Origin of the sequence: Exiguobacterium sp. s183 (assembly GCF_018617655.1) — a bacterium.
Lineage (GTDB): Bacteria > Bacillota > Bacilli > Exiguobacteriales > Exiguobacteriaceae > Exiguobacterium > Exiguobacterium aestuarii_A.
The window spans coordinates 172,310-229,980 of sequence record NZ_JACSKN010000001.1 but is presented as its reverse complement, the minus strand read 5'-3'; the positions used below and the strand labels follow the sequence as shown (position 1 = coordinate 229,980).

55 protein-coding genes and 1 other annotated feature (2 of these 56 running past the window's edge) are annotated in these 57,671 nt (G+C 47.1%); of the genes, 9 read left to right on the top strand and 46 right to left on the bottom strand.

The annotated features are described in order from the left end of the window. Positions 1-511, bottom strand: the beginning of a protein-coding gene (locus KNP62_RS01125) for a Na/Pi cotransporter family protein (RefSeq protein ID WP_214782336.1). 1,133 nt of this gene lie to the left of the window's left edge; the window shows 511 of its 1,644 coding nt (coding positions 1-511); the start codon lies at positions 509-511; its stop codon lies off the left edge, out of view. A 180-nt stretch (positions 512-691) separates the two neighbouring features. Here KNP62_RS01125 and KNP62_RS01120 point away from each other — a divergent pair, with 180 nt between their 5' ends. Then, positions 692-1,150, top strand: a complete 459-nt coding sequence (locus KNP62_RS01120; protein ID WP_214782334.1) for a hypothetical protein — start codon at positions 692-694, stop codon at positions 1,148-1,150. 18 nt (positions 1,151-1,168) lie between these two features. On the opposite strand, the gene KNP62_RS01115 is transcribed toward KNP62_RS01120, so the two are convergent. Next, on the bottom strand, positions 1,169-2,869 hold the full coding sequence (locus KNP62_RS01115) for a methyl-accepting chemotaxis protein (protein WP_214782332.1): 1,701 nt from the start codon (positions 2,867-2,869) through the stop codon (positions 1,169-1,171). A gap of 213 nt (positions 2,870-3,082) precedes the next feature. Here KNP62_RS01115 and ispG point away from each other — a divergent pair, with 213 nt between their 5' ends. Both ispG and KNP62_RS01105 read left to right on the top strand, forming a co-directional pair. Then, positions 3,083-4,204, top strand: coding sequence for a flavodoxin-dependent (E)-4-hydroxy-3-methylbut-2-enyl-diphosphate synthase (gene ispG / locus KNP62_RS01110; RefSeq protein ID WP_074033343.1), 1,122 nt, complete (start codon positions 3,083-3,085; stop codon positions 4,202-4,204). A gap of 76 nt (positions 4,205-4,280) precedes the next feature. Beyond that, the gene (locus KNP62_RS01105; RefSeq protein ID WP_214782330.1) at positions 4,281-4,865 is read left to right on the top strand and encodes a hypothetical protein; all 585 of its coding nucleotides are present in this window, start codon (positions 4,281-4,283) and stop codon (positions 4,863-4,865) included. A gap of 39 nt (positions 4,866-4,904) precedes the next feature. Here KNP62_RS01105 and KNP62_RS01100 read toward each other — a convergent pair whose 3' ends face one another. The 4 genes from KNP62_RS01100 to KNP62_RS01085 are packed head-to-tail and all read right to left on the bottom strand — an operon-like array spanning position 4,905 to position 8,363. Beyond that, positions 4,905-6,293 (bottom strand): NAD(P)H-hydrate dehydratase, encoded by a 1,389-nt coding sequence (locus KNP62_RS01100; protein ID WP_214782328.1) that lies wholly within the window; start codon positions 6,291-6,293, stop codon positions 4,905-4,907. A 36-nt stretch (positions 6,294-6,329) separates the two neighbouring features. Next, the gene (locus KNP62_RS01095; RefSeq protein ID WP_214782326.1) at positions 6,330-6,755 is read right to left on the bottom strand and encodes a Fur family transcriptional regulator; all 426 of its coding nucleotides are present in this window, start codon (positions 6,753-6,755) and stop codon (positions 6,330-6,332) included. Continuing rightward, complete coding sequence (locus KNP62_RS01090; protein WP_214782324.1) at positions 6,748-7,605, bottom strand: metal ABC transporter permease; 858 nt, start codon at positions 7,603-7,605, stop codon at positions 6,748-6,750. The genes KNP62_RS01095 and KNP62_RS01090 overlap by 8 nt, the downstream gene beginning before the upstream one ends. Next, complete coding sequence (locus KNP62_RS01085; protein WP_214693061.1) at positions 7,602-8,363, bottom strand: metal ABC transporter ATP-binding protein; 762 nt, start codon at positions 8,361-8,363, stop codon at positions 7,602-7,604. Before KNP62_RS01085 ends, KNP62_RS01090 begins: the two co-directional genes overlap by 4 nt. A 186-nt stretch (positions 8,364-8,549) precedes the next feature. On the opposite strand from KNP62_RS01085, the gene KNP62_RS01080 reads away from it, so the two are divergent. From KNP62_RS01080 to KNP62_RS01070, 3 genes are all read left to right on the top strand, one after another. Then, positions 8,550-10,079, top strand: a complete 1,530-nt coding sequence (locus tag KNP62_RS01080) for a Ppx/GppA family phosphatase (RefSeq protein WP_214782322.1) — start codon at positions 8,550-8,552, stop codon at positions 10,077-10,079. A gap of 2 nt (positions 10,080-10,081) precedes the next feature. Further along, positions 10,082-12,247, top strand: a complete 2,166-nt coding sequence (locus tag KNP62_RS01075) for an RNA degradosome polyphosphate kinase (protein WP_214782320.1) — start codon at positions 10,082-10,084, stop codon at positions 12,245-12,247. A 93-nt stretch (positions 12,248-12,340) separates the two neighbouring features. Beyond that, complete coding sequence (locus KNP62_RS01070; RefSeq protein WP_074033351.1) at positions 12,341-12,511, top strand: DUF1427 family protein; 171 nt, start codon at positions 12,341-12,343, stop codon at positions 12,509-12,511. Between the two features lie 29 nt (positions 12,512-12,540). Here KNP62_RS01070 and KNP62_RS01065 read toward each other — a convergent pair whose 3' ends face one another. The 5 genes from KNP62_RS01065 to KNP62_RS01045 form a co-directional block, all read right to left on the bottom strand. Next, positions 12,541-13,110, bottom strand: a complete 570-nt coding sequence (locus KNP62_RS01065; protein ID WP_214782318.1) for a hypothetical protein — start codon at positions 13,108-13,110, stop codon at positions 12,541-12,543. Between the two features lie 3 nt (positions 13,111-13,113). Continuing rightward, complete coding sequence (locus tag KNP62_RS01060) at positions 13,114-14,016, bottom strand: deoxyribonuclease IV (RefSeq protein ID WP_214749337.1); 903 nt, start codon at positions 14,014-14,016, stop codon at positions 13,114-13,116. A gap of 81 nt (positions 14,017-14,097) precedes the next feature. Continuing rightward, positions 14,098-15,441, bottom strand: a complete 1,344-nt coding sequence (locus KNP62_RS01055; RefSeq protein WP_214693072.1) for a DEAD/DEAH box helicase — start codon at positions 15,439-15,441, stop codon at positions 14,098-14,100. A 61-nt stretch (positions 15,442-15,502) separates the two neighbouring features. Beyond that, positions 15,503-16,441 (bottom strand): sugar ABC transporter substrate-binding protein, encoded by a 939-nt coding sequence (locus KNP62_RS01050; protein ID WP_214782316.1) that lies wholly within the window; start codon positions 16,439-16,441, stop codon positions 15,503-15,505. Continuing rightward, positions 16,438-18,192, bottom strand: coding sequence for a sensor histidine kinase (locus KNP62_RS01045; RefSeq protein ID WP_251125585.1), 1,755 nt, complete (start codon positions 18,190-18,192; stop codon positions 16,438-16,440). The genes KNP62_RS01050 and KNP62_RS01045 overlap by 4 nt, the downstream gene beginning before the upstream one ends. A gap of 129 nt (positions 18,193-18,321) precedes the next feature. Between KNP62_RS01045 and KNP62_RS01040 the strand changes: the two genes are divergently transcribed. Beyond that, on the top strand, positions 18,322-19,275 hold the full coding sequence (locus KNP62_RS01040) for a 4-hydroxy-3-methylbut-2-enyl diphosphate reductase (RefSeq protein ID WP_214749202.1): 954 nt from the start codon (positions 18,322-18,324) through the stop codon (positions 19,273-19,275). A gap of 42 nt (positions 19,276-19,317) precedes the next feature. Here KNP62_RS01040 and KNP62_RS01035 read toward each other — a convergent pair whose 3' ends face one another. The 26 genes from KNP62_RS01035 to KNP62_RS00910 form a co-directional block, all read right to left on the bottom strand. Beyond that, on the bottom strand, positions 19,318-20,430 hold the full coding sequence (locus KNP62_RS01035; RefSeq protein ID WP_214782310.1) for a Nif3-like dinuclear metal center hexameric protein: 1,113 nt from the start codon (positions 20,428-20,430) through the stop codon (positions 19,318-19,320). After that, complete coding sequence (locus KNP62_RS01030) at positions 20,430-21,146, bottom strand: tRNA (adenine(22)-N(1))-methyltransferase (protein WP_214782307.1); 717 nt, start codon at positions 21,144-21,146, stop codon at positions 20,430-20,432. The genes KNP62_RS01035 and KNP62_RS01030 overlap by 1 nt, the downstream gene beginning before the upstream one ends. Before the next feature lie 96 nt (positions 21,147-21,242). After that, positions 21,243-21,581: a cytochrome c550 gene (cccA, locus tag KNP62_RS01025; RefSeq protein ID WP_012726639.1), complete on the bottom strand. Its 339-nt coding sequence runs from the start codon at positions 21,579-21,581 to the stop codon at positions 21,243-21,245. A 132-nt stretch (positions 21,582-21,713) separates the two neighbouring features. Then, the gene (gene rpoD / locus KNP62_RS01020; protein WP_012726640.1) at positions 21,714-22,808 is read right to left on the bottom strand and encodes an RNA polymerase sigma factor RpoD; all 1,095 of its coding nucleotides are present in this window, start codon (positions 22,806-22,808) and stop codon (positions 21,714-21,716) included. 35 nt (positions 22,809-22,843) lie between these two features. After that, positions 22,844-24,655 carry a DNA primase gene (dnaG, locus tag KNP62_RS01015; protein WP_214782304.1) on the bottom strand — a complete coding sequence of 604 codons (1,812 nt, stop codon included), beginning with the start codon at positions 24,653-24,655 and terminating at the stop codon, positions 22,844-22,846. Positions 24,656-24,782: 127 nt separating this feature from the next. After that, on the bottom strand, positions 24,783-25,625 hold the full coding sequence (locus KNP62_RS01010; RefSeq protein ID WP_214693090.1) for a pyruvate, water dikinase regulatory protein: 843 nt from the start codon (positions 25,623-25,625) through the stop codon (positions 24,783-24,785). Beyond that, positions 25,612-26,241, bottom strand: coding sequence for a transcriptional regulator CcpN (gene ccpN / locus KNP62_RS01005; RefSeq protein ID WP_074033362.1), 630 nt, complete (start codon positions 26,239-26,241; stop codon positions 25,612-25,614). The genes KNP62_RS01010 and ccpN overlap by 14 nt, the downstream gene beginning before the upstream one ends. Positions 26,242-26,261: 20 nt before the next feature. Further along, positions 26,262-28,316, bottom strand: a complete 2,055-nt coding sequence (gene glyS / locus KNP62_RS01000) for a glycine--tRNA ligase subunit beta (RefSeq protein ID WP_214782301.1) — start codon at positions 28,314-28,316, stop codon at positions 26,262-26,264. After that, positions 28,309-29,202, bottom strand: coding sequence for a glycine--tRNA ligase subunit alpha (gene glyQ / locus KNP62_RS00995; RefSeq protein WP_214760239.1), 894 nt, complete (start codon positions 29,200-29,202; stop codon positions 28,309-28,311). Before glyQ ends, glyS begins: the two co-directional genes overlap by 8 nt. 64 nt (positions 29,203-29,266) lie before the next feature. Beyond that, positions 29,267-29,446 (bottom strand) — a binding site (T-box leader). A gap of 50 nt (positions 29,447-29,496) precedes the next feature. Further along, positions 29,497-30,246 (bottom strand): DNA repair protein RecO, encoded by a 750-nt coding sequence (recO, locus tag KNP62_RS00990; RefSeq protein WP_214782299.1) that lies wholly within the window; start codon positions 30,244-30,246, stop codon positions 29,497-29,499. A gap of 3 nt (positions 30,247-30,249) precedes the next feature. After that, positions 30,250-31,158: a GTPase Era gene (gene era, locus KNP62_RS00985; RefSeq protein ID WP_074033366.1), complete on the bottom strand. Its 909-nt coding sequence runs from the start codon at positions 31,156-31,158 to the stop codon at positions 30,250-30,252. A 30-nt stretch (positions 31,159-31,188) separates the two neighbouring features. Further along, positions 31,189-31,536: a diacylglycerol kinase family protein gene (locus tag KNP62_RS00980; protein ID WP_214782297.1), complete on the bottom strand. Its 348-nt coding sequence runs from the start codon at positions 31,534-31,536 to the stop codon at positions 31,189-31,191. After that, positions 31,533-32,009 carry an rRNA maturation RNase YbeY gene (gene ybeY / locus KNP62_RS00975; RefSeq protein ID WP_214782295.1) on the bottom strand — a complete coding sequence of 159 codons (477 nt, stop codon included), beginning with the start codon at positions 32,007-32,009 and terminating at the stop codon, positions 31,533-31,535. Before ybeY ends, KNP62_RS00980 begins: the two co-directional genes overlap by 4 nt. Further along, positions 31,987-34,074 carry an HD family phosphohydrolase gene (locus tag KNP62_RS00970; RefSeq protein ID WP_214782293.1) on the bottom strand — a complete coding sequence of 696 codons (2,088 nt, stop codon included), beginning with the start codon at positions 34,072-34,074 and terminating at the stop codon, positions 31,987-31,989. The genes ybeY and KNP62_RS00970 overlap by 23 nt, the downstream gene beginning before the upstream one ends. Positions 34,075-34,116: 42 nt before the next feature. Then, positions 34,117-35,073, bottom strand: a complete 957-nt coding sequence (locus KNP62_RS00965; RefSeq protein ID WP_074033920.1) for a PhoH family protein — start codon at positions 35,071-35,073, stop codon at positions 34,117-34,119. Between the two features lie 134 nt (positions 35,074-35,207). Further along, a complete protein-coding gene (locus KNP62_RS00960) occupies positions 35,208-35,630 on the bottom strand; it encodes a hypothetical protein (protein WP_214749229.1) in 423 nt (140 codons plus the stop codon). Positions 35,631-35,635: 5 nt separating this feature from the next. Further along, a complete protein-coding gene (gene floA, locus KNP62_RS00955) occupies positions 35,636-36,622 on the bottom strand; it encodes a flotillin-like protein FloA (protein WP_074033371.1) in 987 nt (328 codons plus the stop codon). Beyond that, a complete protein-coding gene (locus tag KNP62_RS00950) occupies positions 36,619-37,158 on the bottom strand; it encodes an NfeD family protein (RefSeq protein WP_251125547.1) in 540 nt (179 codons plus the stop codon). Before KNP62_RS00950 ends, floA begins: the two co-directional genes overlap by 4 nt. Positions 37,159-37,262: 104 nt before the next feature. Beyond that, entirely contained in the window at positions 37,263-37,712 is a 450-nt protein-coding gene (locus KNP62_RS00945) for a GatB/YqeY domain-containing protein (protein ID WP_074033373.1), read from the bottom strand. Positions 37,713-37,746: 34 nt separating this feature from the next. Next, a complete protein-coding gene (gene rpsU, locus KNP62_RS00940; protein ID WP_029334745.1) occupies positions 37,747-37,941 on the bottom strand; it encodes a 30S ribosomal protein S21 in 195 nt (64 codons plus the stop codon). Positions 37,942-38,015: 74 nt separating this feature from the next. Then, entirely contained in the window at positions 38,016-38,681 is a 666-nt protein-coding gene (deoC, locus tag KNP62_RS00935; RefSeq protein WP_214760177.1) for a deoxyribose-phosphate aldolase, read from the bottom strand. A 79-nt stretch (positions 38,682-38,760) separates the two neighbouring features. Further along, positions 38,761-39,639, bottom strand: coding sequence for an EamA family transporter RarD (rarD, locus tag KNP62_RS00930; protein WP_214693116.1), 879 nt, complete (start codon positions 39,637-39,639; stop codon positions 38,761-38,763). A gap of 108 nt (positions 39,640-39,747) precedes the next feature. After that, the gene (locus KNP62_RS00925) at positions 39,748-40,905 is read right to left on the bottom strand and encodes a bifunctional cystathionine gamma-lyase/homocysteine desulfhydrase (RefSeq protein ID WP_214749236.1); all 1,158 of its coding nucleotides are present in this window, start codon (positions 40,903-40,905) and stop codon (positions 39,748-39,750) included. After that, positions 40,871-41,809, bottom strand: a complete 939-nt coding sequence (locus KNP62_RS00920) for a PLP-dependent cysteine synthase family protein (RefSeq protein WP_214782291.1) — start codon at positions 41,807-41,809, stop codon at positions 40,871-40,873. The genes KNP62_RS00925 and KNP62_RS00920 overlap by 35 nt, the downstream gene beginning before the upstream one ends. Position 41,810: 1 nt before the next feature. Next, positions 41,811-42,278: an S-ribosylhomocysteine lyase gene (locus KNP62_RS00915; RefSeq protein WP_214782289.1), complete on the bottom strand. Its 468-nt coding sequence runs from the start codon at positions 42,276-42,278 to the stop codon at positions 41,811-41,813. 16 nt (positions 42,279-42,294) lie between these two features. Beyond that, entirely contained in the window at positions 42,295-42,918 is a 624-nt protein-coding gene (locus KNP62_RS00910; protein WP_214782286.1) for a class I SAM-dependent methyltransferase, read from the bottom strand. A gap of 310 nt (positions 42,919-43,228) precedes the next feature. Here KNP62_RS00910 and KNP62_RS00905 point away from each other — a divergent pair, with 310 nt between their 5' ends. Next, positions 43,229-46,882, top strand: coding sequence for a S8 family serine peptidase (locus tag KNP62_RS00905; protein ID WP_214782283.1), 3,654 nt, complete (start codon positions 43,229-43,231; stop codon positions 46,880-46,882). Between the two features lie 44 nt (positions 46,883-46,926). Here the strand turns inward: KNP62_RS00905 and KNP62_RS00900 are convergent, their stop codons facing one another. From KNP62_RS00900 to hrcA, 6 genes are all read right to left on the bottom strand, one after another. Continuing rightward, positions 46,927-47,679: a 16S rRNA (uracil(1498)-N(3))-methyltransferase gene (locus KNP62_RS00900; protein ID WP_214782280.1), complete on the bottom strand. Its 753-nt coding sequence runs from the start codon at positions 47,677-47,679 to the stop codon at positions 46,927-46,929. A gap of 3 nt (positions 47,680-47,682) precedes the next feature. Continuing rightward, positions 47,683-48,621, bottom strand: a complete 939-nt coding sequence (gene prmA, locus KNP62_RS00895) for a 50S ribosomal protein L11 methyltransferase (RefSeq protein WP_214782277.1) — start codon at positions 48,619-48,621, stop codon at positions 47,683-47,685. An 18-nt stretch (positions 48,622-48,639) separates the two neighbouring features. After that, positions 48,640-49,746 carry a molecular chaperone DnaJ gene (gene dnaJ, locus KNP62_RS00890; RefSeq protein WP_214693130.1) on the bottom strand — a complete coding sequence of 369 codons (1,107 nt, stop codon included), beginning with the start codon at positions 49,744-49,746 and terminating at the stop codon, positions 48,640-48,642. A 110-nt stretch (positions 49,747-49,856) separates the two neighbouring features. Further along, positions 49,857-51,683, bottom strand: a complete 1,827-nt coding sequence (dnaK, locus tag KNP62_RS00885; protein WP_214693135.1) for a molecular chaperone DnaK — start codon at positions 51,681-51,683, stop codon at positions 49,857-49,859. Between the two features lie 29 nt (positions 51,684-51,712). Further along, the gene (grpE, locus tag KNP62_RS00880; RefSeq protein WP_074033385.1) at positions 51,713-52,300 is read right to left on the bottom strand and encodes a nucleotide exchange factor GrpE; all 588 of its coding nucleotides are present in this window, start codon (positions 52,298-52,300) and stop codon (positions 51,713-51,715) included. A gap of 17 nt (positions 52,301-52,317) precedes the next feature. Then, positions 52,318-53,340 carry a heat-inducible transcriptional repressor HrcA gene (gene hrcA / locus KNP62_RS00875; RefSeq protein WP_074033386.1) on the bottom strand — a complete coding sequence of 341 codons (1,023 nt, stop codon included), beginning with the start codon at positions 53,338-53,340 and terminating at the stop codon, positions 52,318-52,320. Positions 53,341-53,532: 192 nt separating this feature from the next. On the opposite strand from hrcA, the gene KNP62_RS00870 reads away from it, so the two are divergent. Continuing rightward, positions 53,533-54,138: a DUF1054 domain-containing protein gene (locus tag KNP62_RS00870; protein ID WP_214782274.1), complete on the top strand. Its 606-nt coding sequence runs from the start codon at positions 53,533-53,535 to the stop codon at positions 54,136-54,138. Positions 54,139-54,182: 44 nt separating this feature from the next. Here the strand turns inward: KNP62_RS00870 and hemW are convergent, their stop codons facing one another. The 3 genes in view from hemW to KNP62_RS00855 are tightly spaced (at most 43 nt apart) and all read right to left on the bottom strand, a layout consistent with a single transcriptional unit that may run on beyond the window. Continuing rightward, a complete protein-coding gene (gene hemW / locus KNP62_RS00865; protein ID WP_251125546.1) occupies positions 54,183-55,361 on the bottom strand; it encodes a radical SAM family heme chaperone HemW in 1,179 nt (392 codons plus the stop codon). 43 nt (positions 55,362-55,404) lie between these two features. After that, entirely contained in the window at positions 55,405-56,586 is a 1,182-nt protein-coding gene (locus KNP62_RS00860) for a DUF1015 domain-containing protein (RefSeq protein ID WP_214782268.1), read from the bottom strand. Positions 56,587-56,596: 10 nt separating this feature from the next. Then, positions 56,597-57,671 carry the 3' portion of a phosphoglycerate dehydrogenase gene (locus tag KNP62_RS00855; protein WP_214782265.1) on the bottom strand. The gene runs 89 nt beyond the window's last position, so only the last 1,075 of its 1,164 coding nucleotides appear in the window; the start codon falls outside the window, past its right edge; the stop codon is at positions 56,597-56,599.

Genomic DNA, 57,671 nt, shown 5'->3' with positions numbered 1-57,671 from the left:
ATTGCGTCAAGTCGATGAAATACTCACTTGAGCGAAGCGGACGCATCCCGTCACCCATCAACTCTAGACCGTAGAACAATGCCCCGAGCCCGAAAATGACTTGTCCAAGGTGTTGGAAACGTTCTTTCTTAAAGAAGAAGAGTAAGACTGCACCGATTGCAATCATCGGGAGTGAATATGCACCGACATCGAATCCGATGATAAATGCCGTCACTGTTGTACCGATGTTTGCTCCCATGATGACTCCGATTGCTTGACGGAGTGTCATGAAGCCCGCACTAACAAGTCCGACTGTAATAACGGTTGTACCAGAAGAAGATTGAATCAATACAGTAACGATGATTCCGGCGAGTACACCGAGGAATGGATTCGTTGTATACTTATCTAGGATGTCACGCAGGCGATTCCCTGCAGACTTTTGGAGTCCGTCTCCCATCGATTTGATCCCGAAGAGGAAGATCCCTAGACCTCCAAAAAACATGAATAACATTTCTTGCAAATTGTATTCCACGATTTTTGTACTCCTTTTAATTAAGAATTGGTTGGATTTGCTTGGTTTTTAATGCCCTACTCATTATGCCTTCATCGGCATCTTCATGTAAACACGTTTTATGTAAAAGTTTTATTAAAACACTGTACTATTTTTAATGATTTCTACCACATTGTAATATAACAGATTGGAGTTCTTTGCATGTTGTCCACTATTTTCACGTTTCTCCGCACGAGTTTAGTCCCATCTAAGCGAGCGCTTCGCCTTCGACTCGCTCCGCTTCACGCCTATATGGGGGCCACTTTTGTATTGGCGCTACTCATTACCGTCTTGGACTTCATTGTGATTCGTCCTGACTTTTTCATTCCGATGTGGCTCTTCTTACATGGGTTCGCCATCTTCTTTTTCTACTTGATTTGGGTCGCAATCATGGCCTTGTATGTCCAACTGTTTACGAGAGTCTACTCAAAAAACATGTGGGCCTATCGTCAAGCTTGGCCGTATACCGTGTCGATGACATTCGTTCCGACAATTATATTGGTTGCGCTGTACCACATGAATTCATCTCTTATGTGGATTGGCGTGCTGTTTGGACTCGGCTATATCACCTATCCATTAACGAAAGTACCTCAAAAAAAACAACGACGAGCGTCTTCGTAACCGCTCGTCGTTGTTTTTTTATGCTGGAGAGAGTTCCTCAAGCGTCTGATTCAGTGCCTCACTTTGATCACTCAAATCCGCACCTGCTGATTGTAAAGATGACTGTACGTGTGACCACCGCTCTACACCTTCGTTTAGTTCGAGTAATTTTCGTTCAAGTAACGAACTGATTTCTCGCAATTGCTCATTGGATTCGATTAATTGCAAAAGCTGTCTCCCGGTATGAGACGTTTGATCCGTGATGGACTGAAATTCATCTAACTGAACCTTGATCTCATGGTCAATCGTCCCGATTCCAATCTCCACCCGAGACACTGCATCTTTTAATAGATGAACTTCTTTTATAAAGTCGTTGACTTCCACCAACAAGTCTTTTCGTTCTTCGTTCAATGCTTCGATTGCATCCACAGCGAGAAGTGTCGCTTCATTCGTCATTTTCGCCAACTTCCCAACTTCATTGGCCACAACCGCAAATCCTTTCCCATGTTCGCCTGCACGGGCTGCCTCGATCGATGCGTTTAGCGATAGCATCTTCGTAGCTGTCGACACCGAGAGGATACTCTTCAGCGCCTCATCCGCTTTTGAAGAATTCGATTCACTATCCACAAGCTTTTGTTGAATGCTCTCCACTTGATGCTCGACATAATGACTCGCTTCTTTCACAGAAGAGAATGTTTCAAGCTCTTCATGTAAAATTGACTTCAGTCGATTGCCACGTTCATCCACACTTGAAATTTGATGTTCAAGCGTTTCGATTTGCTGCGTGACCTCCCTCATTTTGAATGTGGAATCGCTCGTCACCGACTGATACGAATGACTCGTATGTTCAACGGTAGCCGCAACTTCACGAAATTGTTCCACTTGATGTTGGCTGTTCATCAGCTCTTGTTTAAAAATCGGAAGACTTTGATGGAACGCACTCGCTGTCTTATCCATCATGTCCATGGACCGGTTCCATAATTGAATGAACGTGTTGAACTCGGTTTCGAGTATATGGATTTCTTTGGATTTTGCTCCAAGTGCCACATCGTCGAATCGGCGTGTTTCAACGGCGTGGCGCAATGAATGGGCCAATATACTCAACGGTTTGACTTCACGATGAATCAATCGTGTAAAGAGGATGGCCATCCCAATCATCGCAATCAATAAGATGAAAATGATATATTGTCGCAGTTCAGCCATTGGACCGAGCGCAGATTCTTTCGTGACGACGAGAACGTAATCTGCCTTTAACTCAGGTATCGCAACCGACGCCATTAACCATTCTTCCGTCTCTTTGACTTCCGAACTTGTAGTTTGTGCAATCTCCTCTACGATTTGTTCTGTCTTCATTCCTTTTGGTCCACTCAATTGCTCAATAGACTGTCCACGCACTAAAAATTGTGCGGCTTCGAATTCATCCCCCGATAAGATAGAAGCTTGTTGCATATAGGTGGATTTGAGTGAACGGTTTAGTTGCTTGTCGTTTGCAACGTACGCACTATAAGATGTCTTCACCGATTCGCGCATGACCGTAACTTCTCGCATGAGACGTTGTTCGATTTCTGCGGATAATAATTGTTCAGATTTCAGGGCGAACCAACTGAAGGTCGTGATAAAGACAAGTAAAATAATCGGCATGAGTGTCCATTGAAGACGGTGTGCCATTTTAAAATGACGATTCGGTCGATTGTTTCGTCGTGCTTTCTTCCTTCGATTGCGTTTAAAGCCCCATTTCATATGTTGCCACCTCTTTTTCTATTCTCGCTTTTATATCGGTCTTGAGACGGTGGAAAATTATGAAGTAGATGTTAAGATAACGTTAGAGTTTGTAAAGAGCACACATCCGTTACGCATCCTAGATGCTTTTTCACATTCTTTTCGTTATGATAATGAAGAAACCTTATTTTCTTAAATCGATTGGAATCTTTCCAAAAGAAGGAGATTACGTATATGTCAGAAATTTTGCATCGTTCATTAACTCGTCCGATTCGTGTCGGTAACTTGATTATCGGAGGATCGAACGAAGTCGTCATTCAATCTATGACTACAACAAAAACTCACGACGTCGAGGCGACTGTCGCCGAGATTAAGCGTCTAGAAGAGGCTGGGTGTCAGGTTGTTCGCGTGGCATGTCCAGACGAACGTGCAGCTGACGCACTCGCTGAAATCAAGAGCCGCATTAACATCCCGCTCGTTGTCGATATTCACTTCGATTACAAGCTTGCACTAAAAGCCATCGAAAGTGGCGTCGATAAAATTCGAATCAACCCGGGTAACATCGGTCGCCGTGAAAAAGTAGAAGCTGTCGTAAACGCCGCGAAGGCAAAAGGGATCCCGATTCGAATCGGTGTCAATGCCGGGTCACTCGAGAAACAATTCCTTGAAAAGTATGGTTACCCGACTGCACAAGGAATGGTCGAGAGTGCGATGCACCACGTGAAAATTCTCGAAGATCTCGGATTCTATAACACAATCATTTCACTCAAAGCTTCTGACGTGAACTTGGCGCTTGAAGCGTATACGCTCGCTGCGAAGACGTTTGATTACCCGCTCCATGTCGGGATCACAGAATCAGGTCCACTTTTCTCTGGTTCACTTAAATCAGCAGCTGGGCTTGGCGCGATCCTCTCACTCGGAATCGGTTCAACGGTTCGTGTCTCTCTTTCAGATGACCCAGTCGAAGAGGTAAAAGTTGCGAAAGAAGTGCTCAAGTCATTTGGTCTTGCTGCAAATGCCGCAACATTGATCTCTTGTCCGACGTGTGGTCGAATCGAAATCGATCTGATCTCGATTGCGAAAGAAGTAGAGGAATACATCCAAAACATTAACGTCAACATTAAAGTTGCTGTTCTTGGTTGCGCGGTAAACGGTCCTGGTGAAGCACGTGAGGCTGACATCGGTATCGCTGGTGCCCGCAATGAAGGTCTTCTTTTCCGCCATGGTAAGATTATCCGTAAAGTTCCTGAAGCCACGATGGTTGAGGAATTGAAAAAAGAAATCGACGCCATTGCTGCTGAGAAGATGGCTGAGCGCGAGCGTGAAGAACAAGAGCTTGCTAATCAATCAAATTAATGAATCACCTTACCCGCACGGTTGCAACCGTGCGGGTTTTTGATAGAATAGAGGGCATGTGAGGAGGAGTGATGAGATGCGAATCGGTATTGATTTAGATGGGACCGTAACAGACCCTAGAAGTTGCTTTATATATATGAATGAATCACTTGGTTACTCCATTGACTATCATCGTGCGACAGAGTATGAACTGCATACGTACACCACGATGGAACAGCATGAGTTTTGGAAGTTTATGATTGAAGAAGGACATGAGGAAGCAATCTATCGTCGTTCCCTTCCCCATTCCGATGTATTGGACGTATTATGGGAGTTGAAACAACAACATCACCTTCACTACGTCACTGCAAGGAGCGAAGCGGTTCGTCCTGTTACAGAAGAATGGATTACGAGTCACCGACTTCCACTCGATTCGCTCGTGATGACCGGATCACACGATAAAATCAATGTCGTCAAAGACTTGTCACTCGAATTATTCATGGAGGACCGTTATGAGAATGCGGTATCTATCCACGAAGAAACGTCTATCCCCGTCCTATTGTTCGATGCACCTTACAATCGGAAAGCACTGCCTAAAGGTGTGACACGCATCTCAACATGGCGTGAGGCACATCACCAGATTGCGCATATCGAAAAACAAATGGTTCTTAACCAACGCTAAAAGGCAATCCCGTTCAGCTAACGGGATTGCCTTTTTTAATTAGATGCGGCCGAGTTCTTCAATCACGTCACTTGCGAGTACACTTGCTGGATGAATCGTTTGACTGATCGATTTAGCTGCGAGCGCATGCCAAAGGACTGCTTGTTCATTTGGTGACCATGACCCACCTTCTCTCGCCCATAATGTGAGCAAAATTCCTGTCAACACGTCGCCGCTCCCTCCTTTGGCTAAGGCAGAGGCTTCCACTGTATTGACCGCGCCTGTTCCATCGGGTGCCACGATAAGGGTATACGTCCCTTTTAAAATCAGGTGGACACGGTGCTCTATTGCAAATTCGGCAGCAATGGTGAAACGGTCACTTTCAATCTCTTCAACTGATCGACCTGTCAATTTAGAAAATTCACCAGGGTGCGGCGTGAGGATGAGCGGTCCTCGTGCTTCAAGTCGCTTCGTCGATAGTGCACCCGCGTCAACGATGACGGGGCACGATTGCCGAGTCACTTGTTGCCAAATCAAGTCCAAACCCTCACCTTCCACCATTCCAGGACCGATTGCAATCGCGTCGTATGTTTTTTCCAAGAGATCCGTATGCTGGTCGTACATCGCTTCAGGTAACGTCGAAATGAGAGGACTCGCCTCCCTTGGGATTGAGAGGTTTAACAAGCCAATCCCGGAGCGAAGTGCTGCGCGGCCCGCCATAAATGGGGCTCCGAGGAGATGACGACTTCCCCCAATCAATATGCCGTGCCCATAATCCGTTTTATGACTGAATCGGTCTCTCTCTAAAAGCGATTGATCAAAATCAGATTCGGTCAATACGTTCCAGTCCGATGTATGCGGGAGCCCGATATCGATTCGTTCGAGCTGTCCAAAATAAGGTGCAGTGCGGTTTAAAAAAGCTGTCCGCTTATAGCCATGTAAAGAATAAGTATAGGTCGCCTGAACAGCCAGGCCATCAAACTCACGAGCGTGGTCACTCGGCATACCGGAAGGAATGTCAATCGACAACACCTCTGCCGATTGTTCATTGATCCATTCAATGACATCTCTCGCTTTTCCTGAAACGGGTCCTGAGAGTCCGACACCGAACAACGCATCGATGATGATGTCCGTAGTAATCGGTTGCTCAATAATTTGAACGAATGATGCCGCATAAGTCGCGTGCGTCGATGCCGCCTCCGATTTACTTTCACCGAGTGGTGACCAAACGCTCACGTTGTGACCTTTCACCGCAAGTTCCCTCGCGACAACCCATCCATCTCCGCCGTTATTGCCTTTTCCACAAATCACTAGAATTGTTGAAGAGGAATCTATCTGCATCTTCGGCACGATTGCCGAAGCCGCTCGTTCCATCAATACTGTCTCGGGCATCCCGTTTTGACTGGCGGTTTGATCGATCTGTTTGATTTCTTTCGCTGTGTAAATCATCTGACTTCCCCCTTTCGATACAAAAAAGGGATTGAATCAATTCAATCCCTTTTGCTTACATTCTTTACAATACCCGTATATCTCAAATTTATGATCGACCACTTCAAATTCAGGATCCACTGTCTCTACAAAACGCATCGGACACAAATCGAGTAGCTTTGTCTTTCCGCAACTTCGACAAATCAAATGGTGATGATGGTGCGAAGCGCTACATGTGACGCGAAACGACTTTTCGCCTTCAAGCTCTGTCGCTTCGAGTAGCCCTTCCTCAGCGAAAGATTTGAGGTTTCGATAAATCGTATCAAAACTCATCGTCGGATGCTTATCCCGCATATATTCCAGTACGTCTTTAGCACTGACGTAGCGATCTTCTTCAGAGAGAAAGGCGTACATCTCAAGACGTTTAGGCGTAACTTTTAAAGAAGATGCACGAAGACGATTCAATTGTTCAGTCTCATTCATGTTGTACCTCCTTTTTCCTGAAACTCATCACTTTCTCAAGAATCATGACACCCGCCAAGATACCGACCGCGATCAACACGATGACCCCACCTGGTGCGACATCAAGGTCGTAAGCAAGGACGAGTCCACCGATTGTCGCAACTTCACCAAAGATGATGGACCAAAGGATTGTCTGTTTGAAACTTGAGGTGAAACGTAACGCCGCTGCGACAGGTAGCGTAATCAAACTTGATACGAGAAGCGTGCCGACGATTCGCATACTGACAGCGATGACAAGTGCCACAATGAACATGAATAACATATGGAGCATTGTGCTCGGAAGTCCCGAGACTTTCGCTTGTTCTTCATCAAATGACAAGAACAGTAACTGTTTATAGAAGATAAAGATCACAAGGACCGTTAAGATCGCCACACTGACAATCAAGGTGATATCTGACTGACTCACTGCGGAGATTGATCCGAATAATAACGTCGACAAATCAACGGAGAATCCTCTTGAGAGCGAGATGAAAATAGCGCTCAGTCCCATCCCAGCTGACATCATGATGGGAATCGATAATTCTTGAAAGTGAACATATTTACTTCGTAACCAGTTGAGTCCGAGCGCCGCTAATACCGAAATCAACGTTCCCATATAGAGAGGATTGAGATCAGCGAATAAGGCGATGTATTGCCCGAGAAATAAGCTGAATGAAATACCGGCAAGCGTCATATGTGACAGGGCATCGGCAATCAAACTCATTCGTCTAACGACGATAAACGAACCGATGAGCGGTGCTGTGAAACCAATGACGAGCGCTGCAATGAACGCATAACGTAAAAAACTGTATGTCCAAAGGTCTGCAATCATGTCGTACCCTCATGGACAAGCACTTTCACAGGATATGGTTTAATGGATGACGCCAGTTCACCGAGCTCGCTATATTCTCGAAGACCACAATTACATGCCAAACGCCCACGGTCGAGATGGACGACTTTCGTGACGAGGTCTGTCACGACGTTTAAATCGTGGGTGACGAGAACGAACGTACACGTTGTATGTTCCCTGAGCATATGCAGCACTTCATAAAAGTCTTGTAAGTGTTTCTGGTCCACACCAACCGTAGGCTCGTCTAAAATCAATAAGTCAGGCTGATTGACCATCGCCCGCGCGATAAAGACACGCTGTTGTTGCCCTCCTGACAAGTCCCCGATTTTACGATGGCGGAACTGCCACATGTTGACCGTCTCAAGCGCATTTTGAATCGCTGCCTGATCTTCCATTTTTAGACGTTTGAATAAACCGAGGCGGCCATATCTCCCCATCGCCACAACTTCTTCAACGGTAACCGGGAATCCCGAGTTAAATGAAGCCGCTTTTTGGGAAACGTAACTGATACGAGACTTGTCTTTAAACTGCGAAATTGGCTTGCCGAACAGTTCAACAGACCCTTGTTGTGGTTGTAGTAAACCAAGAATCGTTCGAATCAATGTCGACTTCCCAGAACCGTTTTCTCCAACGATGGCGACGAAGTCCCCTTGTCGAATATCAATCGAAACTTGTTGTAAGGCCGGTGTCCCATCATAGTAATAAGACACATCATTTAATTTGACGACGGATGCTGTCATCTAATCCCTTCTCTCATTTGATAAATCGTAATCATTTCTACTTTCTAGGCGTTTGTATTATACAGAATATCCGACACGCCTTCAAGCGAGACCTTTTTCGCCAATCTAATTGTTTAAAATTCACGTAAATCATATGTTCGTCCAAAACCTTGTCGATTACACTAAGAATATGAAGGGGATGGTTTTATGGTAAAGAAACTGGCAGTCATTGATATCGGATCCAACTCGATTCGGAATGTCATCTTTGAAGTCAATGAGGAAGGACAATATTTCGAGCGCTTAAACGTGAAAGAAGTAGCTCGTTTATCTAGTCACATTAGTGACTCGAATGAAATGACGGAGGACGGAATCGCTGCTTTGATTGATACGCTACGCCATTTTAAAGAATTGAACGATTATCATATCGTTACAGATGTGCTTCCTGTCGCGACAGCGGCTATCCGAAATGCAAACAATTCGGATGATATCTTACAGCAAGTGAAAAACGCTACGGGTATGACGATTCGCTTGCTAAGTGATTATGAAGAAGCATTCTATGGGTACTCTGCCATTGTCAATTCGACGTATGTTGAAGACGGTTACTCTGTCGATATCGGTGGGGGATCAATGGAGGTCACCTATTTCCAGAATCGTGAGCTTGTCTTTTATCATAGCTTCCCGTTTGGTGCTGTCACCTTGACGAAAGAGTTCATGAAAGACGATACTATGACAAAAGACGAACGCAAAGCGTTGACCTCATACTTAAAGAAAGCATTTAAGGAAATCGAATGGTTAGAACCTCATGGTGTCCCACTTGTCGGCGTCGGAGGGACAGCACGTAACTTAGTTCGCGTCGAACAGACCATGTCGAATTTCCCACTTGAAGGAATCCATCAATATACGATTTCATCCGATCAACTCGAAGAAGTCGTGGATGAGCTCGTCGGCATGTCGAGCAAGCAACTCGGGCGAATGGATGGACTGTCAAAAGATCGGGTCGACATCATCGCCCCGGCTGTGACAGCAATCGGTGAGCTTGCGAAATATTTGAAAGTTCCGGAATTCACGATGAGCAATAACGGACTTCGAGAAGGATTGTTTTATGAGAACTATTTACATGAGCATGATAAAGTGCGGTTTGCTGATGTGAAAGAAGAAAGCTTTCGACATTTTGAAAAACAATATGATGTGAACCCGACCCGCCACCAACACTTGATTCGATTGGCTCGTCAGCTGTATACCGGACTGATTGAAGAGAAGGCCATCAAACCGAAACCGTTCGAGCCTGGTCTACTCGAGGGTGCTTGTCGTCTCGCCTATGTCGGCGAATATATCGACCATAACAATAAGAGCGATCACACGTTCCATTTGATCACGACGAATGATTTTAAAGGGTTGAATAATGAAGACCGGCTCGCACTCGCGCTCGTTACTTCATTTAAATCAAAACGCGTGTTAGAACAACATATCGAGGCTTTTCCGAAGTGGTTTGACCACAAGTTGTTGAAGAGTCTTGAATTACTTGGTTCAATTGTCAAACTTGTCGACGCACTTGATTTGACAGAGCGCCAAATCGTCACGGACATCCACGTCTCTAGCTCAAAAGATGGTCTTACACTCTCATTAGATACGAACGGGTCTGCCCGCTTTGAGTTACAACGAAGCACTCGACACAAAAAACACTTAGAACGCGCAATCGACCAATCGATTGAGATTGTCTTGAACGAGGAGGAATAAACATGCCCGACTATACGTACGAACATTTCAACAATCGGGAACTTAGCTGGCTCGATTTCAACGAACGTGTCCTCGAAGAAGCGGTGGACGATCGAAACCCGCTCATGGAACGCTTGAAGTTCCTAGCAATCTTCAGTTCAAACTTAGATGAGTTTTATATGGTTCGTGTCGGAGGTTTAAAAGATGAGGTGCTCGCAGGGTTTAACCGTCCGGAAGACAAGACAGGACTCACTCCGAAGCAACAGATTAAAGCCATCTCGATGCGTGCTCAAGAACTTGTCGAGACACAATATGCGACGTATAAGAAAATCACGAAACAATTATCCAATCAAAACGTACGCTTTTTGCGCACGAAACATTTGAACAAGACACAACAAGAATTCGTGAAAGAGTATTTCCGTACACACGTCTTCCCGGTTCTCACACCGATTGCCGTCGACGCCTACCGTCCTTTCCCGATGCTGTTATCAAAATCATTGAATATTGCCGTCGAAATCGCTTCGAATGGCGAAGGGAAAAAGCGACTCGCCCTCGTTCAAGTACCTTCCGTCCTACCCCGTTATCTTGAACTGCCTACGGACGACGAGGAACATACCGATTTGATTTTGCTCGAAGATTTGATCATTCAATTTATCGATTCCCTATTTAAAGGGTTTGTCGTCGAATCGACGATGCCGTTCCGGATCACCCGTAACGCGGATATGCCTTTCCATGAGGAAGGGAGTCGCGATGTGTTGAAACAAATTGAAAAAGAGCTGAAAAAACGTCGCTATGGGGTCGCCATCCGGCTCGAAGTGCAGCAACGCTCATTACGAAAAGAACTGTTATTCATGCTTCAAGATGTACTTGATTTGCACGACCGTGACATTTTCATTGTGGATGGTCCGATTGATTTGACCTTCCTGTTCGGTATATATAGTCAAATCGGGATAGAATATGACGACATGATCAATGAGACGTTGATCCCATTTATCCCGGAAGGTCTCGAATCCGGAAAAGATTTATTCCAAAGTATCGCCAAACAAGATTATCTTCTTCACCACCCGTACCACTCGTTCGATCCAATCGTACGATTCATCGTCCAAGCCGCTAAAGATCCGAACGTACTGGCGATCAAACAAACGCTGTATCGGGTCTCTGGGGACTCTCCGATCATCAAGGCCTTGACCGATGCGGCAGAGAGCGGTAAACAAGTGACCGTCCTCGTCGAATTGAAAGCACGATTTGACGAAGAGAAAAATATTCAATGGGCCAAACAACTTGAAAAAGCAGGCGCCCACGTCATTTACGGTTATAAAGAACTTAAGACGCATTCAAAAATCACACTCGTCGTACGTATTTTAGAAGGTGGTGTGTTGCAACGGTTCATTCACCTCGGAACGGGCAACTATAACGACTCTACGGCAAAACTGTACACAGATATCGGGCTCTTAACAACGAACGAGGAACTTGCTGAGGATGCCACGAACTTCTTCAACTGGCTATCCGGTTATGGAGAACGACCGTCTTGGCATCTATTCGAGACGTCACCTGATGATATGAAAGACTTCTTCCTCAACAAAATTGAAGAGGAAATCAAACTACACGAGAAATATGGGAACGGTAGAATCGTTGCAAAGATGAATTCGATTACAGACCGGGCCATCATCACAAAATTGTATGACGCTTCGTCCGCAGGTGTAAAAATCGACTTGATTATCCGAGGAATTTGTTGTTTACGACCTGGAATCAAAGGCGTCTCCGAAAACATTCGAGTCATCTCAATCATCGATCGGTATCTCGAACATTCACGTATCTTTTATTTCTATCAAAACGGCAAAGAAGACTTGTATTGTTCTTCCGCAGACTGGATGACGCGCAATATGAAGAAGCGAATCGAGATTCTCTTTCCAATCCTCAATGCATCGCATAAAACGTACATCAAAGATATGATGGCACTTCAACTTGTCGATAACGTGAAGGCGAGAAGGCAACGTTCTGATGGTCGTTATGTCTATGTAAAACGCGAAAGTAATGAAGAAGAGATTCAGTCTCAAATTATCATTCATCAGTATACCGGAGGACGCTGGAACAACATCCCTAGCGTGTTCGAGCGAGAACCTTCAAACTGGGCTGAGCGCGAAGTTTTACGACTCCGAGCTGAAAATGAGAAAATGACGGATGACTGATGTTAGACTTCTCAAATTGAGAAAGTCATTGTATAATGAATGCGATTCAGTCATTATAAAGCGCTTTCATCAGAAGAGACGGAGGAATCATACATGCAAGAAATTCTGCTTTCACTACTCGCTGGCTTAATCTGTGGTGCTATCTTCACAGCACTCAAATTGCCATTGCCAGCCCCGCCTGTGTTACCAGGTGTCGTCGGAATCTTCGGGGTCTTCCTCGGGATGAAAGTATATCAATTCGTCGTGGCAAACTGGCCATTCTAAAAAAACGATGCCTCTCAGGCATCGTTTTTTTAGTCTAACGCATGAATCGCTTTATGACAGGTCGGACACACCCAAATTCCGTGGTCATCTTGCAGATGATATTCCATCAGTTTCGATGCACCGTTTCCATATCGTTCGAAAAGATTGATCTCACAAACCGAGCACGTTGTCACCGGAGCATAGGGAGCGACAAGGTTCTCCCGAAACAAATGCGCTTCATAATCCTCTTTTGTCCATTTCGATGAGGGGACATGGTACCCATCCATCCATTTCTGATGAATCGACTCGTACGGCTCGTCCGCCTCATACATCCCTATTTTCAAAAGTGGATGATGGAAATGAAGTTGGATTAAATCGACCAAGCTATACGTCGCCACTTCTTCCTTCTCAGCGCCAAGCCAGTACGGATCGTCAGGTTGTTCAATCATTTCCACTAACAATACTTCTGCCTCTGCCACAATCCCATGTCCCATCACTTCGATGAACGCTGTCGGGGTCGTCACGGACCCTTTCACATAAACGGGACTCTGTTCAAGAAAATAGGTCGGGAATGCGTGCCACACATCATATCGATTCGGATCGACCTGAAGGATCGCCATCGCTTATTGATGAGAAAGCGTGAAGCGTTCACGCCATTCTGGATCAAATTGATTCGCACGGAACATCTCGATTTCTTGTTTATAAGGTGCCACTTTCGTTTTTTCACTAACAGGGATGTATGGTGTCTCTAAAATTTTTGGCAGATGTGCAAATGCCTCATGATGAATGATTCGATTTAATGTATCGAATCCAATCTCACCATACCCGATATTTTCGTGCCGGTCTTTTCTCGCACCGCGCACGTTTTTTGAATCATTCACATGAATCACACCAAGACGGTCGAGACCGACGATTCGATCGAATTCTTCAATCACTCCGTCCAAATCACCGACTAAGTCGTAGCCTGCATCATGTACATGACACGTATCGAAACAGACAGAGAGACGGTCATTGTGTGTGACGCCGTCTATGATTGTTGCCAATTCTTCAAACGTCTTTCCGAGCTCGCTTCCCTTCCCTGCCATCGTCTCAAGCGCAATCTTAACCTGTTCGTCACCAGTCAACACTTCATTCAGTCCTTCAATGATCCGGGCAAGACCAATGTCTTCCCCGGCACCAACATGAGCCCCTGGGTGAAGAACGACATGGCGAGCAACTTGGAGTGCTTCAGCACGCTTCAACTCTTGTGTCAAAAATGAAACGGCCAATTCGAACGTCTCAGGTTTTGTCGTATTTCCGAGGTTAATGATATAAGGTGCATGGACGACAATCTCTTCGATATCGTGAGCAGCCATATGTGTGAGTGCAGCCTCGATATTCAAATCCTCAATCGGCTTTCGACGTGTATTTTGAGGAGCTCCCGTATACACCATCATCGTATTCGCCCCATATGAAACAGCCTCTTCACTACCTGCAAGTAGCATTTTTTTACCTGATACCGAAACGTGTGAACCTATTTTTAACATCATCATCTTCCCTTCATAAGCTTCTATCTTCAGTTTACACAAAAAGAAGAACCGACTCCAAGAAGTCGATTCTTCAAACGATTAACGCTTGTTTTTCTTACGAGCAGCACGACGATCCGAGCGTTGCTGTTGCATGTGCTCGCGTGAAGCCGTCTCTTTTAACTTATACTTAAATTTCTTCTTATAGCCAGGTTTGACTTTCTTCTTCGCCTTCTTGATTTCACCGGCCATACGACTATGTGCCGTATGTGAGACTTTCATCTTCCGGTCCGTTTGGCGACGACGACGTGTTTTGATTGGCTGAATCGAACCATTGCGCAAGTCCACGTGTGTGAATTCGAACCCTCGTTCTTCGAGTCGGTTGATTGGTCCATTTTCATGGTCCTCATATAATGTGTATGCCTCACCAGATGCGCCCGCACGACCTGTACGACCGACACGGTGCGTGTAGAAGTCAAGGTCTTTCGGAATCCCATGGTTGATGACGTGAGAAACGCCTGAGATGTCGATTCCTCGAGCTGCCAAGTCTGTAGCAATCACGTATTGATACTTCGCGTCATTAATGTCCTTGATGGCTTGTTTACGGCGACGTGCCTGCATGTCCCCGTGTAACGTACCAACATTCAGTCCCGCTTCACGGAATGATGTCTCCAATTCATCCGCTTCTTGTTTCGTATTAGTGAATACGAGACAGACGAACGGATTGATTGCTTTTGCAATTTCGACGGTCAATTCCTTACGGTCACGGTGACGTACCGGAATGACGTGGTGCTTGATTTTTGGTGCGACACGATGTTCCGGGCTCGCTTCAGCAAAGCGCGGGTCGTGCAAGTAACGCTTCAAGAACGGCTCGAGCTTCTCAGGGATTGTCGCTGAGAAGACCATCGTTTGAAGTTTTTCTGGAAGTGATTGCGCAATGCGGTCAACTTCCGGCAAGAATCCCATATCGAGCATTTGGTCAGCTTCATCGACAACGAAATGCGTCACTTTATGCGGGAACAATGCTTGTGCTTTCATCAAGTCAAGGATTCGTCCCGGTGTCCCGATAATGAGTTGTGGTGGATTTTTCATCTTATCGATTTGACGTTCGCGGTCTGTTCCTCCGACAATCAAACTTGATTTGATGTAATCCGGATTCTTAATGAGGATTGATTTTAATTCTTCATGGATCTGCCATGCGAGTTCACGTGTCGGTGCGACAACGATTGCTTGGACAGATTCTTCTTCTGGGTTGATCGCTTCTACGATCGGTAATAGGAACGCAAGTGTTTTCCCCGTTCCTGTTTGTGATTTCCCAATAATATCTCGACCATTTAGTGCAGCCGGAATAATCCGTGCTTGTATATCGGTCGGTTTCGTGATGCGTTTTTCTGTTAACGCATCGATCATAAACGGTAGCAATTTGAACTGTTGGAAGCTGTTCAATCGATACACCTCCTGTTTCTTTCCACTTTTCCTAGCATAGCGGAATCAAATCATTTGTCAATCAATCTTTTGCCACGCCTTCATATAAATAACTCGATGAATAATAATGCTTGGCAATTTTCTTTCCATTTAAATGTTGTTCGAGCGCTTTGAAGCCGACTTCCATCATCTCGTTTGGCGACTGTACGACAGTCGCATTGACTTTCCCATTTTGAATGAGTGGATAAATATCAGAAATGCCGTCTACCGATACGATCGTCTTGTCCGTTAAGTCATGACTTTCTAAAGCTCGAACGACGCCGAACGTATTATCGTCATTGTGCGAAAAGACAGCATCAAACGGAATTTCTTCTTCTAACCAACGTGACATCTCAATCTCTGCTTGGAACGTATCATAGTTCCCCGTGATGGAGGCAATGATCTCGAATTGGTCGGCATTCGCTTTTTCATATTCCCGAATCCCAAGACTGCGGTCCATCGTGGAGCGTACCTGCGGCGTACCTCTCACTTCGACGACACGAATCGGTCGATCCAGGTCGCTATATTTCGCGGCAATTTGTTCCGCTGCCATCCGACCGATATCGACATTGTCAGAGACGACCGATGTCAAGACACTCGGATGATCAATCATCCGGTCAATCGCAATAATCGGAATATTTTCTCGTTTTGCACGTTCTAACGACGGTTGGATGAACGTGTCATCGAGCGTCGTCAAGAAGATGGCCTCGACACCCCGGTCAATCAAGGAGTCCAATTTTTCTTTTTCTAACACGCGCGAATCTTCACTCGTCGTAGGAATCGGAATAAATCCTTTTTGGTTGGCCGTATGAACGAACGAGTCTAACAGCTTGTTCGCATGCTCATGTTTATCGCTGACGAACACGAATCCGACTTCTTTTTCATCTGTTTTTTGCTCCGGTAATTGAATCGATGTGATCAGTAGGATCGTCATGGCCCAAACGATTGGTAACCAAAGCCAATAGTGTTTGAGGGTTTTCATGATGGATCTCTCCTTGGAATTTTGATCAACATCGCCGTTCCTTTGTCGACGACGCTATCAATCTCCATCGATCCGTTCACACTCTTCAAGTATTCATGAATCATATAAATCCCAAGACCGTTTCCGTTGTCCTTCGTCGTGTTGAATGCCGAACCGACTGTCTTGAGTTGTTCTTCCGTCATGCCAATCCCGTTATCTTCAATTAAGAACCGATATTCCTGCTCCGTAAAGAGGACGGTCACGACAACACTTCCCTCTGCGGCTTTCGACTCGACAGCCTCGACCGCGTTTTTGAACAGGTTATAGATGATTTGAACGAGCATATCGAACGAGGCATAGAAAGGAGGCATATCATTCGGAACGAGTAATTCCCATTTGGTCGGACGCTTGTAACATTCAGCATCCATCAAGAATTCGAGTCGCTTCGCAAAGTCTAACATATCAATCCATTCTTCGTCTCTTCCTGCCTGATCAGGTTTGGCGAGTGTCAGCATCGTCGAGATTAAATCATTCGCCCGCTCCAACTCTTTGATGGCGACGTCTACCATGTCTTTATTGCTTTGTCCTTCTCGTGCCAACTGTAAGGTGATATGCACCGGTGTGAGCGGGTTTCGAATCTCATGGGCAATCCCGGCTGCCAATTGTCCAAGTGACGCTAGCTTTTCTTGATGCAAAATCAATTGTTGCTGGCTCAACTGTTCACGCCTTGATGTTTCCATCCGCTGGGCGTAATCGTTATACGTATCCAGTAACGTCTCAACTTCTTTTGAACCGGTCCTCTCAAGCGTGATGGCACCGAGTGACTGTTGCTTCTTGATCTGATTGACAAGTTCGACCAGCGGGTTCGTCAACGTTCGCGAGAGCAACAATCCGACAAGGATGCTCAAGAAGAACGTCACAAGTGCAATCATCAAATACTGCCAACGCGTATCGTAGACCGTCTCATATACAGAGTCGTTCTGATGTTTTGCAAGTATGCTCCAGCCACTGACTCGTGCATCCGGTTCGTACATCATCGTGTCTTCTTCCGTACTTAAAATCGTACGTGTACTCCTTCCTAGTACGTCGTCAATGACTTCACGTGATACGCGACGTTCTGCATCTGTGACCAAGTTGAATGAAGTCGTCAACACTTCTCCTTGTTCATCTAACAGGTAAAGAATCATGTCATCATTCGCTGACTCGAGCGACCGACGGTACAAATCGGAGTTGAGCACGCTGATGCTTCCACCAAAAATACCGATTGGCCGATTGTCTTCAATGACAGGAACATATAAGAATGTTCCCATGTCCCCACTAATCATGATAGGGTCACTCATATATAGTTCTTTTCCACTCGCAGTCAATACTTCTGCGAACTTGGGGTCACGTTTGATCACAGAAGAGGAAACTTGACGCTCAGAATACCATTTAAACGAATTCTTGCTGACATCATAATAGAAAATCGATGTAAAACTCGTTCGTTGATTTAAATACCCTGTCCGGATACGTTCTTCAATCCATGGTTCGTTTCCGACGTAAGCTCCAAGATAAACCAGGTCCTCATACAATTTGCCGAGTCGGGACTCGACATTTTCAATACTATCGTCAATCGCATAGTCAAATTGCTCTTTCGCCAGCTCTTCTGCACGAGACACCGTGACGCGATCAGCAGAGAATGCAAGCGACGAGATAACAAGTGCTAAAATAATGATGATGATAAACGTAATTTGGAAAAAGTATGATTTTTTAAGTTCACGCAACTGTTTCATTCGATTCACGATGTCCCTCCTTTCTAACCTAAAAATTATAGCATGAATACACGCAAATCTTTTCGTATTTTCGAAACAATGTTAGACTAATACGTATGAAAGCACTTCGAAAGGAGCCTTCGTCTTCATATGAAAGTTAAAAAAATTAGTCCACGCGGATATTGCTATGGTGTCGTTGATGCCATGAAACTCGCAAATGAGGCAGTTGCAAATCCAGATTTGCCACGCCCGATTCATATACTCGGAATGATTGTCCATAACCGTCATGTCACACAGGCGTTCGAGGATCTCGGTGTCAAAACCGTTGACGGTGAGGACCGGATGCAGGCGCTTGAAACCATCGACCGCGGAACGGTCGTCTTCACGGCGCACGGGATTTCCCCACTCGTCCGTAAACGTGCCATTGAAAAGGGATTGACGATTGTCGATGCCTCTTGTCCTGACGTCCTTGTCACACACGACTTGATCCGGGAAAAAACGGCCGAAGGATATGATGTCATCTATATCGGGAAACATGGCCACCCAGAACCAGAGGGCGCGATTGGAGTCGCACCGAACCATGTTCATTTGATTCAATATGAACATGAAATCGATCAGTTACCGAGTCGGTTATTCGACCGGAAAATTCTCGTGACGAACCAGACGACGATGAGTCAATGGGATGTCTCTGCACTGATTGAGACGATTCAGTCCCGCTATCCACACGTTGAAGTGCATAACGAAATTTGTAATGCGACTCAAGTTCGTCAAGAAGCCGTGGCCGAACAAGCCGGAGACTGCGAATTATTAATCGTCGTCGGCGATCCAAAATCAAATAACTCGAATCGTTTGGCGCAAGTCTCTAAAGAGATTGCCGGCACAAATGCATATCGCATCGGCGATTTGAGCGAACTTGATTTAAACTGGCTCGAGGGTGTCGAGACCGTCGCCGTGACGTCTGGCGCATCTACACCGACACCGATCACGAAAAAGGTCATCGATTTCTTGTCACAGTACGATCCAGAAGATTTGAGTACACATGATAAAACACCATATCTCGAACTTCGCAGTATCTTACCGAAAGTAAAGGCATTGCGTAAGTGAACGAATCCCCCATTCTCAACGAGAAAATGGGGGATTTTTTTGTCATCTGAATTGGAACGGGTTCGTGTTCGCTTCGGAAATCATCAACTCGACATCAATTTTCGCTTTCTGAAACTTCTCTGTGAGAATCCCGACCACGCCATGCTTCATGACACTTTCGACATGGTGTCCTGGGTCGACGACCGCGAGTCCTAACGCCATCGCATCATGCGCCACGTGGAAGTATAAATCACCCGTTACGTAAGCATCTGCTCCTTTGAAATGTGCAGCGGAAACATATTTGTTTCCGTCCCCTCCAAGTACAGCCACTTTCTCAATCAATCGTTTCGGGTCTCCGACGAAACGGACACCTTCCACTCCAAAGCTTGTTTTCACATGGTCAGCGAACGCTTCAAGTGTTAATGCCTGTTCAAGTTTACCGATACGTCCTAAGCCATATACGTGCCCTTCAATCTCATCTCGAATCATGTCGTATGCCACTTCTTCATAAGGATGAGCATCTTTCATCGCTTTCAAGACTCGCTTCTTCTGGCTTTCGCGGACGACCGTCTCGATTCGAACCTCATCGACTTGTTCTGTCTCGTGAACTCTACCAATGAATGGTGTCGTCCCTTCAAGAGGAGTGAATTGTCCTTTTCCAGAAACTCGGAACTGACAATCCGCATAGTCTCCGATATGTCCGGCACCAGCTTTGCCTAATGCACGTGACACGTCTTCTGCGTGTGATTCCGGCACGAACACCGTTAATTTATAGACTGGTTCCTCATACGTTGGTACGAGTACTTTTGTGTCGTGCAACCCGATCGCTTCACTCATCCAATCGTTCACACCGCCAACACAGACATCTAAATTCGTATGTGCCACGTAGACTGCGATGTCATGCTGAATACATTTCATCGTGATTTTCCCTGCCGTAGAACGATCATTGACTTGAGATAACGGACTAAAGATGGGCGGATGATGGGCAATGATCAAATCCACTTTTTTCTCAATCGCTTCATCCACGACCGATTCAAGCACATCGAGCGTCACCATGACCCGTTTGACATCTTTATTGAGTGATCCAATCTGCAAGCCGATTTTATCGCCTTCGACAGCTAAATGCTTTGGCGCAAACTCTTCAAACAACTGAATCACTTGATTGCCGTTCGCCATTACTGACTCACCTCTCTCATTTTGTCACGCATCCGTTTGAATTCGATTTGTTTTTGAACCAACGCCTCTGACTGAATGCCATCTGCCATTTGACCGAGTACGTATTCGAGCTTATCCGCTTCACGACTCCACTTCAGTTTGAACGCCTCAGGGCGTTCCTGAATCAAATATGGACCGAATAATAGTTGCCAAATCCGTTCTGTGAGATCGTCACTATAAATCGTCTCAGACCCTTTTTCGCCGACGAGAATCTCATATACTTTATCATTTTCTTCGACAATCGCTTCTTCAACGAGAACATATCCGTTCTCAAGTAGCCAACTCCGAACGTGTTGTCCGTCGACATTCGGTTGAAGAATCAGACGCTCGACTGCACCGAGCTTTTCCTTGCCTGCTTCAAGAATCGAACGAATCAAACTTCCTCCCATCCCACAAATCGAGATACATGTCGCTTCGTCTTCATGTAGTACAGCCAGACCATCACCGAGACGCACATCGATGACTTCTCGTGCTCCAATCAAGTCCACTTGCGCTTTTGCGGCCTCCATCGGACCAACATTTACTTCGCCAGCAATCCCCTTTGAAATGATTCCTTGTTGAAGGGCATAGCATGGCACATATGCGTGATCCGACCCAATATCAGCGAGCACGCTTCCTTTCGGGATATAATCGACAACTTGCTTCAAGCGCCGATCTAAGATGACACGTTCTTGCATGTAAGACAACTCCTTTGTTCTACTTCTTCCCTAGCGTATCGAATTCTTTACACTTCGACAACAAAAAACGCACCCCGCTACGGAGTGCGCCACTTCTTATTGTTCAATCAACCAGTTCGCAAGCACTTCTGCTTCTTCAGCTGATGCTAGACCTGCAGGCATCGCACCTTGTCCGTTGACAATGATGTTTGCGATTTCTTCTGGTGAAAGACGATCGCCAACACCAGTAAGTGCTGGACCAACGCCACCTTCAAGGTTTCCGCCGTGGCAACCTGTGCAACCCTTCGCTGCATATAACTCTTCCGGGTTCATTTCAGTGACTGCTGGACCTTCAGCCGCTTGTTGCGCCTGATTCACACCAAAATACGATAATGATACCATGGCAATAATTGCGACGATTGCGATTGCCGCAAACGGTAACAATGGATTACGCATTGTAGTTCCCCCTCATGTTCATTCCAAATTTCTATCCAACACTATTTTACTCAAAAAATAATAAAGAAGGAAGGAAAATCACTCATTTTCCTTCCTTTCTTCTAAAACTTCACACTTTATTCAAATATGAACTTAATCGAGGAAGTCTTTCAAGCGTTTAGAACGACTTGGGTGACGTAATTTACGAAGAGCTTTCGCCTCGATTTGACGAATCCGCTCACGCGTGACGCCGAACACTTTTCCGACTTCTTCAAGTGTACGTGTACGACCATCGTCTAAACCGAAACGAAGACGAAGAACGTTTTCTTCACGGTCCGTCAACGTATCGAGCACGTCTTCTAACTGTTCTTTTAACAATTCATAGGCTGCCGCATCTTGTGGGGCCATCGCATCTTGGTCTTCAATGAAGTCACCGAGATGTGAATCGTCCTCTTCCCCAATCGGTGTTTCAAGTGACACCGGTTCTTGCGCGATTTTTAGAATCTCACGTACTTTTTCAGGTGTGAGTTCCATCTCTTTCGCAATCTCTTCTGGAGAAGGTTCACGACCGAGGTCTTGGAGCAATTGACGTTGAACGCGAATCAATTTGTTAATCGTTTCGACCATGTGAACCGGAATCCGGATTGTACGCGCTTGGTCAGCAATCGCACGAGTGATGGCCTGACGAATCCACCATGTCGCATAAGTCGAGAATTTGAACCCTTTCATGTAGTCGAATTTTTCGACTGCTTTGATGAGGCCCATGTTCCCTTCTTGAATCAAATCAAGGAAGAGCATCCCACGACCGACGTAACGTTTCGCAATCGACACGACGAGACGAAGGTTCGCTTCCGCAAGACGTTTTTTCGCTTCTTCGTCTCCTTGCTCGATTCGTTTCGCAAGCTCCGTCTCATCTTTCGCACTGAGAAGGTCGACACGACCAATTTCTTTCAAATACATTCGGACCGGGTCGTTGATTTTAATTCCAGGTGGTACCGATAAGTCGTTTAAGTCGACTTCTTCATCTTCTTTTTTCGCAGGTGTTTCTTCTGCGTCAGCTGCGTCCTCTGTGACACGGATATCTTTCGCTTCTAAATCTTCGATGAAGTTATCAATGAAATCCGAGTCCACCTCAAAATGACTGAGGCGGTCCTGAATTGCTTGCATTGAGACGACGCCTTTTTTCTTTCCTAACTTTTCGAGCTCTTCTATGGCGTTAAATAAATCCTCTTTCTTCTTCTCTGCCATTTAGCAGTTCAACTCCTTCCAAACTTCATCCACGTTCATCGTTCTCGTAGACGACGACTACGGGCAATCAATTCTTGTAGCTTGGACGCCTGGTCAACAATACTTTCGGCGTCTTGAGCGATTTCCCTTTTTGCACGCTCGATTTGACGTTGCTCCTCATAACTGTTTATGACCCGAATGTATTCGTCTAAAACCTCTTCAGACAGTTCATCCGGTCCAGTCATCAGTCGGATCTCCGCAAAACGCATCGCATAATCGGGACGTTGGTCGCAGTAACGCTCCATAAACGGCAACGTCACTTGATCGAACTCATCTTGTGTCATCGTCTCAGAGACGATTTCATACAATGCCGAACCTAGCATACGATGTGTCTCATCCTGATAACGTAGCCCTAGACGATCGCGTACAAAGCGGACTTGTTCCGGTCCAGTCAACATGGCACGTAACAAATACTTCTCTGCTTTCATCCAGCGTGGTTCGCCCGTTTTACTCGAACGCTTTCGTACAGGTTCCGCAGGCTCCACCGTACGGACGGGTGTCGATTCGCTTGACGTCGGACGAGGGATTCTCGAACGAAGCGTCTCAATCGAAATCTCAAATTCATCCGCCAGCTTTTTCACATATAAATCTCTTCGAATCGAATCATTCGTCTTACCGATCTCTTCAAGCATAGATTCAATAAAGCGAATCCGTTCTCCTTCTCGGTTCAAGTTTTTTCCTCGTCTGAGCATGCGATTCATAAAATCAAGCACACTCAACTGTTCCGTCTCGACAAACTGTTGCCAATGCGACGCCCCGTGTTGACGAATATAATCATCCGGGTCTGTCTTTTCAGGTAACGGTAAAACTTGTACATCGAGCGGGGATGACTCTAATAAGCGAATGACTTTTTGAGTCGCCTCTTGTCCCGCATGGTCTCCGTCATAACAGATGATGACTTCCTCCACGATTCGAGACAATGCTCTTGCATGCTGTGGAGAGAAGGCAGTCCCAAGTGATGCCACAACTTCTTGTGTACCCGCTTGCGCGACTTGTAAGACATCTACGTTTCCTTCTACGAGAAAGACTCGCTTTTTCTTACGCATCAATGCCCGGGCTTGAGAGAAGCCAAATAGCAATTCACTCTTGTTGAATAGCGGTGTTTCAGCCGTATTCACGTATTTTGGTTGACGGTCATCAATCGCACGTCCACTGAAGCCAACGATGGTGCCGTCTCGATCCGCAATCGGAAAGACGACCCGTCCTTCAAATCGGTCAAAATATTCACCGGATTTGGACTTCGAGATTAAACCTGCCTCAACCATTACTTCTAAATCGAACCCTCGCCGCTCCAACAACTCGACAGTAAAGCGTCGTTGGTCTGGGGCAAATCCAATCTTGTATTGCGCAATCGTTTCTTCCGTTAAATCACGGTTTCGCAAATACGCCAACCCCACTTCGCCAGCTTCTGTTTTCATCAAGACTTCATGGTACAAGTCCGCGACGAGTCGATGTGCATCACGCATTTGTTTACGCCATACTTGTTCACGTGTGAGTTCTTCGTCCCCTTGTATACCTTCTACTGAAATATTCGCGCGCGTTGCTAAACGCTCCACTGTCTCAGGAAAAGATAACCCTTCCGTCTCCATCACGAACGTGAATACGTTCCCTCCGGCACCACAGCCGAAACAGTGATACATCCCTTTTTCAGGTGAAACAGAAAAAGACGGTGAGTTTTCGGAATGAAATGGACATAACCCGACAAGCCGATGCCCTTGTTTCTTTAATTCGACACGCTCGCCAATCAATTCGACGATATCGGTCGCTTGCTTCACTTCTGCGATGACTTCATCTGGTATCCGTGGCATCTTGACCACTCCCTGTTTCCAATCTCGCAACGAAACGGAACGCTCATCACGTTCCGTTTCACTGTACTGTCAATACTCTATTATACCCTCTCAAAGCAACGATTACTAATTGAAACACTTATGCACATTAGTCGTCTTTTGATTGTTCGAGATGACGTAAGATAATGCCCGCCGTCTCTTCGACCGCCTTGTTCGTCACATCGATCACATCACAACCGATTCGTTCATAAATCCCGCGAGCATATTCGAGCTCTCGATTGATTCGTTCAAGTTGTGCGTAGTCCGCTTCCGGCTTCAAACCGAGTGACTTGAGGCGCTCCATTCGAATCGAAATCAACTTCTCTGGAGAGATGATTAACCCGACACACCGTTCTGCCGGTAAGTCAAATAACTCCTCTGGAGGTCGTGATTCTGGTACGAGTGGGACGTTCGCGACTTTATATCGCTTCAATGCCAAATACTGAGACAGGGGTGTCTTCGATGTTCGCGAGACGCCGACGAGTACGATGTCGGCTTTTTTCAGACCACGCGGGTCTCGACCATCGTCATATTTGACGGCAAATTCCATCGCTTCGATTTTACGAAAGTAATCATCGTCCAAGCGATAGATGAGTCCCGGTTTTTCACGTGGGGCTTCTTTCAGCTGTCCCGATAAGACATCGAGCAAATCACCGAGCAAGTCAACCGTCTTGACCTGGTGTTCTTCCCCGAGTTTCATGAGAAGCGCGCGATGCTCTTCATTGACGAGCGTGAATGCAATAATTGCGTGTTGCGCCTTCGCTTGTGTGACCACATCGATAATCGTCTGCTCATCCTCAACGAATGGGATGCGAAGCGTATCAATCGCATTCTCATGGAATTGGATACTCGCTGCTCGGACGACGAGCTCACATGTCTCTCCGACCGAGTCACTTACCACAAAAACGAGTTGTTTCGTAGTCAAATCGGTTTCCTCCTCAAATCGACTCATCGTTCGCTAACGCAATGAGCACCTTCGTCATGTTCGTTTTCGTCATCCGACCGAGAACAATCAATTTGCCATCCTTCTCTTCAACGACCGGCATGGCATCGATTTGCTTCTCAATCAATTTCATTCCCGCACGAATCAATGTCTCGCTTTTCTCGCAAACCGTGATATTCGGCATGCGTGTCATGATGACGTTGACCGGCAATTGATCTAAATCTTGATTCCCAATTGCTGCGCGGAGGAGGTCTTTACGTGACAGTACCCCTACGAGTTCTCTGTCACGTCCGACAACGAACAGCGAGCCCACATCTTCTAAGAAGAGCGTGACAATCGCATCATATACCGTCATCTCGTCCCGAACGACTTTCGCAGAGGACATAAAATCTCCGACCGTTAAGGAATCTAGCTTTTCGCGGAGCATCGACGAATTCCGTTTGCCAACGAACGTGTAGCCGACGCGAGGTCTTGCTTCAAGTATTCCTGTCATCGTCAAAATCGCAAGATCTGGACGCAAGGTCGCACGCGTCAGCGATAATTCCTGCGCGATTTGCTCCCCTGTAATCGGTCCATTTTCTTTTACAATCTCGACGATTTTTTGTTGGCGTTCATTCAGTTGCATAGCCAACCCCCTCTAGTTTGTTAGAGTACGAGCGCGTTGAAGTCTGCGACACTCTTAATCGTCGTAGCAAGTCGGTTCATTTCGTGGAGTCGGTTTTGGCGTACCGCCTCGTCATCACTCATGACCATTGTATGTTCGAAATACATCATAATTGGTGACTCAAGCGTCTGAAGAAGTTGAAGCGCTTTGTTGTAGTCTCCTGTTTGAACGGCATTCATCGCATCAGGAGCAGTCTGTTCAATCGCTTCATGTAATGCAACCTCTTGGTCGTTTTCAAACAATGACGGATCGACGTCTCCTGGCTCACCTTTTTTCGAAATATTGACGACGCGTGACAATTGCTCGATCAATGACTTCGCGTCCGTCGAAACGAATTGTTGAATCGCATGTGCACGAGCATCAAGACGGTCCACCGTAAGCGTAGTCGTCAACACGGCATCAATCACGTCATAGCGAACTTGCTGTTCTTGCAAGCGATATTTCAAGCGAAGTGTAAAGAACTCCACGAGCTGTGCCTTGACTTGTTCTTTATCGGCTTCATAGAGTCCTGCCTCCAGTTGTAATTCGACAACTTTCGAAAGAAGTTTGTCGATTGAGAGGTCAATCTTCCAATCCCCAAGGATTTGTACGACCCCTTGTGCTTGCCGACGAAGTGCGAACGGATCTTGTGAACCACTCGGGATCATGCCGATACCAAAGAACGCAGCAATCGAATCGAGCTTATCTGCGAGAGCAAGCACGGCACCTGTTGCCGTCTCCGGAGACGAATCACCCGCGAAACGTGGCATGTAGTGCTCACGAATCGCCGCAGCTACTTCCTTGTCCTCACCTTGTTGAAGGGCATACTTCTCACCCATGATTCCTTGAAGCTCTGTGAACTCGTAAACCATCTGGCTGACAAGATCAAACTTATGAATCGCACCAGCACGATTTACTTTTTCAAGGTCCGCATCAAACAAAGGAGCAAGGGCTTGTGCGATTTCGGTCACACGTCGCGCTTTCGCACCAGTCGTTCCTAATTTTTCGTGGAAGACGATTCGGTCGAGACGTGCAAGCTGATCATCGATTTTTGTCTTCTTGTCTTCTTCGTAGAAGAAGACCGCATCCGCAAGACGCGCACGGATGACCTTTTCGTTCCCACGTGCGACGTTTTCGAGATGATCGGCGTTCCCGTTTCGAACGGTAACGAAATAGTTTTTCAACGTTCCATCAACATATACCGGGAAATAGCGCTGGTGCTCTTTCATCGTTGTAATGAGAACTTCTTCCGGTAAGTCAAGATACGTCTCATCAAATTCACCAAAGAGGGCAGTCGGCCACTCGACTAAGTTCGTGACTTCCTCTAACAAGTCGGCATCAAGCGGAATCGTCCACCCTTGATTTGTCGCGAGCGTTTGAATTTGACGTTCGATTTCGGCTTTACGTGTCTCGTAGCTTGCCATGACAAATGCAGCCTCTAGCGCTTTCACATATTCAGCAGGTGACTCGACGACGACATCTCCCTTGCTGAGGAAACGGTGACCTCTCGTCACATTCCCTGTTTTCACGCCTTCAATCGTAAAGTCGATGACGTCTTGACCGAAGAGGGCAATCAACCAACGAATCGGACGCATGTAGCGTAAACTGCTCGTTCCCCACTTCATGTTTTTCGGGAACGTCAAGCTCCGAACGACATCTTCAAGGCCGTTCAATAACGACATCGTATCTTGACCCGCCTCATGACGTTCTGCGAAGACGTATTCAACACCTTTTTCTTCGGCGAAGTATAAGTCTTCTACTGTTAATCCACGACCTCGAGCAAAGCCTTCTGCCGCTTTCGACCAGTTCCCTTCAGCGTCTTGAGCAATCTTCTTCGCAGGTCCACGAAGGGTTTCCGTTAAATCTTGTTGTGTTTCTGCCACGTCGCGAACGATTACAGCTAAACGACGAGGTGTAGAATACACATCGATTGAACCATACTCAACACGCGCTTCTTTCAAGAACGCATCGATGCGCTCTGCCAATTGCTTCTCTGAGCGCAAGACGTATTGAGCCGGTAATTCTTCTAATCCAATCTCTAGTAAAAGGTCACGCATTCAAGTCACCTGCTTTCTCTTGTTTCAAAAGCGGGAAGTCAAGGCGTTCCCGTTCTTCGATAAATTTAGCAGCACATGCACGTGACATATTACGGACGCGTTGGATAAATCCAGTACGTTCTGTCACGGAAATCGCACCTTTTGCGTCTAACAAGTTGAACGTATGTGAACACTTCAAAATGTAATCGTATGCAGGGAAGACGAGATTTTCTTCGAGAGCACGTTTTGCTTCCTTCTCATATGTGTCAAATAGCGTGAAGAGCATATCGACGTCTGATAACTCGAACGTATATTTCGAGTGTTCGAACTCAGGCTGGTAGAAGATGTCTCCATACTTGAATCCATCCGTCCAAACGAGGTCGAATACGCTCTCGACTTCCTGAATGTACGAAGCGAGGCGTTCGAGACCGTATGTGATTTCAACTGCAATCGGGTCACACTCAATTCCCCCGACTTGTTGGAAATACGTGAATTGCGTGATTTCCATCCCGTTCAGCCATACTTCCCAACCGAGACCGGCTGCTCCGAATGTCGGGTTTTCCCAGTTATCTTCGACGAAGCGGATGTCATGCTCGAGCGGGTTGATTCCAATCAACTCGAGACTTTCTAAGTACAACTCTTGGATGTTGCTCGGCGACGGTTTCATGATCACCTGGAACTGATGGTGTTGATACAGGCGGTTCGGGTTCTCCCCATAACGTCCGTCAGCCGGGCGGCGTGAAGGTTCCGTGTAACAAACGTTCCAAGGCTCTGGACCAAGGCTTCGAAGGAACGTCATCGGGTTCATCGTCCCTGCTCCTTTTTCCACATCGTACGCTTGCATCGTCAAACAGCCTTTCGATGCCCAAAAGTTTTGTAGCGTGAGAATAATCTCTTGCACAGTCATGTGCTTCATAAATGACACCTCCAATAGTATTGAAACGACAAAAAACGCCCCTATGTGCCTAGCACATAGGGACGGGATTGATTCCCGCGGTTCCACCCTACTTGCCCCAACAACGGGGCCACTCTTAAAAGATGTGGGCGCTCTGGAATCGCCATTCACTCTTCTCATGACGCTCGGCTCACACCACCCCGAACTCGCTTTATTCATGACAGAAAGAGTTACTTTTTTCCTTCATCGCGCACGCTATTTCATTTGTCTAATCGTAACTCATCGTATCGAATTCAGTTTGAAAAGTCAATCCTCATTCAGATGAAGCCGGATCATTTGGTCGAGCACTCGTTTCGTCTTCAATCGGAGTCCGCTATATGACTCCATGTATGCATCAAAGAGTTGACGCAAGAGGAGTCTAGAGTCGTTCGATAACGGTACGTTCCGAAATTCTGACAGTTCGTGTTTGCTCATCAAGTAAAGCAATTTGGCGAGACGTTCTGATAATGGAACCGCTCCCTCTTCTCGATGTCGCCCACATAAAAAACCGCCAGAAGCGACCGAGAAATACATCGGGTCCGTCACGTCCCCACAGCGGACACACCCTGTCAGCACAGGAGAAACACCTAGTAGATGCAAGATACGCAGTTCGAGATGATGGGTGATCACATCTGCGTCCATGCCCGCATTCAATGCTTGAAGCGCATCCTGTAAAATCCGAAAGAGCGGACGATTTTGTACCCGATCCTCGACAGACCGGTCGACGAGCTCCAACCAATACATGGCGTATGCCATCCGATCGACATCTTTCCGGATTTCCGGATAGGACGTCATAACATCGGATGATTTTAACTGAGCGAGCCCACGGCTAGAGGGGAAAATATACACACCTTCTACAAACGGTTGGCTCGAGGCATGAAACCGACTCCCCGGTTTTTTTGCGCCTCGTGCCATAATCGCAACTTTGCCAAGCTCTTCTGAAAACAATGTCACGACTTTATTCGATTCACCATAATTGACGGTACGAATGACGATTCCCGTGACTTTTTGTAACATGGCTTAATACTCGTCGTCGCGGAAACCGAGGTCACGAAGCTGACCCATCTTGTTACGCCAGTCTTTCTGGACTTTGACCCAAAGGTTCAAGTACACTTTCGTGCCGAGAAGCGCCTCGATGTCTTGACGAGCATCTGTCCCGATTTCACGGAGCATCGTCCCTTTTTTCCCGATGATGATTCCTTTTTGTGAATCGCGTTCCACCATGATGACGGCTTCAACATCAATCATCTCTGAGTTATCACGTTTCTTGATTGATTCGATTGCCACAGCGATCGAATGCGGGACTTCGTCTCGCGTCTTATGCAACACTTTTTCGCGAATCATCTCTGAGATGATAAATCGCTCCGGGTGGTCCGTCACTTGATCGGCCGGGTAGTACATCGGTCCTTCAGGTAACAATTTCTTAATTTCTCCTAGGAGTGGTTCGACGTTATTACCTTGTAATGCCGAGATTGGCACATATGCTGCGAAGTCCAATTCATTTGTATATTGCTCAATCACTTTCGGCAGTTCATCCGGGTGAATCAAGTCGATTTTATTCATCACCAAAATGATAGGTGTGTCGAGTCCTTTCAATTTTTCAATGATGAAATCATCTCCGGCACCACGAGGTTCCGTCACGTTCACCATGAAAAGAATCGCATCGACTTCGCGAAGGGCGTTCGTCGCCACTTTCATCATGAAGTCGCCGAGGCGGTGTTTCGGTTTATGGATTCCCGGTGTATCGATGAAAATGATTTGAGAATCATCCGTCGTATATACACCTTGTACTTTATTTCGTGTCGTTTGTGGTTTATCCGACATGATGGCAATCTTTTGACCGATCACGCGGTTAAGGAATGTCGATTTCCCGACGTTCGGTCGACCAATGATCGACACGAAACCAGATTTAAAATCTTCTTGATACATAATGCACCTGCTTTCTCAATTTCAGAACTCTTAGTATAGCACGTTCCATAGCCTTGGACCGAATATAATGAGTGCTGTCACAGCCGCTCCGACTGAAGCGACGAGGACGGCACCCGCGGCCACGTCTTTCGCCTGCTTCGCGAGCGGATGGACATCTTTTGTGACAAGGTCGACCGCCCGTTCGATTGCCGTGTTTATGAGCTCTAAACTCAGGACTAGTGTCACCCAGGCAAGGAGGACGAGATTTTCCATCCTTGTCGTTTGTAGCCAAATCGCGACAGCAAATACGAGTAACGCGGATATGAGATGGACACGCATATTCCGTTCTGTCCGAATGGCATGGAAGATTCCCTCACATGCCACACGAAACGGTCTCACACGTTGCCTCGCTTCAACTCGAAATGAGTGAGAACTTCCTCTTGTCTTGCGGTCATTTCCGCCTCTTCCTCTGGCGTCATATGGTCATATCCCAACAGATGAAGGAATCCATGGATGGCCAAGAAACCGAGTTCTCGCTCAAAGGAATGTCCGTAGTCCGCCGCTTGTTCGCGGCATCGTTCCACCGAGATGACCAAGTCCCCGAGGAGATGCGGTTCGTCCTCATCGAGTGTGAAGTCCATTTCGTCTTCGCCCATCTCATCAAAGGCAAAGCTGATTACATCGGTCGGAGCATCTTTTCCTCTCCACTCCCGATTCACCTCATGGATTTCTTCATTCGTTAAATACGTGACCGACAATTCACTCGGTTCTTCGACCTCTTCTAATTGTGCGGCATGTTTCAGAATCGACTCGACAAGCTCGATTTGAGACACCGTCAACAATTCATGTTCATCGTTCGAGATGATTTGCATGTAGTTCTCCCTCTTTCTTTAGTTCTGGATATTCAATTCGCTCGTGGAACAAGCCCGTCAACGTCTCGCATGCGCTCTCACCGACGCGCCAAATTTCTTTTGTCGTCAAATCGCAGTCTTCAAACTGTCCGTCTGCCAGTTTATCACGGATGATGGCACGAACGAGCATCCGGATTTTCTCCGGAGTCGGTTGTTTTTGCGAACGAACGGCCGCTTCGATTGAGTCGACAATCATGACGACCGCCGCTTCACGTGTTTGAGGTTTCGGACCAGGATAACGATATCGGGACTCTACCACATCTTTCTCCTGATCTTCTTTCGCTTTGACAAAGAAGTATTTCAATAAAGATGTCCCATGATGTTGCTCAGCAATATCGATGATTTCCTTTGGTAGTTTATAGCGTCTCAATAGATCGGCCCCGTCATAAGGGTGAGCCATAATGATGTCAGCGGACTCTTCTGGTGTCAGACGATCGTGCGGATTCCCTCCACCTTGCTGATTTTCAATGAAGTGAAGAGGACGTTCCGTTTTCCCAAGGTCATGGTAATAGCTCGCCACTCTCGCGAGTAAACCGTCCGCCCCAATGGCTTCACATGCCGATTCTGCCAAGTTTGCCACCATCATACTATGGTGATACGTGCCAGGCGCTTCCATCAAGAGCTTTCGGAGCAATGGATGTGTCGGACTCATCAATTCGACGAGTCGACCAGACGACAAGACGCCAAACCATGGCTCTAGGAAGGGCAAGAATCCAAATGTCAACACGATCGATAGCAAGGCGCTGATGACGGCGAACCCAGATAGGTACATCGCCATTTCCCAAGTCACTTGAACGTTTCGCAATAAGAGCAACGCGATGACCATGATGATATTCACGATGCCGAGTAAGACGCCCGACAAGAACAAGCGTTTCCGCTGAATTTTTGGTTCGACTAAAAAGACGGCTAAGAAACTTCCGGTCGCGACATATACCAATGTCATGAAGTTCGTGCTTTGTCCGAATGTGACGACGATACTCCCCGCAATCATGGTAATGAACGCCGATGCGAGGGCGACACGCTCGTCAATCAAGATACGTAGTAATAATACGACGAAGGCGGTCGGTGCCAAAAGATAAGCATACGTCGTGTAGTCAACGCCGATGTATCCGACGCCAAAGAAGATACCGAGTTGTAACAGAAGCAACCCATAGACGGTCACTAATATTTTCGGGTTTAGTAATAGATCTTTGATTTTTGAGCGGATAAGCATGAATAAGAACCCGCCCGTCAATAATCCGCTCAATAAGAATGATCCGAACAGTGGAGCGAGTGACCGGTTCGGATCGATCGCTCCAGTGAGTTCTAGCTTCCGATAAATCTCACGCGTGACGACTTCCCCTTGACTGACAAGAAGTTGTCCTTCTTGGATGATGACAGGATCGACTGCATCGACGGCTTCTTGTTCTTTTTGACGAGTCGCCTCAGAGTCAAACACATAGTTCGGAACGATGAGTTCATCGCTTAATGTTTTTGCGATTGCACGGAATTCAAACGAAAGTGGTGATTGATCAACGATTGCAGCCGCGCGGTCTCTGGCCGCTGCGACCGCTTCATTACTCGTTTCAATTCGATCATCCATCACTTGTTGCAAAGCCGTTACCGTCACGTCTTCAACGGTTTGGCGCGTATCTTCCGTCGCCTCGAGGAGTGAGTTCAGCTCTTCGTCCGCGAGTACCCCGCTCGCTTCCGTCGAGTTCAGACGGTTCTTAATATCTGCAAGTTCCGTCTCTTCATCGGTCTGGTCGAACGCTGCGAACAATTGCTCGACTTTAGCAATCTGTTGGTCGGCAAATTCCCGACGGAGCGAAAACTGACTGCCGACACCGTTCGTTACTTCTTGTTTCAACCGTTCAGTCGCCACTCGGTCCTCAACCGTAATCGGAGACCGGATGTCCTGTTCGGCAATCCCTAACGGTTCCACACTAATAATGGATGGGCGCACGGTGAAGTATAGAATGGCACCTAGTAAGAGAAAGAAAATCAGCGAAATCGTCGCGACTGTCCAATGTTTGGCTTGCTGCATTCGTGTGCCCCCCTTTCACGATCGTTTACCTCACTATCGTCCTTATGTGAGGTCTGTACTATAGGCGTTGATAATTTTCTTAACGAGTGGATGACGGACGACGTCAGACGCGCTGAAGTGTTCAAAGTGAATCCCATCCACGCCCTCTAATAAGCGTAACGCCTCTTGTAAACCTGACGCCTTGCCTTTCGGTAAATCGACTTGTGTCAAATCCCCTGTGACCACCATCTTCGATCCGAAACCGAGTCGCGTCAAAAACATCTTCATTTGTTCTTTCGTCGTGTTTTGTGCCTCATCTAATATGACAAACGCATCTTCTAACGTACGTCCACGCATATAGGCGAGAGGGGCCACTTCGATTGTCCCTCGTTCTAATAAGCGATTCGTCTGTTCGACGCCGTAGACGTCGAATAAGGCATCATATAACGGCCGAAGATACGGATCTACCTTTTCTTTCAGATCACCTGGTAAAAACCCAAGATTCTCGCCTGCTTCTACGGCAGGTCGTGTCAAGATAATCCGTTTCACCTGACCTTCTTTTAGTGCGCGCGCCGCTAGCACGACTGCTAAATACGTTTTACCCGTTCCAGCCGGTCCGATTCCAAAGACGAGGTCTCGTCGTTCGATTGCACGAACATAGCGACTCTGCCCAACTGTTTTAGCACGAATCGGTTTTCCCTTGTTAGTCGTGAAGACGACACGCTCATAATGTTCGAGCAGTTCGTCTCCCTTTCCAACTTGGATATGTTGAATGACACTGATGGCGTCACTTTCGTTAAGACGTGCACCTTTTTTCACTAACGTCTGTAACGTGAGGATGACTTGTTTTGTCAATTCTAGTGCTTCTCCAGTATCGGCTTGGATAATCAATTCCTCGCCTCTTGGAATAAGTGCCACTTTCAATTCTGTCTCAATCGCTTGGAACACTTCATCTTTCGGTCCGAGTAAAGCTTGTGCTTCATTCGCATGTTCCATGACGAAAGGTATTTTATCAGTCATAATCAATGGATACGTTGCCCCCTCTAAATATCGGTTATTCCTCTTTTACTTTAGCACTATCACGCCTATCGTGAAAGAAAGACCGTGTATTTTCCCCATGCAAAAGGCAGTAACGCGAGGTTACTGCCTTTGCCTTACTTCTTTCGTTTCGAGACCGGAGGTTGTAATACCTCGCTCCAAATGACAGCTTCCCGCATTTGTTTTTTCGAAACTTTCAGTTGTCGCGGTTTAATTTCCTCCTGAATTGGAGGGATTTTCACCGCTTGTTCAAACTGCGCACTCACTTTCGGCATCTCGACTTGACGTTCCCGAGGAGCTGGTCGCTCTTCGGTACGCGCTATCCGACGTCTCACCTTTTGTGGTGCTGGCTTTTGTTCTGATTCGGAGTCGTCAAACGCCGATTCAATTTCTTTCATCACGTCTCCGACCGAATCCAAGTAGCGTTTCAGTTCACTGCTCTGAGGACGGTCGCCTGAAGACGATGACTTTTCAAGCCGCTTCATCACCGCCGAGGCGATTCCGAAGGCTGCTAACAAAAGTACCCATAGTCCATCCATATTTATCACTCACTATCTGATTCAGAATCGATAGGTGACCCGATCGCTTTACGCATTTCCGTATCTGCTTGAACGTTCAAGTAATTCACGTAATCCATGACGCCGAGTTTACCGTTACGCAACGCCTCGGCCATTGCGAGTGGGACTTCCGCTTCGGCTCCGACAACTTTCGCACGCATTTCCTCTACAGAAGACTTCATTTCCTGTTCGCGAGCAATCGCCATCGCACGACGTTCTTCCGCCTTCGCTTGGGCAATCTTTTTATCTGCTTCGGCTTGGTCAGTCTGCAGGACCGCCCCGATGTTCTTACCGATATCGATATCTGCAATATCAATCGAGAGAATTTCAAACGCCGTACCTGAATCCAAACCTTTTGTGAGTACGGTACGTGAAATCATATCTGGGTTCTCAAGTACGTGCTTATGATTGTTTTGCGATCCGATAGTCGATACGACACCTTCCCCGACACGGGCGATAATCGTTTCTTCCCCCGCACCACCGACGAGACGATCGATATTGGCACGCACCGTAATACGCGCTTTCGCCTTCACTTCAATCCCGTCCATTGCCACACCGGCTATAAATGGTGTCTCAATGACTTTCGGGTTAACCGACATTTGTACGGCTTCAAGTACGTTACGTCCTGCCAAGTCAATGGCAGCGGCACGCTCGAACGATAACTCGATGTTTGCGCGGTGTGCCGCAATCAATGCGTTTACGACACGGTCAACATTACCACCCGCTAAGAAGTGACTTTCAAGTTGGTTCGTGTTTAAACCGAGACCCGCCTTGACTGCTTTAATCAATGGGTTAACAATTTTTGATGGTACGACGCGGCGAAGGCGCATCCCGACCAATGTGAAAATCGAGACGTGTACACCTGCTGCGAATGAGCTGATCCATAATCCGATTGGTACAAACGTGAAGAAGACGGCAAGCGCAATCAATCCTCCACCTGTAATGAGTAACGTCGTCAATAGTTCTGGTGTCATTCTGTTACATCCTCCTTCGGTTCTATAAAGGTCCGAACGACAATCCGCCCTGAATCCACTTTATATACCTGAATTTTTGTCTGCTGATCGAGATAGCCACCTTCTGTTACGACGTCAATACGTTCTCCGTCGATTTCGGCAGTACCGGCCGGGCGAAGTGGTGTTAACGTCACACCGACTTTCCCGAGAAGTTGTTTACGGTCATCATGGGACAAGTAACCTTTTTCGGTCGATGTCGAATCCGTCAAAATCAACCCTTTATAAATGAGCGGACGATTCGTACTTAATCGGCGATATGCCCAGAACCCAAGTCCAGTGAGCACCGCTGCCGCCAAACCGATGGAGAGCCATAGCTGACCGATTGTCGCACCCGCCATGATCAAGCTGGCAACGACCGCTCCGATCCCAAGCAAACCGAACAATCCAAACCCTGCAACGAACACTTCAATTCCAAGAAGGACGACTCCGACAAAAAAGACTGTCAGAATCACTCCGAGACCAAATGTCATCGTCTTACTACCCCCTTCCAATTTCAAAGCTATCTCCTATCTCTAGTGTATACGAAACAAGAATGAATGTGGTTTCAGAATACGCAAAAAAAGCAGAAACTTTCGGTTTCCCGAAAAGTTCTGCTTTTTCATCAATTCGTCAATTGTTGTTTGACGATTCGGTTCACAAGACCACCGTCTGCCTTGCCTTTGACTTGCGGCATGACGACGCCCATCACCTTACCCATATCAGATGGAGCGGATGCGTTCGTTTGAGCAATTGCTGCTTGGACGATCGCAGTCACTTCATCTTCTGAAAGTTGTTCAGGCATATAGGCTTCTAGGACGACAATCTCTTCTGCTACTTTGGAAGCAAGGTCTTCACGACCAGCGCTTTCGAATTCTCGGAGGGAGTCTCTGCGCTGTTTCATCTCTCGGTTGAGCACCGTGAGTTCCTCTTCCTCGGTAAGATCTTGACGACCTAGTTTGATAGCCTCATTTTGGAGCGACGCTTTTACCATCCGGATCGTCGTGAGACGATCTTTTTGTTTAGCGCGCATGGCTTGCTTCATGTCGTCCGTCAAGCGTTCTTGAAGACTCATGAGCCAACACCCTCTCTACACAATGAAACTGGAATCAGAATTTCTTACGCTTACGCGCAGCTTCTGATTTCAATTTACGTTTTACGCTTGGCTTTTCGTAGTGACGACGTTTACGAACTTCGGCAAGTGTGCCATCTTTCGAAACACCGCGTTTGAAACGACGAAGAGCGTCTTCAAGCGATTCGTTTTTACGGACACGAGTTTCCACTAGTTTTCCCTCCCTCCGAATTACACGACTAAGGAAACGTGTTTCACACGTCATATCATATTATAGTGAAATTAAGTCGTGTGGTCAACCACTTATTAATAGTCGCTGTCTGAACGTCCGCCTGTGACGATTGCGATACCAGCTGAAGCACCGATGCGTGTCGCACCAGCATCGATCATCGCTTTCGCTCCTTCGAAGTCACGAACACCGCCTGAAGCTTTTACGCCGAGGTCTGGTCCAACTGTTTCACGCATGAGACGAATGTCTTCGACCGTTGCGCCACCAGTAGAGAAACCAGTTGATGTTTTGACGAAATCTGCTCCAGCTTTCACTGAAAGTTCAGCAGCTTTCTTGATTTCTTCTTTTGTAAGCATGCACGTTTCAAAGATGACTTTGACGAGTGTACCGTTTGCCGCTTCGACAACCGCACGAATGTCACGCTCTACGAGGTCGTAGTCGCCGTCTTTGAGTGCTGCGATATTGATCACCATATCGACTTCATCCGCACCGTTTGCGATCGCGTCTTTTGTTTCGAACGCTTTCACTTCAGGCGTGTTCGCTCCGAGTGGGAATCCGATGACTGTACATACTTTGACGTCGTCATCCGCCTTAAGTTGCTCCGCAGCATATTTGACCCATGTCGGGTTGACACAGACACTTGCGAACTTATATTCGAGCGCCTCTGCACAAAGTTTTGTAACTTGATCTTTTGTTGTTTCAGCTTTTAAAGCTGTGTGGTCGATATAACGGGCTAATTCCATTATTCATTTCCTCCTCTGACAAATAAGTCTGACATCTAACATATTACCATGTTTTTTCGAGATGTAACAGCTTCCAAATTTAAATGAGTTGACGACGTTTACGAGCGACGACCCAACTGTTCCAACTGAAAAAGAAGATGGCCAGCCAAATACATGTGAATGCGAAGACATGATATGCTGTGAACGGTTCATGATACATGACGACTCCGATAATCAGACTAAGTGTCGGTGCGATAAATTGAAGGAATCCGACGAGTGTGAACGGGATATGTTGTGCCCCGTAACCAAACAAAAGAAGCGGAAGCGCCGTCACCACACCTGTTCCTAGCAATGCGACCCAAATCATCGGTGACATGTCGAAGGCAATCTGGTCCGTGACGACCTGATTGCTGAGAAAGATGAGCGCGACAGGAACGACTGCTAACGTCTCAATCCCAAGACTGACTGTTGAAGCGAGAGGTCGCCGCTTCTTCACCATTCCGTAAAAACCAAACGTACTCGCTAATACGAACGAAATCCACGGAAACGAGCCATATCCAAGCGTCAAGACGAGGACGCCGATTGACGCGATCCCGACTGCCATCCATTGGACTCGGTTTAATGATTCCCGAAAGACGAGCACCCCTAACACCATACTGACAAGCGGATTAATATAATAGCCGAGGGATGCCTCGATGATATAACCGTGATTGACAGCCCATATGTACACGAACCAGTTTGCACTGACGATGAATCCGTTCAACATGAACGCGTTTCGTGTGGCAGGGTGGCGAAGAGCGTAACCGAACTCTTTCCACTGATTCGTCCATCTTAATACGAGTAAAATAAATAAAAAGGACCAAACGATACGATGTGCCAAAATTTGCCCGCTCGGCACTTCTTGCAAAAACTTCCAATAGATCGGGAGGACGCCCCACATCACGTAGGCCCCGATTGTCGTCCATACTCCCTTGTTCACACGTTCACCCGCTCTCTTTCAAGATAAAAATAGTTTAGTCGATGAATGACTTCCGATACAAGGCTTTTGTTTCATGAAAAAAGGACGCGAAATCGCGTCCCTTACTGTTTATTGCTTTACCTGTTCGATGGCGGATAGAGCTTGTGCTAAATCTTCAACTAAATCATCGATATCTTCTAATCCAACTGAGATTCGAACAAGTCCGTCCGTGATCCCGAGTTCTGCACGTCGCTCAGCTGGAATCGACGCATGCGTCATACGAGCCGGGACACTGATCAAGCTTTCAACTGCACCGAGACTCTCTGCGAGCGTGAAATACTTCGTCTTCGCGACCATCATTTCAGCCGCTTCGGCCGAACCCACGTCAAACGCAATCATGCCACCGAACCCACGCGCTTGCGATAAGTGCACGCGTTTCGCTTCTTCACTAGAGACACTCGGGTGAAGGACACGTGACACGTTCTCATTCGATTGTAAGAATTCAACCAACGCCCGTGCGTTCGATTCAATCTCTTCCATTCGAACGGCAAGCGTCTTAATCCCACGGACGACGAGGAAGCTGTCTTGAGGTCCGAGGACTGCACCGACTGAATTTTGGAGGAATGCCAACGCTTCTCCTTGTTCTTCCGTACGTGCGACGACTAAACCTGCCACGACGTCACTATGACCGCCTAAATATTTTGTAGCACTGTGTAAGACATAGTCGGCACCAAGGTCGATTGGATTTTGGAAGTAAGGTGTCATGAACGTGTTGTCCACGACGAGCAAGACATCTGCCTCATCCGCAATCGTGCGCATCGCTCGGATATCCGTCACGTTCAAGAGTGGATTTGTCGGTGTCTCCACATAAATCATTTTCGTGTTCGCTTGTAGCGCATCACGAACCGCTGTTTCATCGGATGTATCGACAAAAGTTGCCTCCAAGCCTCGTGACTGAAATACTCGATTGAATACACGGTACGTTCCTCCATATACATCAGACCCGACGATGACGTGGTCTCCAGATTTCAACAACATGAGTACGGTCGAGATGGCAGCCATCCCAGAACCAAATGCAAAACCTTGCACACCACCTTCGATATCCGCTATGAGTGTCTCGAGTGCGGTACGTGTCGGGTTCGCAGATCGAGAATACTCATATCCTTCCCGTAAGTTACCGATTCCGTCTTGCTTATATGTGCTCGTTTGATAAATCGGTGGTGTGACCGCCCCTGTTAATGGGTCGGTCGTTTTACCGCCGTGAATGAGTGCTGTCTTTGTACGCATGTTCTGCCTCCTTGACAATTCCTTGACTTAAATATCGTTCTGCACTGTCTGGCAAGATCGTCACAATCGTGCCTTCTGACATTTGATTTGCTTCCTTTACACATGCTGCGATGGCAGCACCAGAAGAACTTCCGATGAGCAATCCTTCCTGTTTCGCAAGATGCGCCACGTAATAGAAGGCTTCCTCATCTGTGATGGTATGAATCGCATCGACATAAGACTTTTCCAAAAATGGCGGCCATTTTTCGACGCCAATTCCTTCTGTTTTATGTGGACCTGGCTCACCGCCGTTCAAAATCGAACCGACCGGCTCCACGACAACAGTTTTCGTCCCATGTGGTTTTAACGTTTTGGCGACACCAGTGAACGTACCTCCTGAACCCGCCCCCGCTACAAATACGTCGATTTGTGGCACGTCCTTCAACAACTCTTGCGAAAGGATGTCGACATAGGCGTCCGGGTTGTCCGGATTTGAAAACTGTTCCGGCACGTATGCGTCATGTTCTTCAGCCAACTCAAGCGCGTGACTGATTGCGCCTTTCATTCCAAGCTCGGTTGGCGTGTTGACGACGGTCGCTCCAAGGAGACGCATCAATGCTTGTTTCTCTTGACTAAACTTTTCAGGGGTCACGGTAATCAGACGAATGTCGTATCGCTGACAAGCGAGCGCGAGTCCGATTCCCGTATTCCCGGCTGTCGGCTCGATCACCGTACCACCTGGTGCCACATCTCCACGTTTCATCGCCCGCTCAATCAAATTCATGCCGAGTCGGTCTTTGACACTTCCTCCCGGATTCATCATCTCCATCTTCCCGTACACTTTTACCGTAGCTGGAACAGGTAATGAACGGAGCTCGATGAGCGGTGTGTCCCCGATGAGTTCATAGACGTCACGGACAATCATCTTACGCTTCGTCCTTGAAGACGATATGCCACTCGTCACGTTTCGCAAGCATGTCAGCTGCTAATTTTTTGGCTCCCTCAAAATCATGATGGTTCGCATTCCCGCACTGTACCGGGTTTTGCGCTGGCAATTCTTCCGCGTTCATCGCATCGCGCAGTGTCGCTTCTACGAGGTCGAGCATGCGCTCATAATCCCCATCATTCAACATCGTCCAATAGAAACCTGTTTGGCATCCCATCGGCGAAATGTCCACGATGTCTTCTGAATGATTACGACTGTTTTCGGCGATCAAATGCTCGAGAGAGTGAACCGCACGCATCGGCATGAGGCCTTCGTTCGGTTGGATGAAGCGAATATCATACTTGTAAATCGTATCAGCCGTTCCTTCTTTCACACCGGCGAGACGGATAAATGGAGCCTGAACTTTCGTATGATCCAAGTTAAAGCTTTCAACGTTATATGTTTTCATGAGTAATTCCTCCTAATTATTTTGTAGCGACGACAAGCCAAACAAATTTATTTTTCTGTGTCATTGTCACGTTGTATCCATTCGCCTCTAGCATCGTACGAATGGTAGTCGTATATGGATAATATTCACGATTTAAATCCTCGACCAAGTCTGAATAGCCTTGTTCCGTAGCCCAGTCAATAATTTCTTGACGTGCGTGTGGAGATTCGAACATCGTATCAAGCAATACGAATTTCGGATGTCCCCAATCACGAACATATTGACCGATCGCTGTTTCTTTCTCAGAATCCGTCAAGTGATGGAAAGCGTACGAGGAAACGACCGTATCGACATGTGAGAACGTTGGATAACGGAGAAAATCTCCATGTTCGACCGATATGCCCAACTTCTCAATTGCAATCTGCCTCATTTCTGGAGAAGGTTCGATTGCAATTAAAGGATGTCCCTTTAAAATTCGGGCACTCAAGTTGCCTGTGCCGACACCAAATTCCAAGACCGTTCCTTCAACGTGTAACGCAACGTCATCAAGCATTTGATCATATCCGACAAATACTTCATGATATTGTTCGTCATGCCCCCCGACTGCCGTATCGTAATCTTTCGCCCAATCCTTGAAGATATCCATGAATGGTAAATTCATAGCGCCACCCCATCCTTAATTCTGACTAAATTGATATGTTTTATTGGTATTTAACATTAACGTTACATTAACAGGTTTTTTTGAACATTTCAAGTCATTCGCGTGATTCTGACGATCACCAAAATTTGATATAGGTCTTATGATTCAGGTCTTTAGTAATTGTCTGAACATTTAAATTTGTGCAAAAACACTCCCCTACTTTACAAAAAAATCCACTCTTTTTCCCCTGAACAACGATATGATAGTTCACAATGCAAGAGGAAATCTTTGTTTTTTTACAGGTAATAACAAATATTAGGGGGTAAACACGTTGTCAAGAAGAAAAGTCTACTTAAACGCTTCACTTGCTACATGTATTGCTTTAACACCTGTGTTGATTCAAGCGGGTACGTCATCTGTTTCAGCAGAAGCTTCCATCAAACCAAAAATTGAGCTCGAAAAGAAACAGAAAAAAGTCCGGGTCGTCGTCGAACTCGTCGGTGCACCTGCAATCGCAGAAGCAGCGCAAAAAGGGAAAAAATTTAATGAGTTGACGAAATCAGAACAAAACAAGGCACAACAATCTGTACAGTCTGAACAAAAACGCGCAAAATCCGCTTTGAAAAAACAAGGCGTGACTGCTACACCGATTGAAGAGTTCACGACCGTTTTTAACGGCTTCTCCACTTTCCTCTCAACAAGTGAAATCGCTAAAGTTGAAGCTCTACCTGAAGTAGCGACTGTCCATGTCGTCAACGAGTATGAACGTCCTGAAGTGAAACCAGATATGGTTACAAGTAACGGAATGGTACAAGCCGAACAAACATGGGGAGATTACGGATTTGCCGGGGAAGGCACCGTCGTCGCTGTCATCGACTCGGGAATTGATGCCGACCACCGAGATTACCGAATCACAGATTCGAAAACGGCAGAATTGACGAAATCAGAAGTCGATCAGGCCATCACTTCGTTCGGTCTACCTGGTGAATATGTGAATGAGAAAGTCCCATACGCCTATAATTACTACGACGAAAATGATGATATTAAAGATGACTCACCTGGCGCTTCCATGCACGGTCAGCACGTCTCAGGGACGGTCGCTGCAAACGGTGATCTCGAAAATGGCGGGATTAAAGGGGTCGCACCTGAAGCTCAAATCCTTGGTCTTAAAGTATTCAGTAACGACCCGAACTACGCATCTACATACGGAGATATTTATATTAAAGCGATTGACGATGCGATCAAGCTAGGAGCAGACGTCATCAACATGAGTCTTGGTTCAACAGCAGGTTTTGTCGATGCCGACTCACCTGAGCAACAAGCCGTTCAACGCGCTGTAGACAACGGTGTCTTCATGTCCATCTCTGCTGGGAACTCAGCATACTTCGGACATGGCTTTGACTTACCAACGGCTTCAAACCCTGATACGGGTGTTGTCGGGGCGCCAAGCGTAAGCCAAGCATCGACATCGGTCGCTTCACTCGAGAACGATCAAATTCAATTGGACGCTTTCCGCGTCGGTGACGAAAAAATCGGATGGAAGAAACAAGATGGACCTGCATTCTCGGAAGGTACATATGACGTCGTTTACGTCGGAGATGGGCAACCAGAAAACTATGCTGGTAAAGACGTGAAAGGAAAGCTCGTCCTCGCCGTTCGCGATGGAGGATACTTCTACTCGAAGATTCAAAAAACGGCTGAGGCACAAGGGGCAGCCGGTGTCATCGTACGAGGCGCTGTCTCACACGGAGACTATGTGTCTATGGCTCTCGATCAACCACTCATCCCGATGGCATCACTCAGCATCCAAGACGGGAACGAATTAAAAGAGAAATTAGCGGATGGACCGCTCCAACTCACGTTTGCTGGTGACCGAATCAGCGTCAACAACCGTTCGGCAGGCGCAATGTCTGATTTCACATCTTGGGGTGTCACACCGAACCTTGACTTCAAGCCGGAGCTTTCAGCCCCAGGCGGTCAAATCTTCTCAACGTTCAACGACAACCAATACGGTTTGATGAGCGGAACATCGATGGCCGCACCTCACGTTGCCGGCGGTGCAGCTCTTGTTCTTGAACGCGTCGATCGCGATTTCGACTTGAGCGGAGCGGCTCGTGTGACGATGGCAAAGAACTTGCTACTCAATACGTCGAAGCCCGTCACAGACATCGGACCGTATAACCAAGAATTGAAGCAGTCTCTTCCATATTCACCACGTCGGGCGGGAGCAGGTCTCATGCAACTCCATGCGGCCGTCACATCTCCGGCAGTCGCGTATGAGAAGAAGACGAAAGAAGCGAAAGTCGCTTTAAAAGAATTGTCGAAGAGTAAGGCGAAGTTCACGATTGTCGTTGAAAACATGTCTGACGAATCACTCACATACAATGTGGCCGCTTCCCTCCAGACAGACCTTGCCGTTACTAACAAGGATGGCGTCATTCAGAATGCGATGGAAGCTCAGGCGCTTCAACAAGCAATCATTAAGATCAATGGCAAAAACACAAGTAAAGTCACGTTGAAGGCAAAACAAAAGAAAGAAATCACCGTATCGATTGACGTCTCGAAGGCACAAGTACTTAATCCAGAGACGTTAGAAGGAACGATATCTGCAAAATCAGTCTTTGAGAATGGTTATTTCGTCGATGGATTCCTACGCTTGACTGACCCACGTGGGACAGACGGCAATCCGTCACTCGTTGTCCCGTTCGTCGGATTCGAAGGCGATTGGGGCAAAGCACCAATCTTTGACGAAACGATTTATGAAGATGGTTCATTCTATGGAATCTCTGGATTGGTCGATGCGGCCGGGAACTATTTAGGAGAGAAACTTGATGAGTCTGTAGATGAAGAAGCGGTAGCGATTTCGCCTGACGGGGACGGTTCAAAAGACACGGCTACCCCGGTCTACTCGCTCTTACGAAATGCGAAAGACGTCAAGTATCGGATCGTCGATGAAAAAGGAAACGTACTCCGTACCCTTAAAATCGAAGAAGAATTGAGAAAGAACTACTTTGATGGCGGAAGTGGTGACCCATACTACTACACGTCAGATAACGCTTGGGACGGAAAACTGAACGGAGAGATGGCGCCGAAAGGAACGTACTACTACGAAATTGAAGCGAGCATCGACTACATGAAAAAACAAGCCCAGACGCTTCGGATCCCAGTGAAAGTGGATTACACGGATCCTCGTTTCACGATTCGTTGGAACGAAGGTGTGGCTAGTGTCAAAGCATCCGACGACTTTGCAGGAATCAACGGTATCGAATTCCTTCTTAATGGGAAAGTTGTTGCGAAAGAAGCAAAAGATACAGCAAACTTCACACTCGATGCACCACTTGAATCAACGGACCAACTATCGGTTCGCGTTTCAGATAATGCGGGTAACGTGATCACACGCGACGTATCTACAGAAAATGACGCAGATAAACCAGGAGTCTTTGTCGATGCACCACTCGCCCTGTCTCCTTACGGTTCATCAATTGTGCCAATCATCGGTCAAATCAAAGATGCCTCTGACGTTGTATCGTTCACTGTCGACGATGTGGACGTACCACTCACGTATGACGCAGCTGCAAAACAATACACGTTCAATACGACACGTTCGTATGAAGATGGATTCCACAAGATTCGTTTCATCGCGGAAGACACGTCTGGTAACGTGACGAACTTCGTCCGTCCAATCTTTGTCGACTCTACGGAGGCGGCAATCTCAATCAGCAACGTGCCGAAAAACGTCTCGGCGAAGCAAGACACTGTGAACGTGAAAGTTCACGTGAAGGATAACTTTGACGATATTAAACTTCGTGTCAACGGTGATTTGAAATGGAGTCATACGTTGAAAGAACCTTATGCGATGCGTGCGTTCTCACGTACCGATACCATCTCACTTCCTGTGAAGAAAGGTCAAAACACATTCACATTTGAAGTGACTGACCTCGGTGGCAACGTGACGAAGAAAGTCATCACGATCAATAAAAAATAATGGATTCACGAAAAAACGGCTGCCCACGTGGGTCAGCCGTTTTCTTATCCTTTCGCCAATTCAAGCGCGTACGAGATAGCAGACAGTGCATAAAGAGGAGCCGTCTCCGAACGAAGGATACGAGGTCCGAACGCGCAAGCGATCGCCCCCGCCTCTATCCATTGCGTGACTTCCGCTGTGTCAAATCCGCCTTCCGGTCCCGTGATGACGAGGAGACGTTGTTTTGATTGAAGACGATTCAATGTATTGGCAAGTGCCGACTGCTCGCCTTCTTTCGCCGATTCTTCATATGCGATGATGACTTCGTCATACTGTTCAAATTGCTTCGAAAGCTGTTTCGAAGTGAGGAACGTACATGACGGGACGACGGCCCTATACGATTGCTCAGCCGCCTCTTGCATGATTTTTTGAATACGTTCTACTTTTTTCGGCACTTTTTTTGAGTCCCATTTGGCGACTGATCGGGAAGATTCGAACAATAGAAGTTGATGAACGCCGAGCTCGGTCGCTTTTTGCGCGACAAGTTCGACCTTGTCTCCTTTTGGCAACGCATAAGCGAGCGTCACGTCAATCGGCAGTTCGGTCTCTGATTGGCGAGTCGACAATACTTTAGCCACTCCACTTTTCTTCTCAAGCGACGTCACGACACATGCGTACTCATTGCCCGTCCCGTCGAGAAGAACCATTTCGTAACCCGCCCCTTGTCGCAGGACCGTTCCGATATGATGAGCGACATCTGAAGGAAGTGTCACAACATCGCCTGTGAAAGCTTCTGGTGTCAGAAAATAACGTTGCATAGCTTATCCCTTCTTGGCGATGATCGCGACCCAGTCTTCCATCACGCGTGTCTCTTCAATTTCAAACCCTGCAGCCATCAGAGCGTTCGTGACTTCCGCTCGTTTCTCTCCAATGATGCCGGATGTGATGAAGCGACCTCCCCTTTTCGTACGAGCATACGCATCTTCGATGAAGAGAAGAATGACATCGGCAAGGATGTTTGCCACGACCAAGTCATATTCTCCGTCCACACCTTTTAATAAATCTCCCGTGTCGACTTGAACGAGTGATTCGACACCGTTCGTCTCCACGTTTTGACGAGCCGATTCAACGGCAACCGAATCCAAGTCTAGCGCTTTTACGCTCGTCGCTCCAAGTTTCGCAGCGGCGATCGACAATACGCCTGATCCTGTACCGACATCAATGACGCGGTCACCTTCCCGGATGTAGTTCTCAATCGCTTGAATACAGAGCATCGTCGTCGGGTGTGTCCCTGTACCGAACGCCATACCCGGGTCAAGCAAGATGACATTCTCTTCCGGTTGTGGTGTGTACTCTTCCCACAAAGGGACAATCGTCAGCTGTTGTGAGATTTTGACCGGCTTGTAATACTGCTTCCAAGAATGCGCCCAATCTTCCTCATCAATCTCTGCGACCGTGACCTCACCTGATCCGATATCAAGCATGTTCCGGAGTCGCTCGATTTCTTTTTTCAAGTTTGCGAGCACATCTTGGAAATCACCTGAAGCCGGCACGTACGCTTTGACGTGTACTCCAGAAGTCGGATACGTTTCACGATCCGAAACGTCCCAAATCTCTCCGAAATGGTCTTCCGCCATCATTCGGTCGAAGTCTTCGACGTCCTCGATGACGACACCTTGTGCCCCCACTTCGTGTAATAAGTTCGATACGGCTTCCACCGCAAGCTGTGTCGTGTGGACACAAATTTCAGACCATTTCATCGTTTGTACACACTCCTTTTAGTGACTAAAGAACTTTTTCATTTTTTGGAACATGCCGTGTTCCTCTTCGACACCCGATTCGCCACTGATTTCTTCGAATTCACGAAGCAATTCTTTTTGGCGGTCCGTCATATTTTTCGGTGTCATGACAATGACGCTCACGTACTGGTCGCCATTCGCGCCACCACGCACACTTGGCATCCCTTTTCCGCGTAAACGGAACTTCGAGCCAGTTTGTGTTCCGGCTGGCACTTTCAAACTCACGTTCCCGTGAACCGTCGGAACTTCGATTTCTGCACCGAGTGCCGCTTGTGCGAACGTGACCGGCATTTCCATCGCAATGTGTTGGTCGACACGTTCAAAAATCTCATGAGCTTTCACGCGGACGACGACGTATAAGTCTCCCGCTGGTCCTCCGTTCACGCCAGGACCGCCTTTTCCAGATAGACGGATCTGTTGCCCGTTATCGATACCGGCTGGGATTTTCACCTCGACGGTCTGTTTCTTCTTCACATGACCTGATCCGTGACAAGTTGGACATTTTTCTTTGATTGTCTTACCACTACCGTGACACTTGCTACAAGGACGTTGATTGACCATACGACCGAGAATTGTGTTTTGCTCAACCGTCTCGACGCCACTGCCGCCACACTGGTTACACGTTTCTGGTTTCGTTCCAGGTTTCGCACCGTTACCCATGCACGTGTCACATTCGACTTCGATTTCGAGCTCGATTGTTTCCGTCTTGCCTGTCACACTCTCCATGAAATCGAGGTCAACAACGTATTGATAATCTTCTCCGCGACGCGGTGCGTTCGGGTCTTGACGGCGTCCGCCGCCTCCGAAGAACATGTCAAAGATATCCCCGAATCCACCTTGGAAGTCACCGCCGCCACCGAACTGGTTCGCCCCTTCAAAACCGAATCGGTCATACTGCGCACGTTTTTGTTCGTCAGAAAGCACTTCGTAGGCTTCACCAATCTCTTTAAACTTATCCGCCGCATCTGCCTCTTGGTTGATGTCCGGGTGATATTGACGGGCCAATTTCCGGTATGCCCGCTTGATTTCTTGTGCAGAGGCCGACTTGTCGAGCCCGAGCACTTCATAATAATCTCGTTTCGCCACTATTCTCGCTCCTATCCTTACAATCTACGTATCGATTTTACCGATTCTACCTTAACATGGAAAGAGCCAAAGCAGAAACCTGCTTTGGCGCTCTCCTTTACAACGGCTGTTTATTTACGGTCGTCGAGATCCTCAAACTCTGCGTCCACGACATCATCGTCCTGTTTCGCTTCTGTTTGTGGTTCTGCGCCTTCAGCACCTTGCTGTTCAGCCATTTTAGCATATACTTTTTGCGTCAACTCTTGAACGACAGCTGACAATTCGTCTTTGGCTGTACGGATCGCCTCAAGGTCTGAACCTTCGAGAGCAGTTTTCGCTTTTTCTTTCGCAGCTTCTGCTTTTTCTTTGTCCGCCTCTTCCACTTGCTCACCAAGGTCTTTGATTGCCTTGTCTGTCGCGAAGACGAGTTGGTCTGTTTCGTTGCGAAGTTCCGCTTCTTCTTTACGTTTGTTATCTGCGTCAGCGTTCGCTTCAGCTTCTTTTACCATACGCTCGATTTCTGCCTCATCGATACCTGAAGAAGATTGGATTGTAATCGATTGTTCTTTGTTCGTACCGAGATCTTTCGCTGATACGTGAACAATTCCGTTTGCATCGATATCGAATTTAACTTCGATTTGTGGCACACCACGTGGTGCTGGCGGAATGTCAGTCAATTGGAAGCGACCAAGTGTCTTGTTGTCTGGTGCCATCGGGCGTTCCCCTTGAAGGACGTGGATGTCAACAGCAGGCTGGTTATCTGCAGCAGTTGAGAACACTTGTGATTTCGATGTCGGGATTGTCGTGTTGCGATCGATCAATTTCGTCATCACGCCACCCATTGTCTCGATACCGAGTGAGAGTGGAGTCACGTCGAGAAGGACGACGTCTTTTACGTCTCCAGCGAGAACTCCACCTTGGATTGCTGCACCGAGTGCAACAACTTCATCCGGGTTTACCCCTTTGAATGGCTCTTTCTTCGTGAAGTCGTGGATTGCTTTTTGAACGGCAGGGATACGTGTCGAACCACCGACGAGAATGATCTTATCGAGGTCAGATGGTGTAAGTCCTGCATCTTTCAAGGCACGACGAGTTGGTTCCATTGTGCGTTCGACAAGGTCAGCCGTCAATTCTTCAAACTTCGCACGCGTGAGTGTCATCTCCAAGTGGAGTGGACCTGCTTCACCTGCTGTGATGAACGGAAGGCTGATGTGTGCGCTTGTGACGCCTGAAAGGTCTTTCTTCGCTTTTTCAGCTGCATCTTTCAAACGTTGAAGTGCCATCTTGTCTTTCCCGAGGTCGATGCCGTTCTCTTTTTTGAATTCTGCAACGAGGTAGTCGATGACTTTTTGGTCAAAGTCATCTCCACCGAGACGGTTGTCACCAGCTGTAGCGACAACTTCGAATACGCCATCACCAAGCTCAAGGATTGAAACGTCGAACGTACCACCACCGAGGTCATAGATCAAAATCGTGTGGTCTTCACCTTTATCTAATCCGTAAGCGAGTGCCGCAGCTGTTGGCTCGTTGATGATTCGTTTGACATCAAGACCAGCGATTTTACCAGCATCTTTTGTCGCTTGACGCTCAGCGTCGTTGAAGTATGCAGGAACTGTGATGACTGCTTCCGTGACTGTTTCACCGAGGTAGTCTTCAGCATCTTTCTTCAACTTCTGCAAAATGATTGCCGAGATTTCTTGTGGTGTGAATTTCTTGCCATCTACGTCAACTGTATGCGACGTACCCATGTGACGTTTGATTGATTGGATCGTGTTCGGGTTCGTGATGGCCTGACGTTTTGCGACCTCACCTACTTGACGCTCTTCCCCTTTGAATGCAACAACCGAAGGAGTCGTACGGTTACCTTCTGCGTTTGAGATGACGACTGCTTCGCCACCTTCCATTACTGCCACACATGAGTTTGTAGTCCCTAAGTCAATACCGATAATTTTACCCATCGTTTATTCCTCCGTCTCGTTAAGTAGTATTATTCTGCAACTTTTACCATGCTTGGACGAATGACTCGACCATGCATCGTATATCCTTTTTGAAGCTCCATCGTCACGATGCCCGACTCGAACTCGTCGCTCGGTTCTTGCATGACTGCTTGATGGAAATTCGGGTCGAACGGCTGTCCGACTGCTTCAATCACTTCGACTTGCTCAGCATTCAATACGTCAAGAAGTTGACGATGAATCATGTCGACGCCTGATTGAATTTGCTTGGCATCCTCTGAAGTTGCTTGCACTTGAAGTGCACGCTCAAAGTTATCAATGAGCGGAATCAATTTTTCAATGACAGACTGTGAAGCAAACTTGACGCGTTTTGCATTCTCTTCATTCGTCCGACGACGGAAGTTGTCAAAGTCGGCACGAATGCGAAGTTCGCTCGCTTTCAACGCTTCGATTTCTTTTTGTAAGTCCGTCCCCTCAGAACTTTCTTCCACAATCTCAGCATTTAAAACCTCATCTTCATTTGATTCAGTTGACTCGTTCTCTTCTGTCTGTGCCGAGTCTACAGATTTTTCTTCAAGCACGTCTTCTTGTTCGTGCCCGTTTTGATGATCTGCTGTCATAGTAAAACTCCTTTCCGTCACTCATCTAGTTTCGTTCGTCGCAACGCTTCAATAATTTGTCCCATCATTTGGACACCGTGACGGTAATTCATTCGAGTCGGGCCAATCATGGCAATCGTTCCGAATGTTTTTCCATCTAGTGTATAATCCGAGGTGATGACACTACAATTTTGAAGGGCGACAATTCCGTTCTCGCTCCCAATGCTCACATAAATCTCGCGATTTGGCAACGATTCGAGCCAGTGCGTCAATCGTTCTTGCTCATCAATCCATTCTAGGAATGGTCTGAGCGTGTCTAACGTCTGAAACTCAGGTTGGTTGAAGATATTCTTCTTGCCTCCGAGATAAAGCGAAGACGGCGTTTGAATTCCAACCGTCGATTGAATCAGTTGCATCATATTTTCATATTGCTGTCGCTGCGCGAGTTGCAATTTTGCAACCTCTTCTCCGATTCGGACTTTTAGTTGTCCGATCGCTGTTCCGACGAGACGATCGTTTAACAGTCGAATCGTCTCCTCGATGACTTCAGGAGCTACACGAGATTCGAACATGACCGTACGATGCTCGACATGACCTTGATCCGTGACGATGAGAACGACACCCCGTCGCTCATCTAATGGCATAAAGTCCACACGTGCCAATCTTTCGGATTGGCTATTGGGACCGAGGGCGACCGTCGTATAATTGGTCAAATCAGAAAGGAGATCTGCAGCTTGGCGAATCAGGATCTCAGACTCTTTTGAAGATTGCTTTAAACGCTCTTCTAAGCGACCCGTTTCCCGCTCGTCGATGATTTGCTTCTCGACGAGGTGGTCCACGTAATATCGGTATCCGACCTCTGACGGGATTCGACCCGCGGAAGTATGTGGTTTTTCAATCAACCCCATGTCTTCCAAATCGGCCATATCGTTCCGAATCGTTGCCGAACTAAACGTCAAATCGTCTCGTTTCGATAACGTACGCGAACCGACCGGTTGAGCCGTCTGAATATAATCGTCAATGATGGCTCGAAGAATGAGCAATTGTCGATCTGTCAGCACAACATCACTCCTCTCTGAAAAAGTTACCTCGCTTTATTAGCACTCATATTTAACGAGTGCTAATCACACTTCAAATATTATCATGTTCTCACTATTTGTCAATTCATACACTCGGATTTTTTCACCTTTTTTACAGACGGCAAACCTGAAAAAGAAACAGTGTTTCGTTATGATAGAACGTGAGGTGATGAAATGTTTACAACTAAACAATTTAACGTATTCAAACAGGACGGACTCGACGAACGCATGTCTGGCATCCGTTCGGATATTCAACCGCTCTTCCATCGGATTTATGACGAGGTCGGACCACAACTCGAGGCAGATGTCGGAATCCCCCTCTACCTGCATGTCGCAAAACATGCACGTCGCACGGTAAACCCTCCGAAAGACACATGGATGGCCATCTGTCACGATAAGCGCGGGTATAAAAAACATCCACACTTACAAGTCGGGCTTTTCGACGACCGCGTTTTCATCTGGCTCGCATTCATCTATGAGATGCCGAATAAAGATGTAATCGCGAAACATTTGCAACAAATTGATTTTAAATCAACGTTTACTGATTTCCATATTGCGGGCGACCATATGAAAAAAGATGCGTTCCTAATTGAAGAGACATCAAACGAAAACATCCAGGCGTTGCTCGAGCGCTTCGGCACTGTCAAAAAAGCTGATTTCTTAATCGGACGACAACTGCCTGCCGATGCATCGATTCTTCAAAACGAAGACGCTTTTCTCGCTTTGGTCGAAGACACGTTCGCTAGGCTCACGCCGCTCTATCGTGATCTCGTCTTATAATGCTAAAAAATGGACAAATCCCAAATAAGGGACTTGTCCATTTTTCATGACTCGGTATGCTCGAGTTTTGCTTCTCCGATAAATGCCGCAAACGCTTCATTCGCGAGTGGTAGACCAGACGCCGTCAATCGGATATGGGAGTCTGTCCGCTCAATCAACGACTTCTTCACCAAATCGTCGATGACGTGACCGAACACATGATCGAGTGCCACGCCATACTTCTGTTCAAATGTCTGAAGAGAGACCCCTGAACGCATGCGTAATCCGAGGAACAGCTCTTCTTCCATTTTTTCTACTTCTTCGAGCTCAGTCACCCGTTTCACCGGGATGCCTTCCGCTTTAATATAGTGAGGAATCGGTGCGATATTGGCACGACGTGTGCCATTTAAATAGCTGTGCGCACCTGCCCCGAATCCATAATACTCTTCGTTCCGCCAGTACACTTGGTTGTGACGACTTTCTCGACCCGGCAACCCATAGTTCGAGATTTCGTATTGATTCAGTCCATTCCGTTCAAGTGTCTCCATCACTTTGAGATACATCTCGACCTCAACATCCTCTCCTGGTAGACGGAGCTTACCTTTTCGGTCTTGAATCGCAAACACGGTATGCGGCTCAAGAATTAAGGAATAGGATGAGACGTGTTGAATCGGAAGCTGTAGCGCTAGTTCTAAGTCTCGGTCAATCTGCTCGAGCGTCTGCTCTGGTAGCCCGAACATGAGGTCAATCGAGATATTATCAAAGCGTTTCGCCGCTTCATTCACCGTTTCAAACACGTCGTCAGCGCGATGCGTTCTTCCGATCCGTTCGAGCCCACCATCGTCGAACGTTTGGACACCGAAGCTGAGTCGATTGACACCACCAGCTTTCATCGTGTCGAGTTTTTCCGTACTTACAAAGTTCGGGTTCGCTTCGACAGAATACTCTAGGTCGTCTGAAGCGAGCGGGAGGAGGTGTCGACGGACCATATCCATCAGGCGACCCATCTGCGCTTCATTGAGCGCCGTCGGTGTGCCCCCTCCAATAAAGATGGTCTCAATCCGTTCTGTCGGAAACGCTTCGAGCGTCAATACCATCTCTCGTTCTAATGCATCTAAATATTCATCAACAGGTTGGTTTTTTAAAAACACCTTGTTGAAATCACAGTAATAACAAATATGTTCACAAAATGGAATGTGAAGATATACGGCTTTAGCCAATTTCGGCCACCCCTTTCTTCTCATTCCATTTATAACGCTTTTCGTCCGTTCTTTCCAGCCTGCGCCATCAATCGAACCGATGAATAAACAGACCGCTCTTTAATTTTGGTTCGAACCATGTCGATTTTGGTGGCATTTGCCCACCCCCATCAGCCACTCGCATCAACTGCGGCATCGTCGTTTCATGGCACGTAAACAGTAATTGGTCAGGTACTTGCGCGAGTTGTTGCAATTCTTCGATTGACCGGTTCCCTCCAACAAAATCGACTCTGGCATCCGTACGAATATCTTCGACGTTGAAGTACGGAGCAAGGATATCACGCTGTAAGACGGCGACATCGAGATCCGTTTCATCTTTTCGTTTCGATAACTTGTAATAATTCCCTCGATACGCAGCGCCGAACACGCCATGACTTTCAGGTAAGACGAGTTCATCTTCTTCTGTCACTTCATACGAGAACGAAAGTCCTTCCAACATATGTTCTACTTCTTCAGGTGCGATCTTTGTCAACAGACGGTGGTATGGCAAAATCGTCAACTCGTCGCTCGGGAAGAGGACACCTAAAAAGTGTGTTCGTTCATTCTTTTGAGAATGTTCCCCACCCATTTCAGAAACGACCGCTGCCGCTTTTGCACGATGATGACCATCTGCGATATAGATAGACGGGATCGTCGCACCGATCATCATGACGCGCGCAAGTTCTCGGCTCGGAATCATGAATCCTTCGTGTAACACGCCACGATCATCCGTAAACGAGAACAGCGGCTCTTCTTCCGTCGCACTCGTTAAAATCTGTTTCAGACTCGCATGTGGCGGGTGGCTAAGTAAAATCGGACCGGTATGCGCCCCCGTCGCTCGGACATGTTCGACACGTTCCCGTTCCTTCGTTTCACGGGTATGTTCGTGAATCTTGATTCGCCCGGCTTCATAGTCTGCGACAGAGAATGTGGCGACTAAGCCCGTTTGCTGACGCTCGTTCCGGGTCAATCTGTATACGTAAAATCCACTCGGACGAACCGTCAGCTCGTCTTCGTATAGACGTTCTAGCTCCTGACGAGCACGCTTTCCCCAGTCTTCGAGTGAGAGGTTTGCTTGAAGAGCTTCTGGCTTATCTACCTTCAAAAATGAGTTCGGTTGCTCAGCGATGACCGCCTTCGCTTCTTCTACAGAAACGACGTCATACGGATCTGCGGCAACTTCTTTAGCGTGTACGGGCATGTATGGGCTGAACGGTTTAAATACGACCATAGAATCCTCCTTAAAACTCTCGGACGCGAATGACGCCCTTGATGTCATACAGTGCATGAATCGATAACGGTTCATGTTCGTTGTTGTCTAAATCAATCAATGTATAGGCCATCTCGCCTCGGCTACGGTTGATCATGTTATCGATGTTCAATCCATGTGAGGCGAGTTCTCCCGTAATTTGTCCGACCATGTTCGGCACATTTTGATGCAAAATCGCGAGGCGACGTTTGCCGGTATACGGAAGTTCCGCATTTGGGAAGTTGGCGGACGAACGGATGTTACCGGTCTCCAGATATAACTTCAGCGTCTCGACGGCTTGAATGGCACAGTTGACTTCTGATTCCTTTGTCGAGGCACCGAGATGAGGCAATGCCATCACTTGAGGATGTCCGATGAGCGAGTGTCTAGGGAAGTCGGTGATGTATAGCCCGACGTGATGATGGAATGCTTCAACTAAATCAGCATCCTTCACGAGCTCTCCACGTGCGAAATTCAAAACGGTCATCCCTGGCTTCATCCGCTCGAACCAACTCCGGTCGATACTGAAGCGCGTCTCTTTCGTCAGCGGCATATGAATCGACAAGAGATCAACAGACCCTAGAACCTCACTCAAATGCTTGGCGCGTGTGACGTGTTTTGAAATATTCCAAGCGGCATCAACCGAGAGATGGGGATCATATCCGATGACATCGACCCCAAGTTGGAGAAGGTCATTGGCAAGTGAAGCCCCAATAGCCCCAAGCCCGATGATCCCTACTTTCTTGCCCCGTAACTCGGCCCCGAGGAACTGCCGTTTCTGTTGCTCCATCGCTTCTTCCAACTGAGATTGTGACTCGACTGCCTGTTCATTTACCCAGTTGAAACCTTTGACGATCGGTCTGACCGAGAGGATCATGCTGGCCAAGACGAGTTCTTTCACCGCATTCGCATTCGCACCAGGAGTATGAAACGCGACGACTCCTTGTTTCGCCAGTTGATCAAGCGGGAGATTATTGACTCCGGCACCTGCCCTTGCAATGGCGAGCAGATGGGGCGGAATTGCTTCATCGTGCACGTTATGACTTCTGAGTACCCAAGCATCGGCC

Bases quoted from the DNA above. Each gene is read 5' to 3' on its own strand.
- KNP62_RS01120 (WP_214782334.1), top strand. From the start codon at position 692: ATGTTGTCCACTATTTTCACGTTTCTCCGCACGAGTTTAGTCCCATCT.
- KNP62_RS01115 (WP_214782332.1), bottom strand. From the start codon at position 2,869: ATGAAATGGGGCTTTAAACGCAATCGAAGGAAGAAAGCACGACGAAAC.
- ispG (WP_074033343.1), top strand. From the start codon at position 3,083: ATGTCAGAAATTTTGCATCGTTCATTAACTCGTCCGATTCGTGTCGGT.
- KNP62_RS01105 (WP_214782330.1), top strand. From the start codon at position 4,281: ATGCGAATCGGTATTGATTTAGATGGGACCGTAACAGACCCTAGAAGT.
- KNP62_RS01100 (WP_214782328.1), bottom strand. From the start codon at position 6,293: ATGATTTACACAGCGAAAGAAATCAAACAGATCGATCAAACCGCCAGT.
- KNP62_RS01095 (WP_214782326.1), bottom strand. From the start codon at position 6,755: ATGAATGAGACTGAACAATTGAATCGTCTTCGTGCATCTTCTTTAAAA.
- KNP62_RS01090 (WP_214782324.1), bottom strand. From the start codon at position 7,605: ATGATTGCAGACCTTTGGACATACAGTTTTTTACGTTATGCGTTCATT.
- KNP62_RS01085 (WP_214693061.1), bottom strand. From the start codon at position 8,363: ATGACAGCATCCGTCGTCAAATTAAATGATGTGTCTTATTACTATGAT.
- KNP62_RS01080 (WP_214782322.1), top strand. From the start codon at position 8,550: ATGGTAAAGAAACTGGCAGTCATTGATATCGGATCCAACTCGATTCGG.
- KNP62_RS01075 (WP_214782320.1), top strand. From the start codon at position 10,082: ATGCCCGACTATACGTACGAACATTTCAACAATCGGGAACTTAGCTGG.
- KNP62_RS01070 (WP_074033351.1), top strand. From the start codon at position 12,341: ATGCAAGAAATTCTGCTTTCACTACTCGCTGGCTTAATCTGTGGTGCT.
- KNP62_RS01065 (WP_214782318.1), bottom strand. From the start codon at position 13,110: ATGGCGATCCTTCAGGTCGATCCGAATCGATATGATGTGTGGCACGCA.
- KNP62_RS01060 (WP_214749337.1), bottom strand. From the start codon at position 14,016: ATGTTAAAAATAGGTTCACACGTTTCGGTATCAGGTAAAAAAATGCTA.
- KNP62_RS01050 (WP_214782316.1), bottom strand. From the start codon at position 16,441: ATGAAAACCCTCAAACACTATTGGCTTTGGTTACCAATCGTTTGGGCC.
- KNP62_RS01045 (WP_251125585.1), bottom strand. From the start codon at position 18,192: ATGAAACAGTTGCGTGAACTTAAAAAATCATACTTTTTCCAAATTACG.
- KNP62_RS01040 (WP_214749202.1), top strand. From the start codon at position 18,322: ATGAAAGTTAAAAAAATTAGTCCACGCGGATATTGCTATGGTGTCGTT.
- KNP62_RS01035 (WP_214782310.1), bottom strand. From the start codon at position 20,430: ATGGCGAACGGCAATCAAGTGATTCAGTTGTTTGAAGAGTTTGCGCCA.
- KNP62_RS01030 (WP_214782307.1), bottom strand. From the start codon at position 21,146: ATGCAAGAACGTGTCATCTTAGATCGGCGCTTGAAGCAAGTTGTCGAT.
- cccA (WP_012726639.1), bottom strand. From the start codon at position 21,581: ATGCGTAATCCATTGTTACCGTTTGCGGCAATCGCAATCGTCGCAATT.
- rpoD (WP_012726640.1), bottom strand. From the start codon at position 22,808: ATGGCAGAGAAGAAGAAAGAGGATTTATTTAACGCCATAGAAGAGCTC.
- dnaG (WP_214782304.1), bottom strand. From the start codon at position 24,655: ATGCCACGGATACCAGATGAAGTCATCGCAGAAGTGAAGCAAGCGACC.
- KNP62_RS01010 (WP_214693090.1), bottom strand. From the start codon at position 25,625: ATGAGTCGATTTGAGGAGGAAACCGATTTGACTACGAAACAACTCGTT.
- ccpN (WP_074033362.1), bottom strand. From the start codon at position 26,241: ATGCAACTGAATGAACGCCAACAAAAAATCGTCGAGATTGTAAAAGAA.
- glyS (WP_214782301.1), bottom strand. From the start codon at position 28,316: ATGCGTGACCTTTTACTAGAGATTGGATTAGAAGAATTACCGGCTCAA.
- glyQ (WP_214760239.1), bottom strand. From the start codon at position 29,202: ATGACTGTGCAAGAGATTATTCTCACGCTACAAAACTTTTGGGCATCG.
- recO (WP_214782299.1), bottom strand. From the start codon at position 30,246: ATGTTACAAAAAGTCACGGGAATCGTCATTCGTACCGTCAATTATGGT.
- era (WP_074033366.1), bottom strand. From the start codon at position 31,158: ATGTATCAAGAAGATTTTAAATCTGGTTTCGTGTCGATCATTGGTCGA.
- ybeY (WP_214782295.1), bottom strand. From the start codon at position 32,009: ATGCAAATCATCTCGAACGATGAACATGAATTGTTGACGGTGTCTCAA.
- KNP62_RS00970 (WP_214782293.1), bottom strand. From the start codon at position 34,074: ATGCAGCAAGCCAAACATTGGACAGTCGCGACGATTTCGCTGATTTTC.
- KNP62_RS00965 (WP_074033920.1), bottom strand. From the start codon at position 35,073: ATGACTGATAAAATACCTTTCGTCATGGAACATGCGAATGAAGCACAA.
- KNP62_RS00960 (WP_214749229.1), bottom strand. From the start codon at position 35,630: ATGGATGGACTATGGGTACTTTTGTTAGCAGCCTTCGGAATCGCCTCG.
- floA (WP_074033371.1), bottom strand. From the start codon at position 36,622: ATGACACCAGAACTATTGACGACGTTACTCATTACAGGTGGAGGATTG.
- KNP62_RS00945 (WP_074033373.1), bottom strand. From the start codon at position 37,712: ATGAGTCTTCAAGAACGCTTGACGGACGACATGAAGCAAGCCATGCGC.
- deoC (WP_214760177.1), bottom strand. From the start codon at position 38,681: ATGGAATTAGCCCGTTATATCGACCACACAGCTTTAAAAGCTGAAACA.
- KNP62_RS00925 (WP_214749236.1), bottom strand. From the start codon at position 40,905: ATGCGTACAAAGACAGCACTCATTCACGGCGGTAAAACGACCGACCCA.
- KNP62_RS00920 (WP_214782291.1), bottom strand. From the start codon at position 41,809: ATGATTGTCCGTGACGTCTATGAACTCATCGGGGACACACCGCTCATC.
- KNP62_RS00915 (WP_214782289.1), bottom strand. From the start codon at position 42,278: ATGAAAACATATAACGTTGAAAGCTTTAACTTGGATCATACGAAAGTT.
- KNP62_RS00910 (WP_214782286.1), bottom strand. From the start codon at position 42,918: ATGAATTTACCATTCATGGATATCTTCAAGGATTGGGCGAAAGATTAC.
- KNP62_RS00900 (WP_214782280.1), bottom strand. From the start codon at position 47,679: ATGCAACGTTATTTTCTGACACCAGAAGCTTTCACAGGCGATGTTGTG.
- prmA (WP_214782277.1), bottom strand. From the start codon at position 48,621: ATGAAATGGTCTGAAATTTGTGTCCACACGACACAGCTTGCGGTGGAA.
- dnaK (WP_214693135.1), bottom strand. From the start codon at position 51,683: ATGGGTAAAATTATCGGTATTGACTTAGGGACTACAAACTCATGTGTG.
- grpE (WP_074033385.1), bottom strand. From the start codon at position 52,300: ATGACAGCAGATCATCAAAACGGGCACGAACAAGAAGACGTGCTTGAA.
- KNP62_RS00870 (WP_214782274.1), top strand. From the start codon at position 53,533: ATGTTTACAACTAAACAATTTAACGTATTCAAACAGGACGGACTCGAC.
- hemW (WP_251125546.1), bottom strand. From the start codon at position 55,361: ATGAGAAGAAAGGGGTGGCCGAAATTGGCTAAAGCCGTATATCTTCAC.
- KNP62_RS00860 (WP_214782268.1), bottom strand. From the start codon at position 56,586: ATGGTCGTATTTAAACCGTTCAGCCCATACATGCCCGTACACGCTAAA.